The sequence below is a fragment of the Bacillus sp. FJAT-44742 genome, from assembly GCF_002797315.1.
Lineage (GTDB): Bacteria > Bacillota > Bacilli > Bacillales > Marinococcaceae > Thalassorhabdus > Thalassorhabdus alkalitolerans.
Genome location: NZ_KZ454936.1, coordinates 2,038,127 through 2,095,263, shown reverse-complemented (window position 1 = coordinate 2,095,263; position 57,137 = coordinate 2,038,127). Strand labels below are relative to the sequence as shown.

61 protein-coding genes (2 of these 61 running past the window's edge) are annotated in these 57,137 nt (G+C 41.8%); 42 read left to right on the top strand and 19 right to left on the bottom strand.

Annotated elements, in window-relative coordinates; translation table 11 throughout:
• On the top strand, positions 1-247 hold the end of the coding sequence (locus tag CEF17_RS10395; RefSeq protein ID WP_054635219.1) for a DUF420 domain-containing protein. Its footprint begins 314 nt before the window's first position; the window shows 247 of its 561 coding nt (coding positions 315-561); its start codon lies beyond the left edge, outside the window; its stop codon occupies positions 245-247.
• A 404-nt stretch (positions 248-651) separates the two neighbouring features.
• Here CEF17_RS10395 and ytvI read toward each other — a convergent pair whose 3' ends face one another.
• Together ytvI and CEF17_RS10385 are read right to left on the bottom strand one after the other, a co-directional pair.
• A complete protein-coding gene (ytvI, locus tag CEF17_RS10390; RefSeq protein ID WP_100399461.1) occupies positions 652-1,710 on the bottom strand; it encodes a sporulation integral membrane protein YtvI in 1,059 nt (352 codons plus the stop codon).
• Positions 1,711-1,880: 170 nt separating this feature from the next.
• Positions 1,881-2,234, bottom strand: coding sequence for a YugN family protein (locus CEF17_RS10385; RefSeq protein ID WP_054635221.1), 354 nt, complete (start codon positions 2,232-2,234; stop codon positions 1,881-1,883).
• A gap of 207 nt (positions 2,235-2,441) precedes the next feature.
• On the opposite strand from CEF17_RS10385, the gene CEF17_RS10380 reads away from it, so the two are divergent.
• Together CEF17_RS10380 and CEF17_RS10375 are read left to right on the top strand one after the other, a co-directional pair.
• Entirely contained in the window at positions 2,442-2,870 is a 429-nt protein-coding gene (locus tag CEF17_RS10380; protein WP_100399460.1) for a CBS domain-containing protein, read from the top strand.
• A 168-nt stretch (positions 2,871-3,038) separates the two neighbouring features.
• A complete protein-coding gene (locus tag CEF17_RS10375) occupies positions 3,039-4,361 on the top strand; it encodes a CAP domain-containing protein (RefSeq protein ID WP_100399459.1) in 1,323 nt (440 codons plus the stop codon).
• Between the two features lie 50 nt (positions 4,362-4,411).
• On the opposite strand, the gene CEF17_RS10370 is transcribed toward CEF17_RS10375, so the two are convergent.
• A complete protein-coding gene (locus CEF17_RS10370; protein ID WP_100399458.1) occupies positions 4,412-4,912 on the bottom strand; it encodes a PaaI family thioesterase in 501 nt (166 codons plus the stop codon).
• Between the two features lie 161 nt (positions 4,913-5,073).
• Between CEF17_RS10370 and ylbD the strand changes: the two genes are divergently transcribed.
• Genes ylbD through CEF17_RS10355 form a run of 3 tightly spaced genes read left to right on the top strand, consistent with a single transcriptional unit; the run spans position 5,074 to position 6,184 of the window.
• Positions 5,074-5,463, top strand: coding sequence for a spore coat protein YlbD (ylbD, locus tag CEF17_RS10365; protein ID WP_100399457.1), 390 nt, complete (start codon positions 5,074-5,076; stop codon positions 5,461-5,463).
• Positions 5,464-5,478: 15 nt separating this feature from the next.
• A complete protein-coding gene (locus CEF17_RS10360) occupies positions 5,479-5,706 on the top strand; it encodes a YlbE-like family protein (protein WP_054635226.1) in 228 nt (75 codons plus the stop codon).
• 55 nt (positions 5,707-5,761) lie between these two features.
• On the top strand, positions 5,762-6,184 hold the full coding sequence (locus CEF17_RS10355) for a hypothetical protein (protein ID WP_100399456.1): 423 nt from the start codon (positions 5,762-5,764) through the stop codon (positions 6,182-6,184).
• A 49-nt stretch (positions 6,185-6,233) separates the two neighbouring features.
• Here the strand turns inward: CEF17_RS10355 and CEF17_RS10350 are convergent, their stop codons facing one another.
• A complete protein-coding gene (locus CEF17_RS10350) occupies positions 6,234-6,998 on the bottom strand; it encodes an ATP-grasp domain-containing protein (protein ID WP_100399455.1) in 765 nt (254 codons plus the stop codon).
• A gap of 192 nt (positions 6,999-7,190) precedes the next feature.
• On the opposite strand from CEF17_RS10350, the gene CEF17_RS10345 reads away from it, so the two are divergent.
• The gene (locus CEF17_RS10345) at positions 7,191-7,634 is read left to right on the top strand and encodes a YlbF/YmcA family competence regulator (protein WP_100399454.1); all 444 of its coding nucleotides are present in this window, start codon (positions 7,191-7,193) and stop codon (positions 7,632-7,634) included.
• A 200-nt stretch (positions 7,635-7,834) separates the two neighbouring features.
• Here the strand turns inward: CEF17_RS10345 and CEF17_RS10340 are convergent, their stop codons facing one another.
• On the bottom strand, positions 7,835-8,449 hold the full coding sequence (locus CEF17_RS10340) for a CPBP family intramembrane glutamic endopeptidase (RefSeq protein WP_157843002.1): 615 nt from the start codon (positions 8,447-8,449) through the stop codon (positions 7,835-7,837).
• A complete protein-coding gene (locus CEF17_RS10335; RefSeq protein ID WP_100399452.1) occupies positions 8,433-9,692 on the bottom strand; it encodes a DUF4236 domain-containing protein in 1,260 nt (419 codons plus the stop codon). The genes CEF17_RS10340 and CEF17_RS10335 overlap by 17 nt, the downstream gene beginning before the upstream one ends.
• Positions 9,693-9,775: 83 nt before the next feature.
• On the opposite strand from CEF17_RS10335, the gene CEF17_RS10330 reads away from it, so the two are divergent.
• Positions 9,776-10,204, top strand: a complete 429-nt coding sequence (locus CEF17_RS10330; protein ID WP_100399451.1) for an SRPBCC family protein — start codon at positions 9,776-9,778, stop codon at positions 10,202-10,204.
• Positions 10,205-10,551: 347 nt separating this feature from the next.
• Here CEF17_RS10330 and cbpB read toward each other — a convergent pair whose 3' ends face one another.
• The 3 genes from cbpB to CEF17_RS10315 all read right to left on the bottom strand — a co-directional run bounded on the left by cbpB (position 10,552) and on the right by CEF17_RS10315 (position 12,563).
• Positions 10,552-10,986, bottom strand: a complete 435-nt coding sequence (gene cbpB, locus CEF17_RS10325; protein WP_100400875.1) for a cyclic-di-AMP-binding protein CbpB — start codon at positions 10,984-10,986, stop codon at positions 10,552-10,554.
• A gap of 372 nt (positions 10,987-11,358) precedes the next feature.
• Positions 11,359-12,138 carry a divergent polysaccharide deacetylase family protein gene (locus CEF17_RS10320; RefSeq protein WP_198508943.1) on the bottom strand — a complete coding sequence of 260 codons (780 nt, stop codon included), beginning with the start codon at positions 12,136-12,138 and terminating at the stop codon, positions 11,359-11,361.
• A gap of 119 nt (positions 12,139-12,257) precedes the next feature.
• Positions 12,258-12,563 carry a MerR family transcriptional regulator gene (locus CEF17_RS10315; protein ID WP_054635234.1) on the bottom strand — a complete coding sequence of 102 codons (306 nt, stop codon included), beginning with the start codon at positions 12,561-12,563 and terminating at the stop codon, positions 12,258-12,260.
• A 222-nt stretch (positions 12,564-12,785) separates the two neighbouring features.
• On the opposite strand from CEF17_RS10315, the gene bioB reads away from it, so the two are divergent.
• The 4 genes from bioB to CEF17_RS10295 all read left to right on the top strand — a co-directional run bounded on the left by bioB (position 12,786) and on the right by CEF17_RS10295 (position 17,105).
• Positions 12,786-13,802, top strand: a complete 1,017-nt coding sequence (gene bioB, locus CEF17_RS10310; RefSeq protein WP_100399449.1) for a biotin synthase BioB — start codon at positions 12,786-12,788, stop codon at positions 13,800-13,802.
• Positions 13,803-13,879: 77 nt separating this feature from the next.
• Positions 13,880-14,668 carry a PRC-barrel domain-containing protein gene (locus CEF17_RS10305; RefSeq protein WP_100399448.1) on the top strand — a complete coding sequence of 263 codons (789 nt, stop codon included), beginning with the start codon at positions 13,880-13,882 and terminating at the stop codon, positions 14,666-14,668.
• Positions 14,669-14,924: 256 nt separating this feature from the next.
• The gene (locus CEF17_RS10300; protein ID WP_100399447.1) at positions 14,925-15,266 is read left to right on the top strand and encodes a hypothetical protein; all 342 of its coding nucleotides are present in this window, start codon (positions 14,925-14,927) and stop codon (positions 15,264-15,266) included.
• 471 nt (positions 15,267-15,737) lie between these two features.
• Positions 15,738-17,105: an aspartate kinase gene (locus CEF17_RS10295; RefSeq protein ID WP_100400874.1), complete on the top strand. Its 1,368-nt coding sequence runs from the start codon at positions 15,738-15,740 to the stop codon at positions 17,103-17,105.
• A gap of 48 nt (positions 17,106-17,153) precedes the next feature.
• Here the strand turns inward: CEF17_RS10295 and CEF17_RS10290 are convergent, their stop codons facing one another.
• The 4 genes from CEF17_RS10290 to proB all read right to left on the bottom strand — a co-directional run bounded on the left by CEF17_RS10290 (position 17,154) and on the right by proB (position 21,449).
• Positions 17,154-18,023, bottom strand: a complete 870-nt coding sequence (locus CEF17_RS10290) for an ion transporter (protein WP_100399446.1) — start codon at positions 18,021-18,023, stop codon at positions 17,154-17,156.
• A 202-nt stretch (positions 18,024-18,225) separates the two neighbouring features.
• Positions 18,226-19,065: a pyrroline-5-carboxylate reductase gene (gene proC / locus CEF17_RS10285; RefSeq protein ID WP_100399445.1), complete on the bottom strand. Its 840-nt coding sequence runs from the start codon at positions 19,063-19,065 to the stop codon at positions 18,226-18,228.
• 11 nt (positions 19,066-19,076) lie between these two features.
• Positions 19,077-20,324 (bottom strand): glutamate-5-semialdehyde dehydrogenase, encoded by a 1,248-nt coding sequence (locus tag CEF17_RS10280; RefSeq protein WP_100399444.1) that lies wholly within the window; start codon positions 20,322-20,324, stop codon positions 19,077-19,079.
• A 21-nt stretch (positions 20,325-20,345) separates the two neighbouring features.
• A complete protein-coding gene (gene proB / locus CEF17_RS10275) occupies positions 20,346-21,449 on the bottom strand; it encodes a glutamate 5-kinase (RefSeq protein ID WP_100399443.1) in 1,104 nt (367 codons plus the stop codon).
• 458 nt (positions 21,450-21,907) lie between these two features.
• Between proB and CEF17_RS10270 the strand changes: the two genes are divergently transcribed.
• On the top strand, positions 21,908-22,690 hold the full coding sequence (locus CEF17_RS10270) for an SDR family NAD(P)-dependent oxidoreductase (protein WP_100399442.1): 783 nt from the start codon (positions 21,908-21,910) through the stop codon (positions 22,688-22,690).
• A 35-nt stretch (positions 22,691-22,725) separates the two neighbouring features.
• Here the strand turns inward: CEF17_RS10270 and CEF17_RS20010 are convergent, their stop codons facing one another.
• Positions 22,726-22,866: a hypothetical protein gene (locus tag CEF17_RS20010; protein ID WP_157843001.1), complete on the bottom strand. Its 141-nt coding sequence runs from the start codon at positions 22,864-22,866 to the stop codon at positions 22,726-22,728.
• 122 nt (positions 22,867-22,988) lie between these two features.
• Between CEF17_RS20010 and CEF17_RS10265 the strand changes: the two genes are divergently transcribed.
• The gene (locus CEF17_RS10265) at positions 22,989-23,255 is read left to right on the top strand and encodes a hypothetical protein (RefSeq protein ID WP_100399441.1); all 267 of its coding nucleotides are present in this window, start codon (positions 22,989-22,991) and stop codon (positions 23,253-23,255) included.
• A 47-nt stretch (positions 23,256-23,302) separates the two neighbouring features.
• On the opposite strand, the gene CEF17_RS10260 is transcribed toward CEF17_RS10265, so the two are convergent.
• A complete protein-coding gene (locus tag CEF17_RS10260) occupies positions 23,303-23,623 on the bottom strand; it encodes a hypothetical protein (protein WP_100399440.1) in 321 nt (106 codons plus the stop codon).
• A 170-nt stretch (positions 23,624-23,793) separates the two neighbouring features.
• Between CEF17_RS10260 and CEF17_RS10255 the strand changes: the two genes are divergently transcribed.
• Positions 23,794-24,069 carry a YlbG family protein gene (locus tag CEF17_RS10255; RefSeq protein WP_054635241.1) on the top strand — a complete coding sequence of 92 codons (276 nt, stop codon included), beginning with the start codon at positions 23,794-23,796 and terminating at the stop codon, positions 24,067-24,069.
• Between the two features lie 137 nt (positions 24,070-24,206).
• Here CEF17_RS10255 and CEF17_RS10250 read toward each other — a convergent pair whose 3' ends face one another.
• Positions 24,207-24,596 carry a DUF7147 family protein gene (locus tag CEF17_RS10250; RefSeq protein WP_100399439.1) on the bottom strand — a complete coding sequence of 130 codons (390 nt, stop codon included), beginning with the start codon at positions 24,594-24,596 and terminating at the stop codon, positions 24,207-24,209.
• A 378-nt stretch (positions 24,597-24,974) separates the two neighbouring features.
• Here CEF17_RS10250 and rsmD point away from each other — a divergent pair, with 378 nt between their 5' ends.
• Both rsmD and coaD read left to right on the top strand, forming a co-directional pair.
• Positions 24,975-25,580, top strand: a complete 606-nt coding sequence (rsmD, locus tag CEF17_RS10245; RefSeq protein WP_442857435.1) for a 16S rRNA (guanine(966)-N(2))-methyltransferase RsmD — start codon at positions 24,975-24,977, stop codon at positions 25,578-25,580.
• A gap of 10 nt (positions 25,581-25,590) precedes the next feature.
• Entirely contained in the window at positions 25,591-26,082 is a 492-nt protein-coding gene (gene coaD, locus CEF17_RS10240) for a pantetheine-phosphate adenylyltransferase (RefSeq protein ID WP_100399438.1), read from the top strand.
• A 33-nt stretch (positions 26,083-26,115) separates the two neighbouring features.
• Here coaD and ylbJ read toward each other — a convergent pair whose 3' ends face one another.
• A complete protein-coding gene (gene ylbJ, locus CEF17_RS10235; RefSeq protein ID WP_100399437.1) occupies positions 26,116-27,336 on the bottom strand; it encodes a sporulation integral membrane protein YlbJ in 1,221 nt (406 codons plus the stop codon).
• Between the two features lie 142 nt (positions 27,337-27,478).
• Here ylbJ and CEF17_RS10230 point away from each other — a divergent pair, with 142 nt between their 5' ends.
• Both CEF17_RS10230 and CEF17_RS10225 read left to right on the top strand, forming a co-directional pair.
• Positions 27,479-28,279: a patatin-like phospholipase family protein gene (locus tag CEF17_RS10230; RefSeq protein WP_100399436.1), complete on the top strand. Its 801-nt coding sequence runs from the start codon at positions 27,479-27,481 to the stop codon at positions 28,277-28,279.
• A complete protein-coding gene (locus CEF17_RS10225) occupies positions 28,269-29,312 on the top strand; it encodes a YlbL family protein (RefSeq protein ID WP_100399435.1) in 1,044 nt (347 codons plus the stop codon). The genes CEF17_RS10230 and CEF17_RS10225 overlap by 11 nt, the downstream gene beginning before the upstream one ends.
• A 235-nt stretch (positions 29,313-29,547) precedes the next feature.
• Here the strand turns inward: CEF17_RS10225 and CEF17_RS10220 are convergent, their stop codons facing one another.
• Positions 29,548-30,795, bottom strand: a complete 1,248-nt coding sequence (locus CEF17_RS10220) for a nucleotidyltransferase (RefSeq protein ID WP_100399434.1) — start codon at positions 30,793-30,795, stop codon at positions 29,548-29,550.
• Positions 30,796-31,016: 221 nt separating this feature from the next.
• Here CEF17_RS10220 and CEF17_RS10215 point away from each other — a divergent pair, with 221 nt between their 5' ends.
• From CEF17_RS10215 to CEF17_RS20865, 4 genes are all read left to right on the top strand, one after another.
• Positions 31,017-31,550 (top strand): YceD family protein, encoded by a 534-nt coding sequence (locus CEF17_RS10215; RefSeq protein ID WP_100399433.1) that lies wholly within the window; start codon positions 31,017-31,019, stop codon positions 31,548-31,550.
• Positions 31,551-31,611: 61 nt separating this feature from the next.
• Entirely contained in the window at positions 31,612-31,785 is a 174-nt protein-coding gene (gene rpmF / locus CEF17_RS10210) for a 50S ribosomal protein L32 (RefSeq protein WP_054635245.1), read from the top strand.
• A 195-nt stretch (positions 31,786-31,980) separates the two neighbouring features.
• Positions 31,981-32,739 (top strand): enoyl-CoA hydratase/isomerase family protein, encoded by a 759-nt coding sequence (locus CEF17_RS10205; protein WP_232725486.1) that lies wholly within the window; start codon positions 31,981-31,983, stop codon positions 32,737-32,739.
• A gap of 132 nt (positions 32,740-32,871) precedes the next feature.
• Positions 32,872-33,513 carry an RsfA family transcriptional regulator gene (locus CEF17_RS20865; protein WP_100399431.1) on the top strand — a complete coding sequence of 214 codons (642 nt, stop codon included), beginning with the start codon at positions 32,872-32,874 and terminating at the stop codon, positions 33,511-33,513.
• 234 nt (positions 33,514-33,747) lie between these two features.
• Here the strand turns inward: CEF17_RS20865 and CEF17_RS10195 are convergent, their stop codons facing one another.
• Positions 33,748-34,260 (bottom strand): N-acetyltransferase, encoded by a 513-nt coding sequence (locus tag CEF17_RS10195; protein ID WP_100399430.1) that lies wholly within the window; start codon positions 34,258-34,260, stop codon positions 33,748-33,750.
• 139 nt (positions 34,261-34,399) lie between these two features.
• Between CEF17_RS10195 and CEF17_RS10190 the strand changes: the two genes are divergently transcribed.
• The 19 genes from CEF17_RS10190 to sigE form a co-directional block, all read left to right on the top strand.
• The gene (locus CEF17_RS10190; RefSeq protein ID WP_198508942.1) at positions 34,400-35,383 is read left to right on the top strand and encodes a 2-dehydropantoate 2-reductase; all 984 of its coding nucleotides are present in this window, start codon (positions 34,400-34,402) and stop codon (positions 35,381-35,383) included.
• Positions 35,368-35,757, top strand: coding sequence for a DUF3397 domain-containing protein (locus CEF17_RS10185; protein WP_100399428.1), 390 nt, complete (start codon positions 35,368-35,370; stop codon positions 35,755-35,757). The genes CEF17_RS10190 and CEF17_RS10185 overlap by 16 nt, the downstream gene beginning before the upstream one ends.
• An 89-nt stretch (positions 35,758-35,846) precedes the next feature.
• On the top strand, positions 35,847-37,469 hold the full coding sequence (gene bshC, locus CEF17_RS10180) for a bacillithiol biosynthesis cysteine-adding enzyme BshC (RefSeq protein WP_232725485.1): 1,623 nt from the start codon (positions 35,847-35,849) through the stop codon (positions 37,467-37,469).
• Between the two features lie 154 nt (positions 37,470-37,623).
• Positions 37,624-38,055, top strand: coding sequence for a division/cell wall cluster transcriptional repressor MraZ (gene mraZ / locus CEF17_RS10175; RefSeq protein ID WP_100399426.1), 432 nt, complete (start codon positions 37,624-37,626; stop codon positions 38,053-38,055).
• A 24-nt stretch (positions 38,056-38,079) separates the two neighbouring features.
• On the top strand, positions 38,080-39,039 hold the full coding sequence (rsmH, locus tag CEF17_RS10170) for a 16S rRNA (cytosine(1402)-N(4))-methyltransferase RsmH (RefSeq protein WP_100399425.1): 960 nt from the start codon (positions 38,080-38,082) through the stop codon (positions 39,037-39,039).
• On the top strand, positions 39,032-39,388 hold the full coding sequence (ftsL, locus tag CEF17_RS10165; RefSeq protein WP_100399424.1) for a cell division protein FtsL: 357 nt from the start codon (positions 39,032-39,034) through the stop codon (positions 39,386-39,388). The genes rsmH and ftsL overlap by 8 nt, the downstream gene beginning before the upstream one ends.
• Before the next feature lie 120 nt (positions 39,389-39,508).
• Positions 39,509-41,725, top strand: a complete 2,217-nt coding sequence (locus CEF17_RS10160; protein WP_100400872.1) for a penicillin-binding protein — start codon at positions 39,509-39,511, stop codon at positions 41,723-41,725.
• A gap of 102 nt (positions 41,726-41,827) precedes the next feature.
• Entirely contained in the window at positions 41,828-43,762 is a 1,935-nt protein-coding gene (locus tag CEF17_RS10155; RefSeq protein WP_100399423.1) for a stage V sporulation protein D, read from the top strand.
• A 114-nt stretch (positions 43,763-43,876) separates the two neighbouring features.
• Complete coding sequence (locus tag CEF17_RS10150) at positions 43,877-45,346, top strand: UDP-N-acetylmuramoyl-L-alanyl-D-glutamate--2,6-diaminopimelate ligase (RefSeq protein WP_100400871.1); 1,470 nt, start codon at positions 43,877-43,879, stop codon at positions 45,344-45,346.
• A gap of 38 nt (positions 45,347-45,384) precedes the next feature.
• A complete protein-coding gene (mraY, locus tag CEF17_RS10145) occupies positions 45,385-46,362 on the top strand; it encodes a phospho-N-acetylmuramoyl-pentapeptide-transferase (RefSeq protein WP_100399422.1) in 978 nt (325 codons plus the stop codon).
• Positions 46,359-47,711: a UDP-N-acetylmuramoyl-L-alanine--D-glutamate ligase gene (murD, locus tag CEF17_RS10140; RefSeq protein WP_100399421.1), complete on the top strand. Its 1,353-nt coding sequence runs from the start codon at positions 46,359-46,361 to the stop codon at positions 47,709-47,711. The genes mraY and murD overlap by 4 nt, the downstream gene beginning before the upstream one ends.
• Before the next feature lie 125 nt (positions 47,712-47,836).
• The gene (gene spoVE / locus CEF17_RS10135) at positions 47,837-48,919 is read left to right on the top strand and encodes a stage V sporulation protein E (protein WP_100400870.1); all 1,083 of its coding nucleotides are present in this window, start codon (positions 47,837-47,839) and stop codon (positions 48,917-48,919) included.
• Positions 48,920-48,953: 34 nt separating this feature from the next.
• Complete coding sequence (murG, locus tag CEF17_RS10130; RefSeq protein ID WP_100399420.1) at positions 48,954-50,057, top strand: undecaprenyldiphospho-muramoylpentapeptide beta-N-acetylglucosaminyltransferase; 1,104 nt, start codon at positions 48,954-48,956, stop codon at positions 50,055-50,057.
• 42 nt (positions 50,058-50,099) lie between these two features.
• On the top strand, positions 50,100-51,002 hold the full coding sequence (gene murB / locus CEF17_RS10125; protein ID WP_100399419.1) for a UDP-N-acetylmuramate dehydrogenase: 903 nt from the start codon (positions 50,100-50,102) through the stop codon (positions 51,000-51,002).
• Between the two features lie 136 nt (positions 51,003-51,138).
• Positions 51,139-51,972 carry a cell division protein FtsQ/DivIB gene (locus CEF17_RS10120; protein WP_100399418.1) on the top strand — a complete coding sequence of 278 codons (834 nt, stop codon included), beginning with the start codon at positions 51,139-51,141 and terminating at the stop codon, positions 51,970-51,972.
• A gap of 555 nt (positions 51,973-52,527) precedes the next feature.
• On the top strand, positions 52,528-53,820 hold the full coding sequence (gene ftsA / locus CEF17_RS10115) for a cell division protein FtsA (protein WP_100399417.1): 1,293 nt from the start codon (positions 52,528-52,530) through the stop codon (positions 53,818-53,820).
• Positions 53,821-53,874: 54 nt separating this feature from the next.
• The gene (gene ftsZ, locus CEF17_RS10110) at positions 53,875-55,053 is read left to right on the top strand and encodes a cell division protein FtsZ (protein WP_100399416.1); all 1,179 of its coding nucleotides are present in this window, start codon (positions 53,875-53,877) and stop codon (positions 55,051-55,053) included.
• 424 nt (positions 55,054-55,477) lie between these two features.
• Positions 55,478-56,416 (top strand): sigma-E processing peptidase SpoIIGA, encoded by a 939-nt coding sequence (gene spoIIGA / locus CEF17_RS10105; protein WP_100399415.1) that lies wholly within the window; start codon positions 55,478-55,480, stop codon positions 56,414-56,416.
• A 24-nt stretch (positions 56,417-56,440) separates the two neighbouring features.
• On the top strand, positions 56,441-57,137 hold the 5' portion of the coding sequence (gene sigE, locus CEF17_RS10100; protein WP_100399414.1) for an RNA polymerase sporulation sigma factor SigE. 17 nt of this gene lie beyond the right edge of the window; the window shows 697 of its 714 coding nt (coding positions 1-697); it begins with the start codon at positions 56,441-56,443; its stop codon lies off the right edge, out of view.

Sequence of the window (57,137 nt, the reverse complement as noted above, 5' to 3'; positions counted from 1 at the left end):
TCATTTTCTGGCTGAGTCAACTGCTTTTGGGGGCAGTGGATTGTATGCAGGCTTTTATTATTTTATCCTTATCTCCCATATTATTTTAGCAATTATCATTGTACCTATGGCTCTGCTTTCTTTTTTCAGAGGGATCAGCAACAAAGTAGATAAGCATAGGAAGATTGCCCGCTGGACAATGCCTTTATGGCTGTATGTAAGTATTACAGGTGTATTGGTTTATTTAATGATTTCACCTTACTACTAAAATGATTAATATACCGCCTTTCCCAATGAGGGGGGCGTAATGTCGAGAAACCTCCGCCTATGAAAAGGGGGGAGGTTTTTTTGCTGATTTTTATTAGATAAAGAAGTGTTTATCTTTGCCAGCGAAAGAAGTGAAGATGGAACGAAGTCACATTTATTAATGATATAAGAATGACTGTTCATCATTAGTTGAGGAGAAGTTGCTGTCAATGAAAAAACACAGGTAATCCTAAAAACAGGCTGTTGAGAAATGTATACTCAACAGCCTGTTTTTTTCAGAAAAAACGTGATCCTTTTATTGGATTTAACTGATTGTATTCTTACCAAATACTCCCTTTAGATTCTATCTCCCAACGTTCAGGTAAACGAGTAGAATCATCCCCTTGGGAACGTACCGGAAGAAGCTTAAATTTTAAAATTTAGTTTAATAAGCCCTGCCTCTCTTGCAGAAGTAAAGGCAATCACAATGAGAGGACCAACAATAAAACCAATGACCCCAAACAGCATAAGGCCAATATACAATGAAATGAGCGTGGCAAGAGGGGAGAGTCCGATGTGGTGCCCCATCACCTTAGGTTCGACAGTCCTTCTGATAATTAAAAGGACAGCAGCAAGGATTAATAACTGTGAACCATGGCCAATATTTCCGGCGATCAAGTGAAAGAGTGCCCATGGTCCCAAGATAGCAATAGAACCAATGATTGGAACAAAATCGATCAGCCATATGATTAATGACATGACTAAAGCAACGTCAGGCGCGATAATCAACAGACCAATAAATGTCACAACGAAAATAATAATACTAACCAAAAACTGCGCTTTAAAAAATCCAATTACCACATAAGAAAGGCGGGAAGTCATAAATTTAACCTTTTCTTCTGTCTTGTCGCTCATAAAGGAATATACTTGTTTGCTTAACCGAGGAAGCTCCAGCATAAATAAGAACAAAGCGATAAGATAAACAATAAATGTGACAAGATACCCTGGTATGGATGCAACAATGGATGTAAGGTCAGTAATAATGTTACGGTCAGTAAATTCGAGACGCAGATTGTTCAATGTTTGTGTTACCTGACTGTTAATTTCATAAACAAACTCTGGAGGCAGATCTTCATATGTGTTTTCTAAATTGGCTTGGAAATTTAGCCATGCCCGGTTTAAATCATTGATGTAAGCTGGAAGATTCTCTACAAAATCAACGATTTGCGTGACAGCCTGTGTAACGAGGATGTACCCTCCGATACCAATAGAACAGACAAAAATTGTAAAGACAAGCATGACTGCGAGGTTGCGCCTGACTCTCAACCGGTCAGTCATAAAGCGGACTACCGGTGAAAGTGCAAGAGCAGTTAATAAAGCTAAAATAATAGGAAGGGAGACAGGCAGCACAAAGTATGCTGCAACCCCCACAATAATTATTGTTAATATGGTAAGCAGTATTTTTTTATTAAGCAGCGCAGACAATGGTAGTCCCCTTTCTTGACACATATAAATCATTGTCTCAGTGTGGTGTGACAAAAACTGAGGACAAAAAAGAAAGGAAAATATTTCAAAAAAACCGGGTGAAAAATGCTTCATCCGGTTTTACTTTCCTGAAGTTTTGGCTTACATTATGTAGCATGACTATTCAAAAATTAGTCTTCCTTAAGTTCTTTTTCGATTGCTGCAAGCTTTTGTTTGCATTTATTTACGATTTTCTCCGGGAATTCCTCATCATATTCTACACCGTGGGGGTAGTAGTGACGGCCCAAATAAGGAGTCATCAGTTTCACTCTTGTATCTTCTTTTCCAATTTCTCCACTTACACTGTAGGCTGGTATACGAAGATAGTACGTAGCATCTTCAGCTTTGTCTAAAAATCTGTAATCAAACGTCACTCTTTCATAATCCCATTGTTCAGAATGAACGAATCCATTTTCTTCAATAACCATGTGTAGCTTTCCAAAGGAGACTTCCTGCTCCTGAATATCAAAGCCTTCGATCTTCATTTTCTGTCCCTCCTATGTCTAAATAACCTGTTATCCTTCTTTATCATAGTATGTTTATCGAGAAGATGCAACGCATTAGTATGGAAACTTTATGACACCTCTACTGTCTGCCGTTTGAAGTAAAAACCTTCACCATAGGTGTATGATTTTTTGCTTTCGAGGAATTATAAGTGACGTATCATTTTTATCGATAAAGGAGGAAAATATTTGGAGACCTTAAAAGATATCATGACCACAGGGGTAGAAACTTGTAAACCGGAGGACACGGTATACGACGCTGCTGTTAAAATGAAAGACACTCATGTGGGAGCTATACCTATTGTTCAAGAGCAAAATCTAATGGGAATGATAACGGACAGAGACATTGTTGTTCGTTGTATTGCTGAAAAACAAGCGAACTCTGCCCCAGTTTCAGACATAATGAGTGAAAATTTAATCACAGCTGAACCATCAATGTCAGTAGACGAAGCAGCGAGGATGATGGCAGAGAAACAAATAAGACGACTTCCTGTGGTAGAGAATCAAAAGCTTGTAGGGATTGTAGCACTGGGTGATTTGGCAGTTGGAAGGACTACTGCGGATGAAGCTTCCTTTGCTTTAAGCGAGATTTCAGAAAGACCGGAAGTGCATCATTAAAACTTAGTATTATTACCACGAGAACCGCCCTTATATTTATGGGTGGTTCTTTGGTATGTATAACGGGTGGCACAGACACCGATAAAAATGTTTTAATAGAGAATAGAAAAGGAATTAAGCGGGGAAGCTGTTCTCCTTAGTGGTGCAGTGGAAGAGAGGAGTCATAGGATGTTCAGACAACTTGGATTTATCTTTATTGTATTTGGAATCACGTTTGGGGTGCTTGTTTGGCAGCTAGGCTGGCCGGAATGGGTTATGCCTGCCGAGGAAGGCCAAGAGGATACATCAACAGAAATACCTGAGGAATCAATGACGATGGAAGATTCCCTTCAAGATTTATTAAGTAACCTGGGTGAAACTAGAGATAACATAAACTTAGACGAGATTGATCTAGAGTCCATAGATTTAGAGGGCCTTACTATAGATGAACTTAATTTGCAGGAGATACTGCCTGTGCTGGAGGAAGAAACTCAAACAGAACAAACAGAGGAAGATGAAGCTTCCGAAGAAGAGTCCAATGAAGAAGAAATTTCCGAAGAAGAATCCGAGAACGAGGAGCAACAGTCTGAGTCTGAACACCTTGAAGAAGAACAAACAATTGCTGAGGACAGTTTGCAAAGTCTTATAGGTGAAAGTGAAGAGACTGTTCAAAACTTACTTGGCGAAGCTCAAAGGGTGGATCCTTCTCTTTATGGCTATAATGTTCATGTTTATTTGGATCAGGAGCATCAGGAATATATTCTTGTCGGGATTATGGATAATGTGGTTCAAACCGTTCTTGCTCTTGGTGGAGAAGCTTCAGTTGCTCCACTTCAGGCAGGTATGACCCGAAGTGAAGTTGAAAATCATCTTCAGGTGGAAGAAGAGCCGACTGTAGAAACGGATGACGGTTCTTTTACCTTTCATCCAGATGAACAAGAGGCAGCAGATAGGCCGCTTGTAGAGCTTGAGGATGGGATATGGGCGCAGCTATATTTTGATACGATAGATGACGGACTTATTGGCGTTAGATATTTAAATAGTGAAACAATCGTTAACCATAGGCCTTATTCTATTACGTACCGGGGATCTTTAGAAGAAAGACCTAATTGGGGTCGAGAAGAGTGGAGACCGGTGGAAGAGGCAGCAGAACAGCAAGTTCTTGAAGCTACAAATGTCATCAGGCAATCCTTCGATATAGACCCTCTGGAGTGGGATGAAGAGGTTGCACAGGTCGCCTATTTGCATAGTGAGGATATGGCTCAAAATAATTACTTTGCCCACGACTCTCCAACTTCTGGAGCCCTTCAGGACCGGATGACAGCAGGAGATGTTTCATTTATGAGAGCCGGAGAAAACATAGCTGCACAGTATGTTGATGCAACCGCAGCTGTAGTAGGCTGGTTAAATAGTGAAGGCCACAGAGTAAATTTATTAAGCGAAGATTTCTCCCACCTTGGTGTAGGAGTATACGAAAGATATTATACCCAGAATTTCCTTACACCTTGGTAAAAAAAGGAGGGTGTCAAGAAGCTTTCATAGCATACTTGGCACCCTTTTTGTTATTTTGCAGGCAACACATAAAAAGTCCCTGTTGCCAAAGCAATCACTTTATTTTCGTCATTAAAAACTTTCGCCTCTGTGACGCACACTTTGTTCCCCCGAGAAATGATTTCCCCTTGGCAGCGGAGTTTGTTACCTGTGCCACCCTTTATGTAGTTTACTTTCATGTCCAGTGTCACGGCAACTTGTCCCTCAGGAAGGCTTAGATTTACCATGCTTCCCATTGTTGTATCCAAAAGAGTGGCGGTTACTCCCCCATGCACGATATTTAACGCGTTCATAATAGATGGCTTAATAGGGATCGACACCTCGTACGTGCCATCATCGAGAAAACTTCTTTCAGTTTCAAGCCAGCTTCCGATATAAGACACGTAATTACCCTTTTGTTTTTCCCTAAGGCCTCTAAAAAAGCTGGAAAGAACCTCCTGGTCTTCTTTGCTGCTTTGCCCTAAAAAGTCTTCAAATTCATTGCGTAAAACGTGAGAAAGATTATTTTCCATTCGACTTTTCCTTTCTATGCTTTTACCGATTATCGATATTGTAGCATGTAATTTCAAAACAAAACAAAAATTGGGCGCACTTCTTAAAACAGGAGGGCGTAAAATATCGAAGAGAAGAAGTCAAAGAGCATGAGATATGTTTTACGGGAGGTGGAATTGTTATGGAAAAAGAGTCACTTCATCCATCCGTAGAGGAGTTCAAAAAGTTTGTTCAAAGCCATCCATTGCTTATAAAAGAAGTAAGAGAAGGAAGAAAATCGTGGAACCATTTATACCAGGACTGGGTAGTATTAGGATCTGATGCTGCAGAGTGGTCTCCTTACAAAAAAGAAAGCGACCCGCAAGAAAGTACTTCTGGCGGTCAGCCTGATATGATAAGTGGACTGTTAAAAAGCTTAAATGGGATCAATATGCAGGATTTACAGCAAAATCTTTCCCAGTTTAGCGGTGTAATGGGGAATGTACAGAAATTATTTCAGCAGTTCCAACGGCAGCCGCCACAGCCCCCTCAAAGAGGTCCGGAAGATCCCTTTTCATTTAGATGGTTTTAAAAGAGGTGGAAAAACTTGCGTCAAGACGTATATTCCTACGTGAGCTCACGGCCTGACTTAAAAGCTTTCATCCGTTTTCATCCTCATTGGTATAGAAGATTAAATAGAAACCCTCAAAGGATCATGGAATTTGAAAAAGAAGCCAACATTTATCACGGCAAGACTTTCCCCCAAAGAGTGGAAAAAATGAATCATGGATTAAATATGGTCATGATGCTTCTAAATATGCTAAGGGCTCAATAAATTTGGATAAGTAAGCCTTCTTTGTCACAACATACAGGCAAAGGGGGTTTACGAATTGTCAAAAATAAAAACTGCATTCCTGCTTGCGATGGTTTGCACTACTTTTTATGCATCGGCAGCCTATAGCCAGGAAATGCTAGAAATAGAACCATTACAAATAGTTCCAGTGAATAAAGTGACCAGTGAAGTCACAAAAGAATCCATGCAGGAAGATGGGTGGAGCCTGCAATATAAAGTGAAAGAAGCCAATATTTATGTTGAATGTATTCTTCCAGACTTCTCTCTCTCCATGAACGAGCAGAAAGGAGACGGTTACTTACTTTTAAAGCTAGACGGCTCAGAGATTGGAAGGATGGATCAAGCCGCTTTTGTGATAAAAGGATTGCCAGCCGGTGATCATGAAATTACCATACAGCCAGTTGATCATGAAGGAAAAGCTCATGCGAAAGAAATGAGCTTTGAAATCACCATTGCCTAGGCTGGTAGGGGAAGCAAAAAAACGGTGCCTTTTCAGGAGGCATCGTTTTTTAGTGAGATATCGCTTCTATTATATAATCTTCAGCTCGGATACCTTTCTCCTGAAATCCTTGATTTCCAAATAAGACATTAAATTCTAAAAAATAGTATTGATTCCTAGCAAATACAAGGTCAAATCCCGCATGATTGATTCCTAAATGCAAGGCAGTTTCCAGTGCTAAATCCAACGCTTCCTGAGGTATATTATCAAAGGAAATAGTGCCGCCCTGGGCGATGTTATTATAAAAACTGCTCTCATCATTAATTCGCCAGTAAGCATTTACCACTTTATTTCCAATGACACAAACGCGTAAATCTTTGTTGATGGGAAGATATTCCTGCACATACAGGGTGCTGTTACTTTGTGCGTAATCTTTAAAGTCATCCTGGTTGTTAATGAGAAACACACCTTTTCCCATAGAGTTACGACTTTCTTTGCCTACAAAAGGAAAGGGAAACGTAAGAAGGATATTTTCAAGGCTTTCCTTTGAACGCCCATGGATTTCAGTGTAGGGAACGTGTGAAGGGCAGACACTAAGCAACGCCCTTGTCATTTCGATTTTGTCATAGCCGAGATGGATCGTTTCTATAGAAGGAAAGATTTTCTTTTTCATTCCATATACAAGGGCATTTACCTGCCATTTTTCAGGAAAAAGACATATATCAGCTTGTAAGATCTTTTCTTTTTCGAGAGGATGAAACATATTTTCAGGCTTAATATATTGAATATTTGGAATCCCGATGGTTCGGAAAGGATTAAACGTTACTATTTTCATGAATGCTCCTCCTGAGATAGTATGCTTGCGTAACCATACATTACGAAGAATATTATACGAAGCTAATGAACTTCCGGTCAATCTTCTTCTATGATTTTACAAAACTAATATTACAGAGTGGCTTTTCATTAGAAGCTTCCTTTCACCAACAACCTGGTACGTGTTATACTATCTCTATTCGGAGGTGGATCTATGACTACAATGGTTTCAACGCCGGCTGATGTCCTTGCTGCTTCGGCAGCTCTTGGAGATTTAGTCATTCGATCAGAAGTGTTTCAAGCTTATCTTACTTGCAAAGAACGAATGGATGAGGATTCTGAAGCTCAGGAGCTCATTTCTCGTTTTACCCATATAAAAGAACAATATGAGGAAGTTCAGCGCTTTGGTAAGTACCATCCAGATTATAAGACAGTTTCTACCAATGTTCGACAGTTAAAACGCCAGCTTGATGTAAATGACTCGATCGGCGCCTTTAAAAATGCTGAAAAGGAGCTCGAGTCCCTATTAAATGAAATCAGCGCTGAAATTGGCTATGCTGTGTCACCAAATATAAAGGTGCCAACGGGTAATCCTTATTTCGATAACCTTTCTTGTGGAGGGGGCTGTGGCTCCGGTGGAAGCTGTGGCTGCGGGTAAGCTCGCTGATTGGGCGAAAGCCAGGAAGATTGAGGAAATTTGGACAAAAACGTCTTAATGAAAGAGAGTTCCAATTATCATGTTACATGGTAATTGGAACCTTTTTTTATTATACGCCTTTTCAAATGTATGGGTGTAAACACATAGGGAGAATCCCCTTGGTCTTCAAACAAGGAAAAGGTACTTCCTTGGTGTGGTTATTATGCAAGAGGAAAGAGGTAAAGCAGCAAGATGTTAAAAAGGAGATGGGAAAGGATGCACAAGCGAATATCCTGAAATCGCAAGTATAGCCATCCCCATAACAATCCTCCGGCGATGGCTGCGGTGATCAACAAAAAAGAGCCGCTTGTTATGTGAGCGGAGGCGTATAACAGAGTGGCAACGGCAACCTTTAACGGAGGGGATAAAGGTAAATTTTCCTGTACATAGCCGCGCCAGAATAATTCTTCAACAGGAATAATTAAAAGGAGAAGAAAAAGATGATGCCACCACTGGACAGGCATAATTGTTTCGTAAAGATTTGTAATTTCAATATTGAGCTCCGGGAGAAACCGGTTAATTATTATGCTTGCAAGGTATACAGCTAGATAAAAAAGGACAGCCGTTATAAGGCCGAAGGCAGCTATAACAGTCAGCCTGCTTTTTTGTTTCATATGGGTTCCTAGAATGGCAGTAACCCCTAAAACAGCGATAGCAGGCGGAAAGAAATACCAAAAAAGATGGGAGGGGAGCGCAAAAACTCCCCACAATAAAATGTGGGCAAGAAGGAGTCCTGTCCACAATGGAATGTTCTTGTACTTATGCTTGCTTTTCATAAACAGTAATTTCCTCTGGCTCATATGGAGTAATTGGTTTGAAAATATACGTTTTTGTTGCGTCAATCCTTGGGTGGAACTGCTTAAAGGATTGTATCGGATGAACTTGTCTCATTTTTAAGGTGTATAAGGTTTCTCGATCAACATCTATGCTATACAAGTACCATTCGTTATCATGACCTGTAACTGGATCAGGTTCGATCGTATAGCCAGACAGGACGATACGATCACATTGTGGCAGCAAGGAGAAGATATAGGATGATAAATATAGCGCCGCTCCTCCAACCATCTTTGCATAATGGTTCCGTTGTTGTTTCTTGGACTTCCTTTCAATTTTTAGTTTACCGGATTTTAAGATCGAAGCCTTAGAAACTGGAACCACTTGAAGTGGAGGAAGCTTTACATCGACATAGACGGTTTTAGGGCCGAGTACTTGAAAGTCAATGTCTGTATCTATCGGGAAGTCCAGCTTTTCAAGCCCCATTGTGAGCCATTCATCCATGGCCTCAAGGCTTCCTGCCATCATGCGGTGAAGTAAATCTATTCGATAGGTTCTTTCTCGTTTGGCAAGTTCTACAAGCTCATCATAGGAAACTTGTTCATTATTAAAGGTTTCAATGGTTCGTTGTTTAACGCGTTCATTAAACTCGTCTTTTTGCTTGGGAGAAAGGAAACGAAGTACCTTTAAAAAAGAAGATGTTTCATTTTCAAGCTTTGCTTTTTCCCGCAAGTAGATCTCTTCTCGCTGTGGAGGAGTAGCAGTCACTGTAGTTTCTTCCCTAATTTCATTTTCAATTTCACTTACTGTCTTAGGAGGTGAAAGCTCATGATGAATTTCCAGCAGTTTTGTTGTCTGTTCATTGATTTCCCGTTCTTTTTCTTTATACAATTCTTTTAATTTAGAAGCATTTTGTTTTTTTAATTCCCGCAAATGATTAGCAGGCAGTTCATCACCCATCCTGTCCACAAAGGTAAATGAATGAGAAGAATCATCGTAGACAAGGTTTGCATCATAGGAAAGCTTCTCAGTAGATTCATAGTGCCTTTGCCCGGCAGCCCCTTTATCCAGCCGTGATCGGTATGACAATCCGCTTCCAGGGATACCAATGTTTCCATAGAGACCTTTTTTTCCAAGGGAGACAGATGCCCCTTGACGGCCCACAGTTGTGCTGATTCCCCGTTTACTGAAGTTTAACCTTACACCAGGTGCTACGCTGACACGTTTTTGAAAACGAAAACTCATATGATTATCGCTCCTTTCGACCTGTTAATGTTTATTGTACAAGAAAAAGAAGGAATATAAAAAACAAAAGGGGGGGGAAGGGTATGTTTTCAGGAGAATTCACTTATGAAACGACAATACATGATAAGAAAGAAGACGTTTGGGAATTTTTCTTATACACAAGTAACCTCGAAAAGCTAAGTGGTTTTCCAAAGGTGAAAGTAGTTGATGGTGAAAGAACGGAGGAAGGGGAAACGATCCAGCTTCAGATAAAGGGAGGGCTTGTTTCTCCAGTCTGGAAAGCCCGAATTACGGAGGTAAACGAAGGGAATTATTTTATCGATAAAGGAGAAAAGCTTCCCTTTCCTTTTATTACGTGGCAGCACATTCACAGATTTATAGAAGAGGATAATATGACAATTATGAAAGATGAGGTCGCTTATACTTCATGGCTTCCTCCCGCAGTGGTGAAAACAGGGCTTAAACAAATGTTTAAGGACAGAGAAAAAAAAATAAAAACTATATTTTCTTGAAAAACGGTAAAAAATGAGGCAGGGGCAGAACTTACTTTCCTATCTAAGGAAAAAAGGCTCCAATTATCAACTTTTGATATTTAGAAACTTGGCTTATTCAGAAAATGGATAAACTTTGAGTATCATGAAAACCGTGAAAGTTTTTAATGATTGTGCAAAATCACGAATAGAAGACACAGTGAAAGCGAATGGAATGAAGCTTGAACGGATGTCTCATTTGTGTATAAGGTGGATGCAAGTGTATCTTTGACCAATCAATAGAATACTGAAATCCAAAAAAGAGCTCTCACTGATGTGAGGGCTCTTCATCTTGGGTGGGTTTTGTTCCAGCTTCTGGCAGGTAAGCTTTACTTTCGAAGGTACCGGTTAATCAGAGCCAGAATAGACCTTCTCGTTAAAATACCGATAAAGGATCCAATGTCATCTTCAATACAGACAAATGGGTGATTGATAGAGAGAGTCAAGGCTTTTCCAAAGGTTTCATCCTTGTTCATTCTTGGTATTTTCTCGGACATGACATCCTTGACTTTTATTTCGTGTAGACGTTCCATTTCAATTCGCTCGATACCCAATATTGAATCCAGAATTTGTGCTTTACTTATTTGCCCGCATACCTTGTAATCTTGGTCCAGTACGGGAATAGCGGTATAGCCAGATTTAATGAGAACAAGCAGGGCATGGTCCAGCGGGTTGTTTAATTGGACGTGAGCTACTTTCTCTTCTGGTATCATTAGTTCTTTTATTTCGTTGTCCATAATCTGGCTGTTTTTTAAAGTTTGCATCATTTTTATCACTTTCTTTCTTTGTGTAGTTAGGAAAGGTAAAAGAAAGTGGGTTCCATCGATCCCAATTCTATCATAGGAAGAATGGTTTCTAATGTCAATAAGTACATGTAAGCGCATTCTTGTCTTAATCCCACTCTATTCACCGATCTGAGCAAATGGAGGGCCACAAATTATTCAGGTACAAATTTATTTTGCAGACTCTTTTCCACATATGAACATACCCGCTTTATAGAGAGAGTAAACCATTTGAATAACCTTTTTCTGGAAAACGAGACTTATATCAATGACGGGGGCTTCTTCGTAATATTACTAAGCTGTAACGAAAAAGCGATTGCCTGTAAAAAGCCCTTCTTCATTTGAAGGGCGCTGCTAATATTCCCAGAAAGAAAAAGGGTTGCGTGATATGTTAGAAAGAGTCAGTTTGGAAGCGGGAACGATTTCTGTTCCTGTTGATTTTAAAAAAGAAAGACCCTCTTTGATTCCTGTCACCGTTTCCTCCCCCTTAATACCAACATGTCCGATTGCGATTGTCTTTGCATCCGATTCTGTCCTTTTTGCCATGTGTTTCATTTGTTGTTTAACCTCTGCAGCTGAAGACAAAGTGTCATCTAAGAACACATCTCTTACTTCGTAAGGGATACCCATACTTTCACAAAGCTCAGGGATCAATGAACGAGGATTTGTACCGCTGTCGATGACGTAAAGCTGATTTTCCTTTGCTGCTTCAAGAACCCCGGAAATGGCTTCAGAGGTTTCTACTACTTTGGAGCCCATATGGTTGTTAAGTCCTTTCACATGAGGAAGACTGTCTATAGCTTTTTGAGTGGCCTGTTTTGCTTCTTCTTTTGTCATCTCTGCGCGGATAGCACCAGGTCCAAGCCAGGATGCTTTTCCTTTAAGAGGTTCCATCGGCAAATGAAGCATTACTTCGTGACCTTTTTCCGCAGCCAGGACTGCCTGCTTATGGCTGTCTTCCATAAAAGGCATAATCGCAACCGTGAGAGGAAGATCTAAATCAAGCATTTCTTCTACGCCCTTCACCTTGCCGCCAAAGTCATCAATAATAAGTGATACTTGAGGAGGAGGAGGAGCAGCATTTACTGAAGTGACATAACAGGAGAAAAAAAGCGGGAGAAGACAAAGTGCCATCCAGTATTTCACGTGAGGTCATCCTTTCTTTTCTTAATTATCTTAAAATAGGATTCCCTTTCATACATTCTCTATCCATTAACAAAGAAAGAAGCTTCTATGGGCAGAAGCTTCAATCATTATTTTCTCATGTTAAAGGCTGCGTTAATTTGTCCTCGAAGCATCCGTTCACGAAGCTGTTTGTTCTTTAGTTCACGTTGCTCCATCTTACGTATTTCAAAAGTTTGCATTCCGTCTTCCATCTTATTGGCAATATCAACAAGCCTTTCAACATCCTGAAATGAGTATTTTCTCGTTCCGCCCTTTGATCTTTCCGGGGCTAACAGCTTTCTTTCTTCGTAGTAACGAATTTTTCTTTCTGATAAGCCTGTCAACTCACTTACAACTCCAATAGTTATCACTTTCTTATCCTTGTAAGAAGCCACCCGGATTCCACTCCTTTTACTCTACGATTGCTTTTCTTTTAATAAAATGTTAACACAGATATGGATTACCGACCTCTCTTATGTAAGAAAATCTCACATTAAAAAGTGAGAGTATTTAAAAATGTAAAAAAATCGAAACAATTATGCAATTTTGTAGTTTTCCCTTCCTATTAATGTTAACCTTTAAGTATATTTGGTTAACATTAATGGGAGGGGTCTAATTTGACATTAAAAAATGGATGGAACGAGTGGGGGATTTTAGCAGAAAAGGGGATTAGAAAAGAAACCTTATCAAAAGATGAGGCGCTGGCTGTCTTGCGAGCTGAAGAAGACGAAGTACTTACCATTCTGGATGCTGCGTTTAAGGTCAGGAAGCATTTTTATGGAAAAAAGGTAAAACTAAATATGATAGTGAATGCAAAAAGCGGACTTTGTCCGGAGGACTGCGGATACTGTTCTCAGTCCTCCCAAGCACAAAATGAAATAGACAGATATCCACTTCTGGAAAAAGAGGCTCTTGTCAAGGGTGCGGAGGAAGCGATGCGTCGGAAAGCAGGAACGTACTGTATCGTTGCGAGCGGAAGAGGACCTACCGACAAAGAAGTAGAACACGTGGCTTCTGCTGTAGAAGAAATTACTGCTGCTTATCCACTTAAAATCTGTGCATGTCTCGGAATCTTAAAGGAGCATCAGGCTGTCAGGCTTAAAGAAGCAGGGGTTCATCGATATAACCATAACTTAAATACTCATAAAGATCACCATGGAGAAATAACAACTACTCATACGTACGAGGACAGGGTTGGGACAGTCAACCATGCAAAGGAAGCAGGTCTTTCTCCTTGTTCAGGGTTAATTGCCGGAATGGGAGAAACGGACGAGCAGTTAATTGAAGCCTTATTTGCTCTACGAGAGCTAGATGCAGATTCCATCCCCATTAATCTTTTGCATCCTATCCCAGGGACCAAACTTGAAAACCAAAATGGGGTAGGACCAATGCGCTCTTTAAAAATCCTGGCTTTAAGTCGTTTTATACTTCCACATAAAGAAATCAGAGTTTCCGGAGGAAGAGAAGTGAACCTCCGATCCCTTCAACCGTTAGCTTTGTATGCTGCAAACTCCATTTTTGTAGGAGATTATCTTACAACGGGCGGACAAATTGCTGAATCAGACCATCAAATGATTAAAGATCTTGGTTTTGATATTGAAGAAAATGCTTTAGAAGATGCCATTCTGCCATAGAAAGAGCTGCAGGAAAGTTTGAACTTTTTACAACTGAGGAATGTACATAACCAAAGATTGTTTAAGGAGGAAGGGTTATGTTATTTCCAGCAAAAGATCTTGTCCGCTTTTCTATAGAAGCAACCGACGGTGATATTGGAAAAGTGGACGATTTATTCTTTGAAGAAGATAATTGGACGGTAAGGTATATGGTCGTTAACACAAACCCGTGGCTTCCCGGAGGTAAGGTTCTTATTTCCCCAATTTCTATTGAGAGCGTTGACTTATCAGAAGGAGTAGTGAGGGTTGATCTAACCAAAGACCAGATTAAAGATGCACCTGATATTGACTCAAGTGAAGCAATATCCCGACAAAAAGAAGAAGAGTATCATCAATATTATGGTTTTTCGTATTACTGGCCCTTTGCAGGCTACTGGGGGCATCATGCTTACGCAAGAGATTTAGCAAGCCTTGGAAGTGATGATCTTGCTAATGAAGTTAAAGAGCAGGATACTGAAGAAAATGAGCAGGAAGGACCGAAGCTTAGAAGCGCAAAGGAATTAACAGGAGACTGGACCGGGTATAATATTGTTGCTTATGAAGAAGCTGCAGGCAATGTTTCCAACCTTCTGATTGAAGATAAAACCTGGAAGGTAAGGTATATGGTCGTCAGCTCATCTAAAATGTTTTCCTCTAAAGAAGTTCTCTTATCTACAGATTGGGTAAACGAAGTAGACTGGGTAAACGGTGATATTCACATGAATGTGAACAAGGAAGAAATAGAGCAGGCTCCTGATTATGAAACTGGGAATCCTGTAGAAAGATCCTTTGAAGAAGATCTTTATAGTCACTTCAAAAAAGAAAATTATTGGGATCGGGAGTTGTAATTGCTTTTTATGAATGAATCAGGCTGTTGAGAAAATGTTCTCAACAGCCATTTTTTTTGGTAGTAACTAAAAATAGAGTCTCGTCCATAACAAGTGAGGAAAAATAGGCATTTTGATTATTTAGTGAAGATAAAACTTCTTTTTACTCATGCGAGCCGGCAGCGTGTATAATAAACTTGGTTTCTGTTTACATAGGATTGAAAATCTTTGAAAGCATATTTAGAAAAAAGAAAGAGAAAAGAAAGGATTTAAATGAATGAAAATCGTTGTATCTACAATGGCTGCCTTACTTGGCATCCTGATTATTCTAGGATTCTTTGTCTCTACAAGCCTGTATGCACCCGAGGGTGTAAGGGTGATTATTGATCACACCAACCAGACATATGTATCGCCTCCATGTTTTGAGGAAGCTGAGCTCACGAATAATCTTCAGGAGGTGGCTTTAGAGCATGCTGTTACGCTGGGTTATGAAGCAGAAGCAGGATGCACGTCGGACAGCTTAGTTGAAGAGGATGTCTCACTAAATCTAGCCTTACTTAAAGAAATGGGAATTGTACCTACAAAATGGGCTGAATGGCCCGATCATATGGCGAACTAGTCACCTTCCTTAATTGGAAGGTGTTTTCATTCCTATTTTTTTAAATACACCATAGCCTAAGCTCCATTTCTATGGTAAAAATATAATATTACAGTTTTTTTTGAAGAAAGATCAAAAAGAAGTATCTCATAGAAAAAAGAAGCTTAAAAGAGTTATATACAGGGTAATACGGATAAAAGGATACTGGCTTTTGCAGCAAAGTACAACGAAAAATATAAAACATCACCTCATCAAGAAGTAAGTTTATTGAATATTTGCTAAATGAAGGAAGAATGAGTGTGATTAACACTATCTGCTATTGATTGAATGAGATTGACCAGTCAATGAATCTCACACTCCTATTTCCGGATAATTACGATATAATGCCAGCAAACACCTTTTGAGTGTGACTATGCATTGTGATAGCCTTATCTTTGGAGAATATTTAGAAAATGAAGAGAAAAAAAACAGTATGGGAGTTGTAAATTGGAGATGAAAGTAGCCAAATTTGGTGGTACATCCTTAGCTAGTGCAGAACAAATTAAGAAAGTCGCAGATATTATCACTTCTGATAATGACCGAAGACTAGTGGTTGTCTCAGCACCAGGAAAAAGAACGGATGAAGATACGAAAGTCACTGATTTACTTATTCGCTTAGGTGAAACATACTTAGAGAAAAAGGAAGCGGAGAAGGAACTTCAGGATGTGGTTGAGCGTTTTAGCGATATCGCAGCTGGCTTGAATTTAGATGAAGAGATAGTAAAAACAATTGAAGATGACCTTAGAAGCCGTCTTTCATATGATACCGCAAACCCTGAGCAGTTTATGGACCAGATCAAAGCAGCAGGGGAAGATAACAATGCGAAAGTGGTAGCTCGTTATCTTCAAAGCATTGGTGTAGTTGCTGAGTATGTGAACCCTCAAGAGGCAGGGTTATATGTAAGTGATGAGCCAGGAAATGCTCAAGTGCTTCCTGAAGCGTACGATCACCTTTATAAATTGCGTGAAAAAAATGGGGTATTAGTCTTCCCTGGATTTTTCGGTTATTCCAAAGAAGGCCGGTTAGTTACGTTTTCACGTGGAGGGTCTGATATTACTGGCTCTATCGTTGCGGCAGGGGTACAGGCAGAACTTTATGAAAACTTTACTGATGTAGATTCAGTATTTGCTGCAAACCCTAAGGTAGTAGAAGAGCCTGTAGCGATTAAAAGAATGACATACAGAGAAATGAGAGAGCTATCTTATGCAGGGTTTGCGGTCTTTCATGATGAGGCATTAATCCCTGCGTTTAGAAAATCCATCCCTGTGTGCATCAAAAATACGAATAATCCTCAAGGCAGCGGCACAATGATTATCGCAGAAAGAGAATATGCATTAAATCCAATTATAGGAATTGCAGCCGATAAAGGCTTTAGCACTATTTATGTGCGTAAGTATTTAATGAACCGTGAAGTTGGTTTTGGACGTCGTTTATTAGAAATCATTGAGGACGAGGAGATTTCTTACGAGCATATTCCATCAGGTATTGATGATACTTCTGTCATTCTCGAAGACAGCCAGATGACTCCGGAAAAAGAAGAGCGCATTATACGCAGAATTATGGATGAATTAGGTGCAGATGATGCATATATAGAAAGAGGATTTGCTATGATCATGCTTGTTGGAGAAGGCATGCATGAAACAGTAGGCATTGCTGCTAGAGCCAGCAAAGCTTTATCTGATAATGGAGTAAACATTGAAATGATCAACCAGGGTTCCTCTGAGGTCTCACTGGCCTTCGGTATTAAAGAGGAAAATGTTGATAAAGCCATCAGTGGCCTTTATGAAGAATTTTTCAGTGCAAAAACAGTGCTTCAATAATAATTCATAAAAAAGCAGCCTTTTATAGGCTGCTTTTTTATGAGTTTCCTAGTTTTTTATATTTTTATTCTGCTCGATCAAAAGCTCTTTAAGCTCTGCAACTTCCTTTCGCAGCTCTTTTATATCTGTTTCTTGTTCCTCATGTCCTTTTGCCAGTTCTTTATGATCTTCCTTTAGGTCAGCTTTCACATCCGGAAGCTCCAGTTCATTGGCTTTTTCCACATTATTTACAATGACCCCGATAAAGAGGTTAAAGACAACGAACGTTCCAACAAGGACGAACGCTACAAAGTATATCCAGGACCATGGATCTTCCGCAAAAATCGGGCGCATGACGCCGCTTGCCCATGATTCCAAGGTAACAACCTGGAAGAGAGTCAGTAAGGAAAGTTCAAGATTCCCAAAGTATTCAGGTGCTATATCAGCATACAGCATCGTACCGATCACAGCAAAAATGTAAAAAATGATGCTCATCAGGATAAGAATATTTCCTAAAGCTGGTATTGTCATAAGAAGTGCATCTACTAATCTACGCAAAGAGGGGATGACAGAAATCATCCGAAGAACACGAAGGACGCGTAGTACCCTTAGCACGGTGACAAAGTGCGCTCCAACAAAAATATGGCTCGCTGCAACAATTAAAAAGTCAAACCAGTTCCACGCACCTTTAAAGAAAGAGGTGAAAGGTTTAGCCGCGTACATACGAAGGGCAATTTCTATAGTGAAAATCCAGATGAGAATCCGGTCGGCTAAAAAGAAAGTATCTCTGTTGGCTTCGTAAACACCTGGATAAGTTTCAATACCGACAATAATGGCATTAATAATAATGATAGTGAGGACGGTGTAAGTGAACGCAGGGTGGTTCACCAATACAGCGGCTTTTTCGCGCATCGTCCTGGGCTTTTTTTCTGTTGACATACAAGGTTTGCCTCCACTTTCCTATTTAAATAAAGAGCTGCAACTTAGGCTGAAATCACGACAAAACCCAGTCGTTATGATTCTACTAAACTTTATCTCTAGAGGGAAGGGTTTAAGATTCAACTATTTTGTGAAGGTTCTCTGAAGAGACTAATTCCGTAAAAAAAGGCTTTGGATATCCCAAAGCCTTTCATGAAGGAAGTCAAGAGGAGGTCGGTGTTTTGCTGGAGGCCCCAAGTTCCTCTGAACGCTTGACTGCGCGTTCAATTGCTTTTTGTAAACCATGCTGGACACCATGACTTTCAAGGACCTCAAAGGCAGCTTCGGTAGTGCCTCCCGGGCTCATGACCTCTTTATATAATTCTCTGGAGGTCTTGTCTGTGTTCTGAAGTCTTTTAGAAGCTCCGTAAAGGGTCTGGATAATTAGTTCTTTGGCTTCTTGCTCTTCAAGTCCTGTTTCCCTTGCTGCTTGTTCCATGGCTTCAACGATATAATAAACATAGGCAGGACCACTTCCTGATAAACCAGTGACAGCATCCAACTTGCCTTCTTCCAGGGTAGTTACAGTGCCAATGGCCTGAAACAAACTCTGGCTGACAGCAAGGTCCTGCTTGGAAGCAAAACTGCCTGGAGTCATAGCCGTTGCAGATGCTCCCACCTGTGCTGAAGTATTTGGCATGGTGCGGATAATAGGGATTTCTTTTTGGCAAAGCTTTTGAATGTATGCTGTGGAAATGCCGGCCAGAACAGATATGAGAAGCTGATTTTCAGCTAAAACGCTTTGGATATCAGAGATGGCTTCCTCTACATGCTTTGGCTTTACAGCTAATACTATAATATTTGCTTTTCCGACAGCTGCTTCTTTATCTGAAGTAGTATTAATCCCGTACTGATCTGAAAGGTACGTTAACCGTTCTTTTTCTGAGTTATTTGTTGCAGTGATTTGTTCAGGAGCCAAAAGCTCTTTACTGAGCAGGCCGCCAATAATGGATTCTGCCATGGATCCTGCACCCACAAACGTCACATGATAGTTACGCAGCATTTTTATTCCTCCTAGCCTTTGATTTGGCCATTGCCTTTAATAAGATATTTCGTGGAAGTTAATGCTTTTAGACCCATTGGCCCTCTTGCATGAAGCTTTTGTGTGCTGATACCGATTTCTGCTCCAAAGCCAAATTCGAATCCATCAGTAAAGCGGGTCGACGCGTTATGATATAAGGCTGCAGCATCCACATTGGCAAAAAAGCTCTCTACATTCTCTCTTGTTTCACTGATGATCGCTTCTGAGTGGCTGGTGCCATGCTTTTTAATATGAATAATCGCTTCCTCGGCACTGTCCACGATTTTCATAGACACTGTCAAATCTAAATACTCTGTATCCCAGTCTTTTTCAGTAGCTTCTGCAACAGCAGAGTCATACTTACGTACATTGGCGTCACCGCGAATAGTAACATCTTTGTCTTGTAAAGCATGAAGAAGATGAGATAAATGGTCTTTAGCCCATTTATCATGCACAAGTATGGTTTCGGCTGCATTGCAGACAGAAGGACGCTGGGTTTTGGCATTAATTGCAATGGATAATGCCATGTCTTTTTCAGCTGTTTCATCAATGTATATATGGCAATTTCCTACTCCCGTTTCAAGCACTGGCACGGATGCCTGTTTGACCACTGTTTGGATCAGGTTTGCGCCTCCACGGGGGATCAATACATCTAAATACTCATTCATCGTAAACATGGTAGAAGCAGCTTCCCTGGAAGTGTCTTGAACGAGCTGAACAGCTTCCTTTGGCAGCCCGCTTTTCTCCAAAGCAGAGTGGAGGGAGGACACAATCGCTTGATTGGACGAAAAAGCAGAGGAACTGCCTCTAAGAAGAACGGCATTTCCTGTTTTTAATGATAAAGCAGAGGCATCGACTGTAACATTTGGCCTTGCTTCATAGATCATGCCAATGACACCGATTGGCACACGGATATTTTGAATATCCAGTCCATTTGGCTGTGTCCAGGACTCAATCTCTTCACCGACCGGGTCAGGCAGCTCGACAATTTGTCTCATGCCTTCAGCCATATCCTTAATTCGTTCTTCTGATAAGCGAAGTCGATCTAAAAGAGTGGAAGAGAAGCCTTTCTTTTCTCCTTCTTCCAGGTCTTTTTTATTGGCAGACAGGATTTTATCACTATCTAATTCAAGCTGTTCTGCCATCTTTTGAATGGCTTCATTTTTTATTGATGTAGAAAGAGGCGCTAACACAGCAGCAGCTTCTTTCGCCCGTTTTCCTTGTTGATAAATCGCATCCATGTATGAAACATCCTTTCCTTTTTAGCTGTGCACCCAGTCATCTCTGTGGATGACTTCGGCGCGCGCGGTTTTTGTGTAATAAAGGGCTTCCTGTGACGGTTTCCCTTTTATTTGTTTAAGCTCAGTAGAAGAGACATTGATTTGCCCTTTTCCAAGAACATTTCCTTTTTCATCAATCACTTCTACCACAGCTCCTTTAGAAAAGGAGCCATAAAAATCTACCACTCCTGCCGGAAGCAGGCTTTTCCCTTTATAAAGGATAGCATCCCTTGCACCATCATCAATAATGACCTGGCCTGAGACTTGTGAGTGGAGAGAGATCCATTGCTTTTTGTTTTTTAAAATAAATGCACCGGGAAAACCAATATACGTACCGTCCCCTTTACCAGATAAGATATCCCTCAGCGCTCCCTCGTTTTCCCCAGAGCCAATAAAGCAGCTTACTCCTAAAGAAAGAGCGGTTTTTGCAGCTTCCAGCTTAGAACGCATGCCACCTGTCCCAACCTTGCTCCCAGAAGAACCTGCCTGAGTAAGGAGTTCCTCGGTAATTTCGGGTAGGAAATGATAACGTTTGGCTGAAGGAGTGTCATTAGGGTTAGCATCATAAATCCCATTAATATCTGTCAGGATAATTAATGTCTGGGCATGAACCAGTCCGCTGACCAGAGCAGATAACAGGTCATTATCACCGAATGTCAACTCATCGACTGCGATGGAATCATTTTCGTTTATAATAGGAAGGACTTTTCGGTGAAGGAGTTCAGTTAATGTTGTATAGGCATTTTTGTGCTGGGACCTGCTTGAAAAGTTATCGCGTGTTAAGAGGATTTGACCAGCCGAGATGTTATGTTTTTTTAATTCTTCGGTATAAGCCTGCATTAATATTCCTTGGCCTACTGCAGCTGCTGCTTGTTTTCCGCCAATGGTTACAGGTCTTGAAGGATAACCGATTTCTGTGAATCCGGCTGCCACTGCTCCTGAGGAAATGAGGATGACCTCATGCCCGGCTTGCTTTAGGTCAGCAATCTCATTCACATACCCTTGAAGCTTTTCGCGGCTTAATCCACCCTTTGCATTTGTTAGAGAACTGCTACCGATTTTTATGACAATTCTTTCCTTGGCCATGTTTATCACCTGGTTCTTATTATTTCACAGCTCGTAAAGAGACATTTTCTGAAATGCTTTTCAATAAAAAAAGCCCTTCTGTCCAGTAAAGGACGGAAGGGCTTCATTCCGCGGTACCACCTTTTGTTGACGCAATCTAAACGTCCACTCGCTTACCCTTATCGCGGGAAACGGTCGGGTTTATCCCCGACGGCTCCAGGGCAGGTTCGAAAACTTCACAGCGATGAAACCTTTCAGCCTAAGGGTTTCATTCTCTGACGCTTGAATGATAATCTACTATTCCCTTTCAACACCTGATCGATCAATTTATATTACATTATGTGTTGTAAAGAGAAGAAATGTCAAGATCTCCCCTAAAAAAATTGAAACTCAACTTTACTTACATGGGGATCAGATGTAAATGATAGAATGAAAATAACTGGCAAAGAAAATGATCTATAGCAAAGAGAGGAATCGTCATGAAAAATAAAGTCATTGTTATTACAGGCGCGTCAAGCGGACTAGGAGCGTGGATCGCACGTGCTGCTGCCAGAAAGGGAGCAAAGGAGCTAGTCCTTATCGCAAGGTCAGAAGATAAATTACTTTCTTTAAAAGAGGAAATCATAAAGTTAGGTGGCAATGCGATGGTGCTTCCTGGAGATATTACAGAAACGGAGCAGGTGATTAAAGGGGTAGAAAAGATCCTGAGGGAAAAAGGGCATATCGATGTTCTTATCAACAATGCAGGTTATGGATTGTTTGAAAAAGTGATTGATACGCCAATTGAAGATATACAAGGGATGTTTGCTGTTAATGCAGTCGGTCTTATTCAAATGACTCGGGCCGTCCTTCCTTCTATGACAGCCAGAAAACAAGGTCATATTATAAACATTTCTTCTCAGGCCGGCAAAATTGCGACTCCAAAATCGGCGGTTTATTCTGCAACGAAGCATGCTGTTCTTGGCTTTACAAACAGCCTTCGCATGGAAGTGGAGGACGATGGAATCATTGTAAGTGCCGTTAATCCCGGCCCGATAAAAACCCCATTTTTTGAGAAAGCAGATAAACAAGGTACCTATGAAAAAAATGTTGAGAAATTTATGCTGTCTCCTGATAAGGTGGCAAGAAACACCCTGAAGCTTATTAAGAAGCCAAAGAGAGAAATGAATCTCCCTTTGTGGATGAACGCAGGGGCTAAGATTTATGGAATAGCACCGAGGTTATTGGAAAGAGCAGCTGGAAAGCAGTTTAAACAAAAATAAAATCAGCTAGGCATGGCTGCTGATTCTCTGATAATCTACATCATAGGCAGCTTCATGGCGGCTTCGGTCAGGGACCGGCTGCTCTTTAATAGTTCTTCTTCGGTAAAAGGAAGGAAGTCATCGCCGGATACTTGGATATAGATGCTTTTTAAATTTTTTAGGGGGGATAATATCACTCATTTTTCACCCTTCTTTGTTGGAACTACACGTTATTTTAACAAAAAGAGGACATTACGAGGGAAAAGAATGCATAGGTGCAGGTGTGTTTGTTAAAATAAAGAGCGAGGAAACGTAGGAGGTGCCGAAAATTCAACCAAGGAAATTATTTACATGGGTAGGAATTGGTTTAGCCATCTTATGGTGCGTGGCGATTATGCTTCAATTTACACAATATGCTATTGGGGATGCGGTGATAGGTTCCTTATTCATCATTGTTTGTGTAGGAGTGTTTCTTACCTTATATTATCTTCATGAAAAAGGAAATAAGCATCTAAAAACCATTAATGGTGTATTGTTTCTCATTGGAACAGGCTCATTAGTCACCGCTGTTGTCCTAGCCTTTTAAGAGTAGCTGTTTTTCTGCCTTTTGGCAGGAAAGCAGCTGTTTCACGTTTAGGGGCCGTTTTGAAAACGAACGCAGTCGACACACCCTTTTCCACAGCAAAATCTTTTCTCCAATGGAACCTGAAAGCGAAGGGAATAGACATATTCGTTTAAAGGCTCATCCATGCGTACAAAAGTTAAAAAAGTAGTCAGCTGCTTTCCTTTGGCTGCATACGCAGCGGCTTTTCTTAGGCTTTCCTCAACTAGACTTTGCCGGTGTATAGCTTCAACATAAAGGAAATTGATGCCAGCTATCTTTTTTCGTTGAATATGTATAGAAGGATGGTTTTCATGAAGATAGATAAAAAAACGTTTCCATGCTTCTTCCATTACCTTTTGCTCCTTTCCTTGGATAGGTAAAGAGATTTAATACACATAGTAGGAGGCGTACTTCAATAATAAAAGAAAGAATGACTATGGAAATTACTGTCTGATATTGCCGTTTTGCAAAAGTCATGCTAGACTAGGAGCAAACCTACGTACAAAGGAGCGGGCATGCCATGATCACAGAACGTCAAGGGTTGGCCGTCTGGCTGCGTTCATTGAAACATGTCCGGCAGCTGCGAAAATTTGGCAACGTTCATTATGTTTCGAAAAAGATGAAATACGCAATCGTCTATTGTAATAAAGAAGATACGGATGAAACAGCGAAGAAAATAGAATCACTTCACTATGTTAAAAAAGTAGAACCATCGATGCGTCCTTATGTGAGTACTGAATATCAAAGCAAAGTACCCGATAAGGTTAAATCCTACGACTATAACATGGGATTGTAGTCCCCCGGAATTGTTCCGGGGGTTTTTTTAATGCGTAGGAGGCGGGGTGTCATGGGTGATGAGTGAGAAATGAGCTTACTATTTTCTACGTGCCTCTTTTGCACAACATAAGACCTGTATGCAATCAGTTTTGACTGCTAAGAAAGGGGAGTAAGATACTTATTCATTCGTAAGATGCCTATTAAATATTGATAATATAACCCTTTTTCTGGAAACATACTGGATGGTTTTACCGATAAAGGGATAATATTCTTGTTAAGGGAGCTGGCTGCTTTATAGACCATGTCAAAACGCTGGGTGGATTTATGTTCAGGATTTAAAAGACCTTCCCTGCATATATATACCGGCTGAAAGTGGTTCTCCCCTGAAGGAGTGAAGACAGCGGCAATGGAAGAAACATTTCGGCTGTTAATTTCCGTATCTAATCTTAATATGTATTTTACACGATGGCTATTCGCTTCAACGAGCGCAAGCCATTCAAAAATATCCGCGTAGCCTTCTCCAAGCTCGATAAATCGCTGTATCATATCCTTGTCTCTCCTTTTTATTTGCTTTTCTAGCTCTACATAACTAAGCATACCACTGCTTTCTCACTTCAGAAAAGAAAGGGATTAACATGGAAGGGTCCGGAGCCAAAAAAAAACCCCCTGCGCCGAAGCGTGGGGGGCGCCTGCCATATTAAGCAAGCAATGGGAGAGGAGAAACCGGAGGAAGAACTTATGGGGAAACGTAAGTCTTCTCCGCGGTTGTCAGCAACATGGGGTCATGCTGCTATCCACATTATAAACCGGGGCGGAATTTTTTATACACGATTTCCAGAAAACAAGAAAAATTGACGGTTACAGGTCCTTAGCTGAATGAATTAAGGTTTTTCCCTTTTTATGTTAGGATGATATAGGATAATAATGACAGCAAATAAAGGCGGGCATGCTATGAGAGTAATATCAGGAACACGAAAAGGACAGCCCTTAAAAGCTGTACCAGGTACAAATACACGCCCAACGACTGATAAGGTTAAAGAATCTATTTTTAACAGGATCGGTCCATATTTTGCAAGTGGGCGAGGTCTGGACCTGTATGCAGGAAGCGGCGGCCTTGGAATTGAAGCGATCAGCAGAGGGCTGGAGCATATGATTTTTATAGATTCATCCAGACAGGCTCTGCAAACACTTCGTTCAAACCTAAAGGCGTGCAGGTTTGAGGACCAATCGGAAGTATATAAAAATGATTCGCTCAGAGCTCTAAAAGCCTTAGCAAAGAGGCACGCAGCATTTGACGTCATATTTTTAGATCCTCCTTATGCAAGTCAAAAGCTGGCACAGGAAGTAGAGCTGTTTTTAGAATATGAATTATTAAACCCCGGCTGCCTTATTGTCTGTGAGCATGATGCAAACGTACAATTGCCAGCTAAAATAAAAAACGTAGTAATGGAGCATGAAGATAAATACGGAGATACAAAGGTAAGTATTTTCTCTTATCTTGGATTACAGCAAAATAACGAAGAGGAATAGAGGTGGCACAATGGCAAGTATTGCGGTGTATCCAGGGAGTTTTGATCCTGTGACCAATGGCCATTTAGACATTATTGAAAGAAGTGGAAAAGTTTTTGACCACGTGGTCGTTGCTGTGCTTCATAATCGAAGCAAAACACCCTTTTTTTCTGTAGATGAACGAGTAGCTATGCTTGAAGAAGCTACAAATACAATGGGGAATGTAGAAATCGATTCCTTTCATGGCTTGCTCGTTGATTATATGAAAGAAAAAGAGGCAAGGACAATTGTAAGGGGATTGCGAGCGGTCTCTGATTTTGAATACGAGATGCAGGCTGCATCCATTAATAGAAAGCTTAACCCCGAAATAGAGACTTTCTTCATGATGACAAACAACCAATATTCTTACTTAAGCTCAAGTATTGTAAAAGAAGTGGCTAAATACGAAGCGAACGTTTCCGGATTGGTTCCTACCGTGGTGGAAAAGGAGCTGCTTAAGAAATTTGCTGATGAGAACAGGTGAAAAGGCACTCTGCAAGGAGTGCCGTTTTTATACTCAGCGAACATACAGAAAAAGCTTCCTGGCTCGAAGAAAAACATAGACTACCAGCATGATAAAAGTAAATAAGCCTCCCCATGCCAGGAAAGTTTCCCAGTATGAGGATAAGGCAGTGGAATCGTCAGATGAAAAAACAGGAATGAACTGCTCAACAGCAGCTTCCTTGCTCTCATAAAGAGGTTCCCATAATAAAAGAGCCAAAGCTGCAGCGAAGAATCCGTGAAATATTCTGGCAATAAAAAAAGGTTTAAAACGAATATCGGTTTCAGCTAAGAGACTGGCCACTTGGGCCTGTACGGAAAAACCACTGAAAGCAAGGATAAAGCTTGTTACAACAGCCTGCTCTTTCAGGCTGGCGCCTGTTGTTTCACTTGCCAGCCGGCCCCCTAAAGTGATTTCAAATAATCCTGATATAAAAGGGAGGCTTAAGTCAGCGGGAAGCTTTAAAATGAGAAAGAAAGCAGCTAATGCAGAAGCAAGAAGTGATGCAATATTTACGAGATGCAACAACTCATTGAATACGGAAAATAAAATAATAAACCCGCCAATCATTAATAACGTATCTATGGATGAGCGGACAGCATCCCCAAGCTTTTTCCCAAAAGGTCTCGTATCCTTCATTCTTTCTTTATGAAGAAGGTCGGCAGCATAACTAAGGGAAATTTTTGTACTTGGTGGAGTAGAAAATGATCCTGACGGCTCACTACTTCCGTGGAAACGCATGACAAGTCCTACGCAAAGATTGCCTAGGTAATGGGCAGCGGCTAACACTAACCCTAGTTGGGGGTCATGGAAAAAACCGACAGCTATGGCCCCCATAATGAATAATGGATTTGAGGAGTTAGTAAAGGATACAAGGCGTTCAGCCTCAGTTTTTGAAATTATATTTTCCTGCCGCAGCCTTACTGTCAGCTTCGCTCCGGCCGGGTACCCTGACGCTAGGCCCATGGCCCAGACAAACCCTCCCGTTCCAGGGACTCTGAACAAAGGTCTCATTAGTGGCTCAAGCATGGCTCCAAGGAAGCTGACTACTCCAAAGGCGATCAACAGTTCAGAAAGGATAAAAAATGGAAGCAGGGAAGGGAACACCACTTCCCACCACATTGTAAGGCCTCTAAGGGAAGCTTCAAAAGATTGTTTTGGAAACACCATCAAAGAAACCGCGACAGAGACGGCCCCTGCTGCGAGTAAAAGTGACTGAGCTTTTGCTCTTTGCAAATGCTTGCCTCCTTCGCTGGAAAATAAGTAAGATAAAAATCCCAGCTTATTTCAATCAAGAATTGGACATGTTTTGTAATCAATATACGCGGACGGGCGTAAAGTAGAACCATATCCTTTTTGTAAAAGGAGTGCTGACCTTTTGGAAAAACAACAACCTTTGATCGGACTTGCACTAGGTTCAGGAGGAGTGAGGGGTTTCGCCCATATTGGTGTCATTAAAACTCTTCTTAAACATGAGATTCCTATTCATTTTGTGGCAGGAAGCAGTATGGGAGCTTTGGTCGGAGCGATGTACGGAGCAGGTCACAGCATTGAAAATATGGAAAAGATGGCAGTGATGTTTAGAAGGAAGTTTTATATTGATTTCACTGTTCCTAAAATGGGATTGATTAGTGGTAAACGGTTAAAAGAACTTATTTATATGCTTTCTAAGCAAAAAAATATTGAAGATTTAAAAGTGCCAGTCCATATTGTAGCGACCGACTTAAAAAGCGGGGAGCGTGTCGTGTTTAAGAAAGGACCAGTGGCTGATGCAGTCAGGGCAAGCATCTCTATCCCCGGTATATTCATTCCGGAGAAAATAGAGGGAAGGCTTCTCGTAGACGGTGGGGTTATAGACAGGGTTCCTGCCAGCGTTGTAAAAGAAATGGGAGCGGATCTAACGATAGCAGTGGATGTTTCTTTTTATGAGAGGGAAACTGAAATTTCTTCTATTTATGACGTTATTATGCAAAGCATGGAAATTATGGGCAGACAACTGCTACAATACAGAGAAATAGAAGCAGATATCATGATTCGTCCCATTAGCAAGTATTATAATTCGATTGTATTTGAAGAAGTTAATGAATTAATCGCCCTTGGCGAAAAAGCAGCTGAAGGGCAGATTCACCACATCAAAGAAATGCTGACGAAGTGGAGGGAGAAAAACAATGGAAACTAAGAAAAAAAGGGGGATTTCCAGAAGCTGGATTGCTGTTATTCTAATTATTGCTTTGCTGGCTGTCTATCAAATTCCTCTGCCTTATTATTATTCACAGCCGGGAGAAGCTGTTGCATTAGCTGACATGATAGAAGTGACAGAAGGGTATGGAGAAGAAGGTCAGTTTTATTTAACAACGATCAGGCAGAGAAGGGCCAATCTCCCCTTGTATATGTGGGCGCAAATGAGTGACTACCGGGAGCTGCTCCATGAAGAGCTGTTCCTGCGGAGCGGTGAAACAGATGAGGAATACTTTCATCGGCAGACGATGCTGATGACAGACTCTCAGGAAGCTGCAAAAATAGTCGCCTACCGGGAAGCAGGTCATGAAGTCAACATAGAATATCAAGGGGTTAGAGTCACCGAAGTGATCGATGAAATGGATGCTGCCAATCATTTAGAGGAAGGCGATCTGATTCAGGAAATTAACGGCCAGCGTATAAACACACTAGACGACCTTCATGGTAACCTGGATGAAAAAGAAGCGGGAGATGAAGTGGAGCTTCTTGTTGTCCGGGAAAATGAGGAAATAGAGGTTACTGTAAAAATGGATACTTTTCCTTCTGAAATGGATGATACAGAGCGAGCAGGCCTTGGGATTATGTATCCTGTAACCGAAAGAGAAGTCACCTTCGAGCCGGCGACAAATATTGAAGCCGGCGCCATTGGAGGGCCGTCAGCAGGACTGATGTTTTCTTTAGAAATTTATAATCAATTGACTGAGGGAGACATAACCAAGGGCTTGAACATTGCAGGCTCAGGAAGCATTGATGAAGATGGGAACATAGGAAGGATTGGCGGTATCAAGCAAAAGGTGGTGGCTGCTGAGAATTCCGGTATAGATGTATTCTTTGCCCCCGACGATGATTTAGGAGAAATCTCTAATTATGAGGAAGCCATGGAAGCTGCCGAGGATATCAATGCAGAAATGGAAGTGGTAGCGGTTGAGACTTTTGACGATGCCATCACTTTTTTAGAAAGCTACGAGCCCTAGGCTGATCAGCACTTTATAATGGAAAGAGGCTGGGACAGTAAATAAGGCTCCAATTATCGTCTTTGATAATTGGAGCCTTATTTTTGGCTTCAACATTGTTGGTTATCCGGCTGAACGCAGGAAGTCACTGAAGGTTTCATCGGGCATGGGTTTCACGGTAAAAGCAACGTCCTACTCCTGGAAGTTTGCAGGCTAGGGTCCTTCTTATTAGCTGGGTTTGTCCCGGACTCTTTTTTCAATTACTTAAAAAGCGGCCTTCCTTTGAAACAAATCGGACAGGAGGCAGGGAGTACTCTTCTTTATAACGCTTAATTCGCTTGGAAGGGGACAGGGGAAGAAAATAAGCAAGAGCTGCTTTTTCATCGAGTAACGCCTGAGGCCCTTTTTCCCGGTTCATCTTTGTAGCAAGTGGGATCTCCATTTCATTTCTTGCGAGACTCAGGTATTTTTGCCCATTTTCATTCATACCAAGCAGGCGAATAGATTCCAGCTTATGTGCTTGAAGCACTTTCAGCATCAAGTCTTTGTCACTGTCAGTCAAAATATGGGTTGCTAAGCGCTGCAGCCTTGTCCATGTGTACCGCTTTGTTTTAACAGCTTCTATAAAGGCAGTGAAAGAAGAGTGCTGTTTTGCATGGGATATAAAACGATTTTCAAGACCTTCTTCCGCTTCATATATGCCCCGGAGGCGGGAAGAAGAAGCTGTGAGTAAATTTGCCTGTAAAAAGGGATAATAAAGATTCCAATGAAAGAAATCAGGCTGGTGGTCCTGGTCCTCTTTTAATTGGTCGAAGGAAGAAGAAGGCATCGTATTGGCAACAGCATCCAAATGATTTTGCTTCTCAATCAGCTCATGGCGTATCCCGGTAGCGCTGGCAATCGATTGAGTATTTTTCTCTTTTTCATGATAACCTGCACCTATTCTCTTTATCGTGGCAGGCTTAATCTTTGCTTTCAGCTCTCGTATTGCTTTTACGTAGTTATACCCTAAAATGTTGTTTGGCTGCAAAATATCAGGAAGGTCATGACCGGGATTCAGCTGAGAAAAGGCTGCAGAAGATGCTCTTGGATAGCTCATGCCCTGCTTGACAAAAGATTGTATATGACTTTCATATTGAGCCTGGTGGTCCATAAGAAAAGAATCCAGCTCAAGGAAAGGAGTGATCTGCCCATGTTCGCTTCCGAACACCACAGTATCTGCTCCCATGGCTTCCAGCACAGCTACGGCCCCACGGGAAAACAAAGATGCATGCTGTACGGAATAAGCATAAGGAAGTTCTACAACAATGTCAGCTCCTCCGGCAAGAGCCATTTTCGTCCGTGTGCGCCTTGAAACAAGCGCTGGTTCTCCTCTTTGCAAAAAGTAGCCGCTCATGACGCAGATAATGATGTCTGCATTTGTGCTTGACCTTGATTCTTGCAAATGATATAAATGACCATTATGAAAAGGATTATATTCAACAATTAACCCTGTAACTTTCAAATAGAGATGCCTCCTTTAAGATGTGCTGTAAAAAAGGTGTTTTATCAGCTTTATTTAGGTTATTAGAAAAAGTAAGTAGCAGTAGCTGTTTCTTTGTCAGATTGTTGTCTCATGTTATGATAAACAAGCATGTTTTCTCTACATTATAATGTAAAGAAAAAATGTTGACAAACAATCTATGGACAGCTATAATTACCCTTGTTGCCTTGAGGTGATATCCAATGAAATGGAGTATACAAGAATTATTAGCGAAAAGGCATTCAGGCCTTGAGATTCAAGAAGAGCAGGTAGATGTGAGTGAATTAGTGGATAGAGATAAGGAAATCCGCCGCATTACTCCTGTCAATGTCACTGGCCGTGGAGAGTTTACTGGACAAACAGTTAACTTTACTCTTCGCATACAAGGATCTATGGTTCTTCCTTGTTCACGTACTCTGGCTGACGTCGAGCTCCCATTTGATGTGGAAGCTCAAGAACGGTTTCTTCTGACAGATAGTGCTCTGGAGGAAAAAGACGAAGATACCCATGAACCAGTGAATGGGTTTGTCGATCTTCTTCCGTACGTCAAAGAGCATATTCTTTTGCAAATCCCTATTCAAATCTTTGCTGAAAATGGAGAGGAACCCCAGGCTCCTCAAGAAGGACAGGATTGGGAAGTAGTAACAGAAGATGAACTTAAGGAAGCCAGGGAAGAAGAAAAGGAAAAGAAAGTAGATCCAAGACTGGCTGATTTAGCCAAGTATTTTGACAAATAAGAGATAAAGAAACCTCGTTTCTTTATGAAACACTTTACGCACCTTAAAGGAGGTGGGAATGATGGCAGTACCTTTTAGACGTACATCAAAAACTCGTAAGAACAAGCGTCGTACTCATTTCAAACTAGAGGTTCCAGGTATGGTTGAATGCTCGGACTGCGGAGAAATGAAGCGATCTCACCGCGTATGTAAGAATTGCGGATCTTACAAAGGACAAAATGTTATTAACAAATAATAGGTGTCCCCAATCCCTTGCCGATATGGCAGGGGATTTTTTGGTTGAGAAGCTCCGATCACATGTACCCATTCTTTTTATTTGAACATTCTATCAATGAATGTCTCTTCCAAAGTTTTTTTAAAAGGTGAAAAAAGAGGGAATGTAAAGGACCGTTGTCGAATGAAAGGTAAGAAGATAAAGGGGGAGCAGACTGTGAAAGAAAAAGTACATATAAAACGTTCAGAGAATGTAGCCTACATTACAATAAACAGACCAAAAAAGCGTAATGCAATCGATATGGAAAGTATGGATTTACTAGAGAAAAAGCTGGACGAAATAGAAAACAACCAGGCTGATAAAGTAGTGGCCATTACTGGTGCAGGAAATGAAGTATTTTGTTCAGGGGGAGATTTATCCGTTTTTCATCACTTAAGGACAAAAGAAGAAGCCCATGCCATGCTTCAGAAAATGTCTCAGATTCTCTTTCGTTTGTTTTTATTTCCTAAGCCAACGGTTGCTCTTTTAAATGGAACAGCGGTTGGAGGCGGCTGTGAAATAGCGTCGGCTTGTGATATCAGAGTGTCAGCTCCTCATGCGAAGTTTGGCTTTGTCCAAGGAAAGCTTGCGATAACGACAGGATGGGGTGGTGCTTCCATGCTCCTCGAAAGGATCGAGCCTTCTAAAGCCTTGGAGATAGTAATGACAGCCAGAATGTATAGTGCAGAGGAAGGGAAGAACCTGGGTTTCATTTCATCTTTGATTGAAGGAGACTTTAAAAAAGAAAGTGAACGTTATCTATCTTCCTATGTGAATCTGCACGCTGATGTTCTTGCTGCCTACAAGGCCCGTTTCACTGATAGAATAGATAGAGAGAAGCTTCAGCAAAGAATAGAACGAGAAATAGATGATTGCTCTACTCTGTGGGCAAAAGATGCTCATCATGAAGCTGTGGAAAAATTTATCCGTAAATAGTGCTTTCTCTCATCTTTTTTCCATTGGAATAATAACAGAAGAATAAGGAGATAATCTTTGGTAGACATTATTCTATCTGTAAGCCTCTTTTCATAGCTATGAAAAGAAAAGCTAGTAAATGGAGGGATGAATATGGAGGCTGCAAGGCAGGATGCTTGGAATGAAGATGAAGATTTAATCTTGGCCGAAGTGGTATTAAGACATATAAGAGAAGGAAGTACTCAGCTTGCTGCTTTTGAAGAAGTGGGAGAGAAATTAAAACGAACAGCTGCAGCATGTGGCTTTAGGTGGAATGCTGCTATTCGGAAAAAATATGAAAGTGCGATCGCGCTGGCAAAGAAACATAGACAAGAACCTGCTTCCGAGATCCAGGACAGTAACTATATACCTGCTGAATTGGAGATGGCAACGGAAAGCCATGTGGCTACTGAGGAAAGGAAAAGTATAACCAATCAAGGGTTCAGCGAAAAAAGTATGGTCGAGACCGAAAAGAAGGCTCTTGATATGCCTCAGATTATTGAATTCTTGCATTCTCTTCATAAGGAGGAGCAAAGCAATGAGAGTTGGAAAGAAAAATATTCAGCAATAGAAGAGAAGGCAGAAGAGTTAGAGAGAGAAAAGAAGGCATATCAACGACAATTGCTTTCTTTGCAGGAAAAATATGATAAGTTAAGAAGTGATTATGAGATTTTTATGGATATCATGGACCGGGCCAAAGAACTGACAAGTGATCATCCCGTCAAAAACTTTCCTTATGCAGAACGTGAAGGGTAAGAACTATAGCAGGGTGTACGATATTCATTCTAATGGCTCTTTTTTGGTACTAATTCTTCAAGGCTTTTGTCTGTACAGGGATCTTCCCTGATTTTTTCTTCCCAGTAGTGAAGGGGAACGTTTCCTAGGTAAAAGCGTACGCCTCTAGCCGGTGTCGTACTTTAGTAAAGATTTATATGAAAAAGGGCCGGGCTCAAAGGTTAACTTTTGAGCCCGGCCCCTTGCCGTTATACATTATTCTACAGATTGGACATCAGCTGAGGGAGTATTCTCCGGCTGCTGCTCTTTTACTCCTTTTGGGTACCACACATAAGGGTTTTGACCCCGGTCACGTCCCTCCTGATAGGTAACCGGCTCGAAGCCCATTTTTTCCCAAAAGCCATGAGACCGCTGGCGAGCATTTGTTTTCACAGGGAGTCCCATGTTTTTGGCATAAGTGACCAGGGCTTCCCCAAAACCTCTATTCCTGTAAGGTTCTAAAACTTCAAGCTTCCACAGTTCTAAATAATCCTGAGGAGGTTCAAAATATAAATCGTATCTTTTTTCAATTTTATACAAGCACATTCTAGCTACAAGCTTATCACCAAAATAAATACCATAAAAAGGAGATTCACTATCATTTTCAATGATGTTTTCTTCTAATTCTTCTTTCATTGACAGTTCTTGCACGCCAACTTCTTTGAAATTTTGGAATTCTTCAAGTGTTTTGAAGTTAACAAGTAAGCGCTTAACTTCTGCTGTACTCATAAGTTCATCCTCCTTTGCAGCTAATAAGTTCATTTTACTATAGTTTTTCACATTTGTCGGCTTTAGACATGAAAATTATAAATATGCATAATTATCAAAAAATTTATCGGAAGAAAGCAATGGGAAGTTGTTTTCCTTTGTGCTAAAATTTAAATGCTATATTCAACTGGTAATAAAGAAGAAAGTTGGAATGGAGATGAAAGTGAAGGTTGCCATTGTGGGAGGAGGTTCAGTCGGTCTGCTCCTCGCTGGGTATACAGCCAGGATAGCTGAAACAGTTCTTGTTTGCAGGCGTCACTCCCAAAAAGAAATGATAGAGAGATACGGAATTCATGTTCAAGGACAGTTTACTGCAGAAGTTGAGGCAGTTACATGGGGAGAAAAGAAAAAGGCAGTAGAACATGCTGATCTCATAATAATCGCCGTAAAGTCATACGACCTTGAGAAAATATGGAAAAGCCTGCCTGAAATAAAGCCGGGAGCAGGAGTGTTATTTCTGCAGAATGGTATGGCTCATACTCCCTTGCTAGAACAGAGTCAGAAACAGAATGTCTATCACACATTTGCGGGCATTGTTGAGCATGGAGCTCTAAAAGTGAATGATAATACTGTAAAACATACAGGACAAGGGATTCTGCACATAGGGGCAGTGACAAATGAGAGCCCCCTTTTACAGCAAATGTTACATATTTTTGATGAAGCAGGGTTAGCGGCTAAGAAAATCGCACATTGGAAGGAAAAGATGGAAGAGAAGCTTTTATTTAATAGTGTTATCAACCCTTTAACGGCTCTCTTTCAAGTGAAAAACGGTGAATTAATCTATAATCCTTATTTTAAAAAAGTTATGAAACAGTTATTCATGGAAGCCTCCTCAGCTCTTTCTTTGCCGCATAGACCAAATCTTTGGCACGATCTTTGCGCTCTTTGTGAAATCACTGCTGAAAATCAATCCTCTATGTTAAGAGATGTCTTGCATCATCGCCCTACAGAACTTGACGCTATCACTGGTTACTTGGTTAAAAAAGGGGAAAGCCAGAGAATCCCTATGCCTTGCCATAACTTTGTGTATCAAAGTATTAAAGGACTGGAGAAAAGGAGGGGAGGAAAATGGGGGATGTATTAGCCTGGGTTTTGGCGACAGTCATCACACTGCCCCTGTTAGGCTTTTACTTGGTCTACATTTTCACAGTGAAAATCACAAAGAAAAAAGGACGGGCGGTAAGGCTGGCAGCTGATGTTTCCACGCTGTTCTTTATGGCTGCCGTTTACTTTCTTGCAATTGAAATCTGGGGAAGATCATTTCTTTGGTTAATGATCATAATAGTGCTGAGCATTGCTTGTTTTTTTACCTTCATTCATTGGAAAGCACGGGCGGACATTGAAATACCACGGCTTGCAAGAGGGATTTGGCGGTTTAGTTTTATGTTGTTTTTTATTGCATACTTCGGTTTGTCCCTTTACGGGATGTCTTTTAGGATTACTACCGCTATCTTATAAGCCAGAAAGATAGCGGTTTTTTCTCTGGATTTGATACACTGTAATTGAAATCAAGATAAATCACCACTAGGAAGAAAGGTTTGACCTTTATGAAAATTGAAGAACAAAACCTTCCTTCTTCATCTTTGTTCGTCCAAAAATACAGAAACAGAGATCCCTTTGTTTCCTCTCTTTTTGATTACCATTATAAAGATGAAGACATGAAGCAGCGTTTTATGGAATTAACAAAAAGGTCCTTTGACCGAAAGGCACTACATACACACCTGGTCAATTACCAGCAGACGTTTACACATAACAAGCTTGCTCTGGAACAAATTGATAAACTTAAGGACCCTCGCTCTGTCTTTGTGGTGGGAGGACAGCAGGCTGGGATTCTCACCGGTCCTTTTTATACTATTTCAAAAGCGGTCACCCTTGTTCTTGAAGCAAGAGAACAGGAAGAAAAGCTGGGGATTCCGGTGATCCCGCTTTTTTGGATTGCCGGTGAGGATCACGACTGGCTGGAAGTGAACCATATTTTCATTCCTGGAATGAAAGGTCCCCGCAAGCATACCTATAAGGGGTCATACAATCCCGGGCAGCCTGTTTCAGAACAGCGCCTGGAATACGAGGCTTTTGTTACATGGATGGAGGAAGCGGTGAAATCCTACCGGGAAACTCCCTTTACAAGAAAAGTTACCGGGATGATAACAAAACTGGCATCAATCTCCTCCTCAATGACTCATTTTTTTGGTGAGCTGATGCAATGGCTCTTTAAGGAAGAGGGACTGGTATTACTGGATGCCAACCACATAGAAATGAGAAAGCTCGAACGAGAAATTTTTCAAAAAATAGTTGAAGAGAACGAGGAGCTTTCCAGCCGGCTTATGAAAAGAATTTCTCTTTATAATACCAGGGGCTATGATTCACCTGTGAAGGCCCAAGCTGATTCAGCTCACTTTTTTTATCACACGAAATTTGGCCGTGAGCTTTTATTTAGAAAGGGTAGTGGTCTTTTTGAAGGGAAAAAGGGACAAGTACAGTTCACAAAAGAGGATCTCATCCAAAAGATTCACCGCTCTCCTGGAAAACTGAGCAGTAATGTAGCTACGAGGCCATTAGTGCAGGAAGCAGTTCTTCCAGTGTTGTCTTTTGTTGCTGGTCCCGGGGAAATTAAGTATTGGGGCTTGCTGCAGCCGTTGTTTCACCACCTTGGGTATCACATGCCACCCGTATTGCCCAGGATGCATTTTTCCGTGGTTGACAGAAAGGGAGCCAGAATTCTAAAGGAAGAAAACCTTGATCCGTGGAAGGTTATTCAGCATGGAACAGCCAAAAAGAAAGAAGAGCTCAAAAAAAATGCAGTCGAAATTGATGGCATTTGCATGGCCGAAGAGGCCGCCCTGAAAATAAAGGATATCCATGCTCCCTTACAGGAGGCTCTTTCCAAGGTGAATCCTTCTCACACCTCTTATGGAGAAAAGAATTATCATATCATAGTAAATGAAGTAAAAAAGCTTGGTGAGAAGATTACTGGCCTCCAAGAGAAAAAGGTACAAACGTCACTGCATCGACTTGATTTTATTGAACAATCACTGTTCCCGGCCACCAATCCCCAGGAACGAGTATGGAGCATATACCCGGTGCTGAACGAGTACGGAGAAAGCTTCATTCGTGACATTTGTCAAAGTGGTATTACAAGAAATAAGAACCATAAACTGATTTATTTGTAAAAAACAAGATATTTTCAGAGCCTTTTGGCTGTTTACTAAAAGATCTCCCGAATTCGGGAGATCTTTTTTGTCGCAAAAAAAATAAAAGAAATCGTGGTACGTAGTGGGGGAATGTGGTACCTTAAAGGTAGAAAGTGGAGAGGATGGTACAGCGATGTTTATGGGGGAACATCACCACAACATTGATGACAAAGGAAGAATGATTGTCCCTTCAAAATTTAGAGAGGGACTAGGAAGCTCCTTTGTCATTACAAGAGGAATGGATCGCTGTTTATTTGTTTATCCCCCGGATGAATGGAAAAGATTAGAAGAAAAGTTAAAAACTCTCCCTTTCACTAAAAAAGATGCTCGTGCATTTACTCGTTTCTTTTTTTCAGGCGCAGCCGAATGTGATGTGGACAAGCAGGGCAGAATAAACATTCCATCGACACTGCGGGAATACGCTCAGCTAACAAAGGAATGTGTCATTATCGGAGTATCGAGCAGGGTAGAGATCTGGAGTAAAAGTGAATGGGAAGCTTATTTTGAAGATTCTCAGGAATCCTTTAGTGAAATCGCAGAAAACATTATAGATTTTGATATGTAAAGTGAAGGCAGGTGAACAAACAAGTTGGCAGCAGAATTTCAGCATGAAACAGTGTTACTAGAAGAAGCAATAAAAGGACTAAATGTTAAAGAAAATGGTGTCTATGTAGACTGTACTCTTGGCGGAGGGGGACACAGCGAAGCAATATTACACAGACTTCAAGGCGACGGTCATTTGTTTGCTTTCGAGCAGGATGAAAGAGCCAGGTCTTTTGCAAATGAACGCCTTGCCGCGTATCAAGAGCAATTGACCATCATCCCTGCCAACTTTCGGTATCTGAAAGAGGAGCTTGGACATAGAGGGATTTCAAAAGTGGACGGTATTCTTTTTGACTTAGGAGTCTCTTCTCCACAGCTTGATGAAGGAGAGAGAGGATTCAGCTACCAGCATGACGCTCCTCTTGATATGAGAATGGATCAGTCAATGGAAGTAACAGCAAAGGATATTGTTAATCAATGGCCTTATGAAGAGCTGGTAAAGGTAATCTTTCGATACGGTGAAGAACGGTTTGCAAAGCAAATTGCAAGAGCTATTGAATCTCACAGAAAAACAAAAGAGATTCAGAGCACTGACGAATTAACAGAAATTATTAAAGAAGCGATTCCGGCTCCTGCACGGAGAAAAGGCGGGCATCCGTCTAAACGGACATTTCAGGCGATCCGTATAGCTGTGAATGATGAGCTGGCTGCCTTTGAAGAAGCGGTGAAGGATGCGATTAATCTTCTTTCCCCAAGCGGCCGCCTGTGTGTTATCACCTTCCATTCACTGGAGGACCGCATTTGTAAACAAGTAATGAGAGAGGCTGGCAAGCGTCCAGAGCTTCCAAGGGGACTTCCTATTGTACCGTCAGAAGCTGAACCAATCCTTGAGTTGATTACCAGAAAGCCTATAACAGCTTCTACAGAAGAATTGGACAACAACCGCCGGGCAAGATCTGCCAAATTAAGAATCGCTGAAAAAAAGGGGGATGTGAATCGTGAATAATCTGGCTCAGCAAGTTCAAAGACAAAAAGAACAGCAGCAGGTTGTACATACAAAAGTTAAGCACCGCCTGCGAGGGAAGGTGACGAAAGGTGAAAAGGTCATCATGAGCGGAATGATTGCCGGGGTCATCGCTGTTTCTTCTTTGATTGTCACTAATTATGCTAATATATATTCGCAGGAAAGAGAGATTTCCTCCCTGCAAAACACTGTGAGTCAGCAGCAAGAGATAAATGATGGCTTGCATTTGCAAGTGGCAGAGCTAAGCTCACCTGACCGGATTATGTATTATGCGAAAGAAGAGCTGGGAATGCAGTTAAAAGAGGAAAAGGTAAGAGTAGTACAAAACTAGTTCTTTCAATAAGAGCTAGTTTTTTCCATGTGAATTGTGATGAAACAGGAGTGTGGTACTCCTGATGCCATAAAGGACAGGTGATGGCGGAAAGTGGAAGGAAATAAGAGAAATAAAATTATGTATCGGACAATTTGGCTTCTTGGAATTATTCTTGTGTGCTTTATTGTTTTTACCGGTCGTATGCTCTATGTTCAGGCAGTAAAAGAGGTAGACGGCCAAAATTTAGAAGAATTAGCTCAGTCCAGGTGGACGACAAGTCACGAGTTGCAAGGAGAAAGAGGAACCATCTTCGACAGGCAGGGAAATCCCCTTGCTGAAGAAGTTCAATCCTACTCGGTATATGCTGTTCTTGATGCCACTCATGAAGAGCATGTGGAAGACCCGGAAATGACAGCCGAAACGCTGGCTCCTTATATAGACATGGACGAGGAAAGGCTTAAAGAGCTGTTAAGCCTGGGAGAGACCGAAGGAAGGTATCAAGTAGAACTTGGGTCAGGTGCCAGGCACTTAAGCCACAGCACAAGGGCTGAAATTGAAGAGCTTGAGCTTCCGGGTATCCGTTTTCGAACAGAGTCTAGAAGGTTTTATCCAAATCAAGTGTTCGCTTCCCATGTCTTAGGGTATACAGAACGGGATATGAGTGAAGCAAGGATGGGCCTTGAGTCAGGATTGAATGAATACCTTACACCTGAAGACGGCTTTCTTTCCTACCAGCGGGATCAAAGAGGCGTTCCTTTGCTCGATAGCAATGAAAGCTTTGAAGAACCCCAAAACGGAGACGATGTCACCCTGACTATTGATTCTAATATTCAAACAACTATGGAACAAGCGATGAATCAGGTAGAGGAAGAGTATGACCCTGAAAAAATAACAGCTGTCGCAGCCAACGCCAAAACGGGGCAAATCCTGGCAATGAGCAACCGCCCGAGCTTTAATCCAAACGAGTATGAAGAGATAACAAACTTTACAAACTTTGCAGTGGCAGACAGATTTGAGCCAGGCTCTACGATGAAAATCTTTACATTGGCAGCGGCCATTGAAGAAGGGGTTTATGACGGAGAGGAAGAATTTGAATCTGGCAGTTATGAGGTAGGTTCTCACCGCCTCCATGATCACAATAACGGACAAGGGTGGGGGGAAATCACCTTTAATGAGGGATTTTACCGTTCTTCTAACGTGGCCTTCGCAAAGCTTGCAATGGAAAAGCTGCGTCCTGAGCGGCTGTATGATTACATTACCGATTTTGGATTTCGAGAAACCACAGGGGTGGATCTGCCTGGGGAAGCAAGCAGCCTAATAGCAGAGCAATATAAAATTGATGCTGCTACCACTGCCATCGGACAAGGGACCGCGGTTACCCCCATTCAAATTATCCAAGCTGCAACTGCAATAGCTAATGAGGGCAAAATGATGAAGCCATATATTGTTGACAGCATTAGTAACTCTGCGACTGAAGAAGTGGTCTATGAAGGCAAGCCAGAAGTGAAGGGTGAACCTATTAGCCCGGAAACCTCAGAAGAAGTACTTGGCTTGATGGAGCAGGTCGTGGTTTCTTCAAGCGGAACAGGACGTCCCTATTTTATTGAAGGGTTTAATGTAGTAGGAAAGACAGGGACAGCGCAAATACCTAATCCTGATGGCGGAGGATATTTAAGCGGAAATAACCAAAATATTTTCTCCTTTATTGGTATGGCGCCAAAGGATGACCCAAGTATCATTGTGTATGTGGCAGTTGACAGACCAAACCTTGCTGGTGACGAATCAGGTTCTGCTCCTGTGTCAATGATTTTCAACTCAGTTATGAAGCAAAGTCTCCAATACCTTAATATAGAGCCTGCTGTTTCCGAGGAAGCCGTATACGAAGAAGACGGAATAGAAATCCCTGAGCTTGAAGGTGAAAGCGTGGAAGAGGCTGAAAGCATTCTTCATTCACTAGGCCTTCAGCCTGTATTTCTTGGAGATGGGGAAACCGTAGAGGAAATGAGCCCGGGTTCGGAAAGTAACGTCATTTTTGGGGAGAGGGTGCTGATCAAGACCGAGGGAGCTTCAGTGATGCCTGATATTACAGGATGGTCCATGAGAGATGCCACAAAGCTGAGTGATTTAGCGGGGATGGAACTTCACCATATAGGCTCGGGCTATGTGACAGACCAAAGCATCCCCGCCGGCACAGGACTTGAAGGAAAAGGCTATCTAACGGTAGAAATGATGAGTCCTCAAGAAATCAGGGATTTAAGAGAGGAAGAAGCAGCGGCACAGGAAGAAGCAGAAACTGAAGAATCTTCCAGAGAAGAAGATTCTGAAGATGAAGAGGAAAGAATCAGAAGAGAATAATCTTCCTTCCACGATCTGCTGGTCGTTCTACTAAGAGGGATACAAGCATAGGCATAAGCAAAGGTGCAATGGCCTTTTAGTAGAACAGACGGTGGTGGAAGAATGCGAGTCTCGTATGTTACCGTTAGGAAACGTTTGATTTGGGTGTTTATCGCAGGTTTATGTGTGTCAGTTATTCTTGCAATGAGACTTGGATATGTACAGTTTGCTTTAGGAGGATGGCTGACCGAAGAAGCAGAAGATTCCTGGAGCCGAAATGTGCCCTTTGAAGGTGAGCGAGGGGAAATACTTGACCGCAATGGTGAAATTCTTGCAACCAACGTGAGCGCACCCTCCATTCTTGTAGTTCCCAGGCAGGTGAAGGAGCCGGCGGATACAGCCAGGCAGCTGGCGGCTGCATTAAATATGGATGAAAAAAAAGCCTATGAATTAATCACAAAACAAGAGTCCATTGTAAGAATTAACCCAGAAGGACGTAAGGTTAATAAGGAAAAAGCAGCTGAGGTGAGGAAATTGCAGCTGCCAGGGGTCTATATCGCAGAGGACAACAAACGCCATTATCCTCAGGGCCGCTATCTCTCCCACGTTTTGGGATTTGCCGGGATCGATAATCAGGGATTGACGGGGCTGGAACTCTATTACGAAGAAGAGCTGAAAGGAAAAAGTGGACATGTTTCGTTTTTTTCTGATGCAAAGGGGAAGAGAATGCCTGATATGGCAGATAGATATCAGGAGCCGGAAGATGGATTGGATGTGAAGCTTACGATTGACTCCAGGGTGCAGACTATTGTCGAGCGGGAACTGGACATTGCTGAAGCAACCTATAATCCTGATGGTGCTATTGCCATAGCAATGAATCCTAATACAGGTGAGGTGCTTGCTATGTCAAGCCGGCCGGATTTTCATCCTGAAGAATTCCAGGATGTTCCCCCTGAGATTTTCAACCAGAATAAACCGGTCTGGTCTCAGTACGAGCCTGGTTCTACCTTTAAAATTATCACTCTCGCGGCAGCTCTTGAAGAAAACGAAGTGGATTTGCACAAAGATAATTTTCATGATCCAGGCTATATCGAAGTATCTGGAAGAAAGCTGAGATGCTGGAAAAAAGGCGGGCATGGCCAACAGACATTTTTAGAAGTGGTGCAAAATTCCTGCAACCCCGGGTTTGTCGTACTGGGGGAAAGACTGGGCAAAGACAGGCTTTTTGATTATATTGAAGCGTTTGGGTTTGGGGAGAAAACAGGGATTGACCTTCAAGGAGAAGGGAAAGGAATACTCTTTAACCGAGAAAGGGTAGGACCTTTAGAACAAGCTACGACTGCTTTTGGACAGGGAGTATCTGTCACCCCTCTTCAGCAGGTCACTGCCGTGTCAGCAGCAGTAAATGGCGGGTATTTATACCAGCCGTTTCTGGCTAAAGAATGGCTTGATCCTAAAACGGGAGAAGTGGTGAAAACAAACACCCCTGTAATGAAAAGGCAGATTATCTCAGAAGAGACATCAAAGGAAGTAAGAGAGGCTCTGGAGCACGTAGTTGCCCAGGGAACAGGGAAAGGGGCATTCGTGGATGGGTACAGGGTTGGTGGGAAAACAGGGACGGCACAAAAGGCGAAAGACGGGCGGTACCTGGAAAATAACCACATCGTATCCTTTATCGGCCTGGCCCCCGCAGATGATCCTGAAATTGTTGTTTATGTGGCGATTGATAATCCTAAAGATACCCTCCAGTTTGGAGGCATCGTAGCGGCTCCGATCGTTGGTAATATTATGGAAGACAGCCTGCGTGCACTAGGGGTGGAGAAAAGAAAGGATCAAGTGGAAAAAGAACTTGCCTGGAATGATACGCCATTAATAGAAGTTCCGGACCTGGTGGACCTGACGCTGCGGGAGGTAAATGAAGCCTACTATCCTTTAGGAATAGAAAAAAGCGGAAGCGGAGATAGAATTGTTGCCCAGTCTCCCGGACCGGGGGAAAAAGTAGAAGAAGGGTCTACGATCCGTATTTATCTTGATGACAAATCGGCCTCTTCCGATTAAAATGAAAGTTGTGTCATTCAGCCAAGGGAGTCGACCTTGGCTGCTTCTGTTATGGAGAGAATTATGAAATGGTAATTAGTGACAGTAACGATAAAAGAGGAAAGGACAATGAATATGTTATTAAATGATCTTTGCAGCTCTTTGATCAGTTATACAAAAACAGTCCGGGAAAACCCTGACATTACATCCATTGAAATGGATTCCCGCAAGGTAACGCACGGGAGTTTATTCGTGTGCATCAAAGGGTACACGGTAGATGGTCACGAGTATGCAGGCGAGGCAGTAAAGAAAGGAGCAGCTGCCCTGCTGGCCGAACGAGACCTCGATGTTAATGTTCCGGTCATCGTAGTACGTGATGTAAAACGGGCGATGGCTGTTTTGTCTAGTGTTTTTTACAATCATCCCACAAAGAAAATGCGATTAATAGGGATTACAGGGACAAATGGAAAAACCACAACCACTCATCTGATTGATCAAGTGTTAAAAGATAGCGGCCAACACACAGGAATGGTAGGAACTCTCTACACAAAAATAGGTGAAGAAACCATTGAGAACAAAAACACAACACCAGAATCCTTAGTGCTTCAACAAACGTTTGGCAAGATGGTTTCTCAAAACATAGAAACATGTACCATGGAAGTCTCTTCCCATGCCCTTGATTTAGGGAGAGTGCGGGGATGTGATTTTGATATTGCTGTCTTTACAAACCTTACAAAAGACCATTTAGATTATCATGAAACGATGGAAGCATATAAGCAGGCAAAAGGATTACTGTTTGCACAGCTTGGAAATCATTATGAAGGAAGAGGGAAGACAGCTGTCTTAAATGCCGATGATCCAGCTTCAAGCTTATATGAAAGAATGACTTCAGCGCAGGTTCTTACATACGGAATTAAAAACGAAAGTGATATTAAAGCAGAAAATATTGCGATAAGGCCATGGGGCACATCGTTTGAAGCAGTGACCCCTTGGGGGAAAGAAACATTTTCCTTGAAGTTAATTGGTATGTTCAGTGTGTATAATGCCTTAGCAGCAATTGCAGTCTCTCTTCTTTCTAATATCCCACTCGCGGATATTAAGAGAAGTCTTGAAGCTATTGAAGGAGTAGACGGACGTTTTGAAACAGTAGATGCCGGACAGGATTTCACTGTCGTTGTTGACTACGCTCATACTCCGGATTCATTAGAAAATGTTTTAAAGACAGTCAAAGAGATGGCAGAAAACAACATTTATGTGATCGTAGGATGCGGAGGAGACAGAGATAAGACTAAACGGCCAGAGATGGCAGCTATTGCCTCTGAGTTTGCCGATACTGCCATTTTTACTTCTGATAATCCTAGAAGCGAAGATCCCAAAACGATCCTTGAGGATATGGTGAAGGGCGTCGAGAAGTCAAATTACACTGTGATTGAAAGCCGGAAGGAAGCCATTGAACATGCTGTTCGTTCAGCTGCCGCCAAAGATATCATTGTCATTGCCGGAAAAGGACACGAAACCTATCAGATCATAGGCAGTGAAGTGCTTACGTTTGATGACCGGGAAGAAGCAAGAAAAGCAATTAAAAAGATAAAAGCTGATAGATAGATTATGGATGTTTTTAGTCATGGAAGGAGAGAGCAACCGTGGTTGCACAGTCAATACTTATTACGTTAATAGCAGGGTTTCTTATAGCGGTCTTATTATCCCCTATCATGATTCCTATGCTGAGAAGATTAAAATTTGGCCAGGCGATTAGAGATGAAGGGCCTAAATCTCACCAGAAAAAGAGCGGGACTCCTACTATGGGAGGAGTCATGATCCTCCTGTCCGTCCTTATTACTACTCTATTGATGACTTCTATATTTTTAGAAGTCACCGTTGAAGTCTGGCTTCTTCTCCTTGTAACGATTGGTTTTGGAGTACTTGGGTTTCTCGATGATTTTATAAAAGTAGTGATGAAACGGAATCTTGGGTTAACATCAAAACAAAAGCTCGTGGGACAGCTGGTGATTTCAGTTATCTTCTATGTAGTTCTTGCCCAATCAGGATTTTCTACAGAAGTTACAATACCAGGTACAGGTATGGGGATCGACTTTGGGATTGCGTATTTGATTCTTGTGATTCTTATGCTCGTGGGAGCGTCCAACGCAGTGAACCTTACTGATGGGTTAGATGGTCTCCTTGCTGGTACCGGGGCTATTGCCTTTGGAGCCTTCGCGGTCCTTGCTTGGAATGCTGAAATGGGAGAAGTGGCTGTATTTAGTGCAGCGGTCGTCGGAGCCGTTCTAGGGTTTTTAGTTTTCAATGCCCACCCGGCAAAGGTGTTTATGGGAGACACAGGCTCCCTTGCATTAGGAGGAGCGATTGCAGCTATAGCGATCATTACAAAGATGGAAATTCTCCTTATTATCATTGGAGGAGTATTTGTGATCGAAACTCTTTCTGTCATTATTCAAGTCCTCTCTTTTAAGCTTAGGGGAAAAAGAATTTTTAAAATGAGCCCACTTCATCACCATTATGAGTTAAGCGGCTGGTCCGAGTGGAGAGTTGTCATGACCTTTTGGCTGGCGGGACTAATTTTTGCAGTATTAGGCATTTATATTGAGGTGTGGATAACATGAAACAAATAAAAGATTTTGAAAATAAGGCGGTTCTTGTCCTTGGACTGGCAAAAAGCGGGATGGCTGCTGCCCGGCTCTTAAATAAATTGGGGGCCGACGTAACCGTAAACGATGCAAAGGATCTGGCGGGAACCGAAGAAGAAAAGGCTCTCCGCAAGGAGGGAATTACACTCGTGTCAGGGGGACATCCTGCTGCTCTGCTTGACGAAGCAGATTATGTGGTTAAAAATCCGGGTATCCCTTATCACAATCCTCTAGTCAGTGAAGCTGTAAACAGAAACCTGCCTGTAGTTACTGAAATTGAATTGGCTTCCCTTGTTTGTGAAGGAGACATAGTGTCTATCTCGGGATCCAATGGAAAAACAACTACGACTACACTTTTATATGAGATGTTAAAAGGAAACGAGAATAAAAAGCCTTGGATTGCAGGTAACATTGGAACGGTAGCCTGTGAAGTTGCCCAAGAGGTAAAAGCACAGGATATCATGGTCACGGAAGTATCAAGCTTTCAGCTAAAAGGAACAAAGGATTTTCACCCTCGCGTAGCTGTTTTACTTAATATTTTTGATGCTCATCTTGATTATCACGGAGACCGTCTGGATTATGAACAGTCAAAGGGAAAAATGTTTACCAACATGACCTCCGAGGATGTCATTATTTACAATAGTGATGACCCAGTAGTTGAAACATTGGCGAAACATTCAAAAGCGCAGCTCGTTCCTTTCTCTGCTTCCTCTAAGCAGTCTGAAGGTGCTTATGTGGAAAATGGATGGATTACCTTCAAAGAAGAGCCCATACTTTCTCTTAAAGAAGCGTCGCTTCCTGGAGCTCATAATGTAGAAAACATGCTTGCTGCTGTAGCTGCGGCTAAAATTCTCGGGGGCTCTACCACACAAATTATAGATGTTCTAAAAACGTTCCACGGTGTAAAACATCGTCTGCAATTTGTCGGGAACATCAATGGAAGAAAAATATATAATGATTCTAAAGCGACTAATATTCTTGCTACTCAAAAAGCACTCTCTTCTTTTACACAGCCTGTTGTCCTTTTGGCCGGAGGGCTGGATAGAGGGAATTCATTTGATGATTTGATTCCGTATCTGGCAAAAGTTAAAGGAGTCGTCACATACGGGGAGACCAAAGGGAAGATTGCAGAAGCTGCCTATGAGGCAGGTGTAAGCCATGTTGAGAAGCAAAATACACTGGAAGAAGCAGTGAAAACAGCATATAAATTGACTGAAGAGGGTGATGTCCTTCTTCTCTCTCCAGCATGCGCTTCCTGGGATCAATTTAAGACTTTTGAGGAGCGGGGAGAGACATTTATTAAAGCCGTACAGCAACTCCAGTAAAGTAACTTATTTACCCGGCTATCTAAGAGCATGTTCGGGCATGTCTTGCATACATTTTAGAGAGGCAGACCTTGTCTTCCTACTCTACTTAGCAAGAGGTGACGGCCTTGTCAAAAACTACTCGGATGCCCGACTTTCTTTTACTTGGCGCAACACTGCTTTTACTGATAATAGGAATATTAATGGTATACAGTGCCAGCTCAGCATGGGGTGTATATAAATTTGATGATCCTTTCTATTTCGCAAAGCGCCAGCTATTATTTGCCGGAGCTGGGCTGGCGGCCATGTACGTTACAGCCAAGGTAGATTATTGGACGTGGCAAAGCTGGTCGAAGCTGCTTTTAATTATATGCTTTATTCTTCTGCTGATTGTACTGATCCCTGGTGTGGGTCTCATGCGGGGAGGAGCAAGAAGCTGGCTGGGTATTGGTGCTTTTTCTATTCAGCCCTCTGAATTTATGAAACTGGCCATGATTATTTTCCTGGCCAGGTACTTATCCAGGCACCAAAAGAAAATTACAAAATTCAAAGAAGGTCTCCTTCCTACTTTATTGCTGATATTTACAGCCTTTGGACTCATAATGCTCCAGCCTGATCTAGGAACCGGAGCTGTCATGGTCGCTACATGTGTGGTTATGATCTTTGTATCAGGAGCGAGAATCAGCCATTTTGCCTGGTTAGGAGTAGTTGGAGCCGCCGGTTTTGTAGGTTTGATTGCTTCAGCTCCTTATCGTATTAAGAGAATTACCTCTTTTTTAGATCCATGGTCAGATCCTTTAGGGAGCGGGTTTCAAATCATTCAATCCTTGTATGCTATCGGTCCCGGCGGGTTGTTTGGGATGGGCTTTGGGGAAAGCAGGCAGAAATATTTTTACCTGCCGGAGCCTCAGACAGATTTTATTTTTGCTATTATTGCAGAAGAAGGCGGCTATATAGCCGGATTAGTTATTATTCTTTTATTTACCATCGTCATGTGGAGGGGGATACGCATCTCACTCGGAGCTCCAGACATGTACGGTGCCCTTCTTGCAGTTGGGATAGTAGGGATGCTGCTCATACAGGTTATGATTAACGTAGGAGTAGTGACAGGATTATTTCCGGTCACAGGCATAACCTTGCCTTTTCTCAGCTATGGAGGATCTTCTTTAACATTAATGCTGCTTGCCATAGGGATTCTGCTTAATATAAGTATACAGGCAAAGCATTAGCATCATTAGAAGCCTAGCTAAGGAGAGTTTACACATGAAAATTGTAGTAACCGGGGGAGGAACAGGGGGCCATATTTACCCTGCTCTTGCCTTGATTAAAGAAATAAAAGAAATCGATCCAGCAAGTGAATTTTTGTATATTGGTACGAAAAAGGGACTAGAAAGCGACATTGTGCCTCGTGAGGGCATCCCTTTTGAAACAGTGGAAATTACTGGTTTTAAAAGGAAGCTGTCCTTGGAAAATGTGAAAACAGTAATGAGATTCGTCAAAGGAACCAGACGTGCAAAAAAGCTGATCAAGGACTTTAAAGCTGACGCTGTAATAGGAACCGGAGGGTACGTAGCGGGACCGGTCGTCTTTGCAGCAGCAAAGCTTGGAATTCCAACTCTTGTACATGAACAAAACAGTGTTCCAGGTTTAACAAATAAGTTTTTAAGCAGATATGTAGATAAGGTAGCCATTTCTTTTAAGGAGTCTTCCTCTTTTTTTCCAAAGGAGAAAGTAGTATTTACCGGAAATCCCCGCGCTTCGGAAGCAGTTCGAGCAGCAGGCTCTAATCCTCTTCCGGAAATGGGACTGGATCCACATAAAAAGGTCGTATTAGTAGTTGGAGGAAGCCGGGGAGCGCGGCCGATCAATGAGGCGTTTTTAGAAGCTCTGCCTGAAGCGGGAAAACAAAAATGGCAATTTTTGTATGTCACTGGTGCTGTCCACTATGATAAAGTGATGGAAGAAGTGGAGAAGGCCGGGAACCCAAGTAATGTAGTCATTAAACCATTTATTCACAATATGCCTGCGGTGTTGTCAAACGTTGATGTGATTGTAACAAGAGCAGGAGCGACCACACTAGCGGAAATCACCGCTTTAGGGCTGCCTTCCATTTTAATTCCAAGCCCTTATGTAACCAATAATCATCAGGAAAAAAATGCCCGCAGCCTCAGTGATAATGGTGCAGCGGTTATTCGTCTGGAAAAAGAAATGAACGGTAACATGCTTTTAAAAGATGTGGAAGATATTTTAGGGACGGAAGCGACCTGGAAGAGAATGAATAGGTCGGCAAAAGAGCTGGCTATGCCAGATTCAGCAAAACAAATTTATAATCTTATCCAAAGCCTTGTGAAGCCGGTCGGTAAATAGCACTCAGAAGGCAGGGAATGAAAAAAGAGAGGTGCCTTTTATATGAAAGAGATTATTGAGGAACTTCAAGATGCGCAAATAGGGAAAGTAAAAGAAAGTGAGCCTTTATCGAAGCATACAACCTGGAAAATAGGCGGACCTGCTGATGTTTTAGTAGAGCCTGCCGGTATAGAGGAAATGAAAAAGACCATGGAAATTATTCAAAAGCATAATGTTCCTTGGCGGGCAATCGGCAGAGGGTCAAATTTATTAGTAGATGACAAAGGAATTGAAGGAGTTGTGATCAAGCTCGGAGAAAATATAAGTCATCTGGAAATTGGAGACGGGGAGATCAGAGTAGGCGGTGGATATTCCATTATCAAGCTGGCTACGATTATCAGCAAAAAAGGTCTCTCTGGTCTTGAGTTTGCCGGAGGCATTCCTGGAACGGTAGGCGGAGCAGTATTTATGAACGCGGGGGCTCACGGCTCTGACATGAATAAAATATTGATCAAAGCTCATGTGCTATACCCCGACGGGACAATGAAATGGATTGCCAAAGAAGACATGGGATTTTCTTACCGGACATCCAGGCTGCAAAAGGAAAAAGGCATCTGCCTGGAAGCTGTTCTTGAAATTAAAGAGGGAAACAAGGATGAGATTGTATCAGAAATGCAGAAAAATAAAGATTATCGAAGAAACACTCAGCCATGGAAGGACCCGTGTGCTGGCAGTGTGTTTCGCAACCCTCTTCCAGATCATGCAGGAAAGCTCATTGAAGAAGCTGGCTTAAAGGGCTACCGTATTGGCGGAGCTCAAATCTCTGAAATGCATGGAAATTTCATTGTCAATATCGAAAATGCCCAGGCAGCAGATGTGTTAGCACTCATTGATCACGTGAAGACAACCATCAAGGAAAAAAATAACGTTGAGATGCACACTGAAGTAGAAATTGTCAAAAGGTAAAGGGGATCAAAGAGGGACAGACAAGATTACTTTTGAAATGGTGCTCTGTCCTTCCTTACAAACCATATGAGCATTTCCCCAAAATATGCCTCTGTACAGGAGGAAACGAGCGGGAAGGATTGGGGGAGAAAAAAAGATGTCAGACAAAAAAGTCGTTACCTTGGATAATGCGAACACAGCCTTGCACGAACAGCGAAAGAAGAGAGCCAACCGCCGCCTTATTACATACCTGTCCATCTTTTTTTTCCTTATACTATTGGTTGTGTATTTCCAATCCCCGTTAAGTCACGTAAGGAATATTCAAGTAGCAGGCGAGCAATATGTCCAGGCAGAAGAAATAGAAAAAGCCAGCAATGTAAAAAAAGGGACAAGCATATGGAATGTCGATATGACGCAGGCAGAGGAAAGAGTAAGAGAGTTTTCTGAAATAGAGAATGTGAACATTCAGCGGTCACTTCCGGCAACGATATCCATTGAAGTAGAAGAATATCCTCGTATTGCCTATGTTAAGAATGGTGATGAATACCTGCCTGTATTAAGAAACGGAAAGACTTTACAGAATGCTGCCAGAGCTTCGGTCCCAGGTGACGCTCCGGTGCTCTCAGGATTTTCTTCCTTAGAAATTTTAGAGGAGTTTTCTGCAGAACTAGGTGAAGTAGGGGAGGGAATCTTAAACCGCATCTCCGAAGTCCATCATGTGCCCGATGACGAAGATCCTCTTCGGCTGCTTATGTATATGAATGATGGTTTACAGGTAGAGTCTACGATAAGAAATTTCTCCGACCATATGACTCCTTATCCCGTAGTAGCTAAAGAAATTGACCCTGAAGCTGCAGGAGTTCTCCATATGAAAATGACTCCTTATTTTGAAGCATTTGAGGAAGAAGCTGAAATGTCAGATGAAGGATTAGAAGAAACAGTAGAAGAGGGGACTGGTGAAGTAGAGGAGGGAAATGAAGAGGAAGAGTAGTCCAGAGCTAGGGCAAATTTCCACGAAGTGAATGTGAAAGCAAAGGAGAGAGGTTCTTATTCTGAATAAAAAGATAGAACCTTTCTCCTGTTTTTTGGAATAAGAAGCTTTATATAGTGCTATGACTTTATTGAGAAACCTAAATTTAGCCCTCTGTTTTTCCTATTTTCTTCATTTTTCTGCGGTAGCCTGCAACTTTGCCTTTTCTAGGTCTTCAACTTGGTGTAGACTTATAAGTAGCGGCAATTTTTTGCTTTTGGATATTTCTTTTTTTTTATTTATTAAAAAACAAATCCCTTTGACTATGACAAGAAAACATTCTGTTCTTTTTACTGTGTGCTACATATAGTTTGCATGAAATTTTATTTTTAACAATAAAAAAGGGTATTGCAAGAAGTTGTGGAAATGTTAGTGGTAAACAAACAATTTCCCTTATTCTTTTTATGATTTTTTCACAAAAGCAAAGGTTGATCATGCTATTATAGATGAAAGATGGGAACGAATGCAGGTGGAAAAGCAGTAATAGATGCAGATGCCAACGGGAGGTGCCAGTACATGAACAACCAGGACATTTATGTCAGCTTAGATATCGGTACATCCGGTGTCCGGGTCATCATCGGAGAAATGTCAGACGGCTCCCTTAAAGTAATGGGAGTAGGAAATGCCTCCTCTGAAGGAATTAAAAGGGGGGCTATCGTTGATATTGATGAAACGGTGAAATCAATTCGTCGCGCAGTCGAACAAGCGGAAAGAATGGTCGGCCTGACGGTTGAACAAGTCATCGTCGGCGTAAATGGCAATCACATACAATTACAGCCATGCAGTGATGTCGTAGCTGTATCCAGCCCTGATCGCGAAATAGGCGATGAAGATATAGAGCGAGTAATCGATGCTGCCCAGGTTGTAGCCATTCCGCCGGACCGGGAGATTATCGATGTCATACCGAATCAGTTTATTGTAGACGGACAAGAAGGAATCAATGACCCACGCAGTATGCTTGGAGTCAGGCTGGAAATGGAAGGATATATTATTACAGGATCCAAGACAGCTTTACATAACCTGCTGCGGTGTGTAGAACGAGCAGGGCTTGAAGTGGCCGACATCTGCCTTCAGCCCCTGGCTGCAGGGGCCGTAGCTATCTCGAAAGATGAAAAATCTTTAGGAGTAGCGCTGGTGGATATCGGTGGCGGCTCCACCACCGTTTCTGTTTTTCAGCATGGCAGTCTCCAGACAACCTCAGTTCTTCCAGTGGGAGGAGAACATATTACACATGATATCTCTGTAGGGTTGAGGACAACTGCTGAAGAAGCAGAACGGGTGAAGGTTGAGCATGGGCATGCGTATATCGACGGAGCTTCCGATGAAGTGACCTTCCAAATGAAGACCATTGGAAGTGATGTTGAGGAAGAGTATTCTCAATTCGATATAGCTCATGTCATAGAGCCGCGTATGGAAGAAATTTATGAGCTGGTCGAAGACGAAGTACGCAAACTGGGCTTTTCAGATCTTCCGGGAGGCTACGTACTCACAGGAGGAAGTGTAATGATTCCTGGAGCTCTAGAACTTGCACGTGAAGTGCTCAAGCATAATGTCCGTATAGCCGTTCCAGATTATATTGGTGTACGAGAGCCACGTTTTACAACAGGAATCGGACTTATTGAATTTGCTTATCGAAATGTTAAAATTCAGGGTAAAGAAGTTGCAGCATCAGTTACAGTAAAAGAAGAACATGAATTACAAGAACGTTCGGCGAGAAGAAAGAAGGCACCAAAACAGCAGGAAGAAGAAACGGACAAGCCTGGTGTAAAACAAAAAGTGAGAAACTTTTTTAAAGTGTTTTTTGAGTAAATATATGCAAACTCATGTAAACTCGCCAGATTTGACGGATTAGGGGGACCTGAGATGTTAGAATTTGAAATGGATATGGATCAGCTGGCGCAGATTAAAGTAATTGGTGTCGGCGGCGGCGGTTCAAACGCTGTAAATCGAATGATCGAAAACGGCCTGCAAGGTGTTGAGTTTATTGCTGTTAATACCGATGCTCAAGCATTGCAGTTGTCAAAAGCTGAAACGAAGCTTCAGTTAGGCGGGAAGCTTACCCGTGGTCTGGGAGCTGGAGCAAATCCAGAGATCGGAAAAAAAGCTGCTGAAGAAAGCAAGGAACAATTAGAAGAAGCCTTAACCGGTGCCGATATGGTCTTTATCACTGCAGGCATGGGAGGAGGAACGGGTACAGGTGCTGCTCCAGTCATTGCGGAGGTTGCCAAAGAAATTGGTGCCTTGACAGTGGGCGTGGTAACCCGTCCATTTACTTTTGAAGGCCGAAAACGTTCAGGCCAGGCTGCCGGAGGAATCGGTGCCTTAAAAGAAAAAGTAGATACATTGATTGTCATTCCAAATGATAGACTTCTGGAAATTGTTGATAAAAATACTCCGATGCTTGAAGCTTTCCGGGAAGCGGATAACGTTCTCCGTCAAGGTGTACAAGGTATCTCAGATTTAATTGCTGTACCTGGTCTTATCAACCTGGATTTTGCAGACGTAAAAACCATTATGAATGAACGAGGCTCAGCTTTAATGGGTATCGGAATCGCCACCGGCGAAAACCGGGCAGCAGAAGCTGCGAAAAAAGCGATTTCCAGCCCTCTTCTTGAGACATCTGTAGATGGAGCTCAAGGTGTTCTGATGAATATTACAGGCGGAACAAATTTAAGCTTGTTTGAAGTTCACGAAGCGGCTGAGATTGTCTCGGATGCCTCAGATCCGGAAGTTAACATGATTTTTGGATCTGTCATTAATGAGAACCTAAAAGATGAGATCGTGGTTACTGTGATTGCGACAGGATTTGAAGAAGCTGATGAAAGCCAGCCTTCTAAGTCCCCATCTCGAGGCACAGGGTTAAATAACAGACCACAGCAATCAGCAAGCTACTCTCCGCCAAATAACAGCAGACCTGCACCACAACAACAGCGTCCGCAAGAAGAGACTCCTGAACCTCAACAGAGACAGCAGCCTCAACAGGAAGAGTCCGACACACTCGACATACCAACCTTCCTGCGAAACCGTCGGAAGAGAAGATAAAGAACTGAATAGTTTAATCTTATGAAAGAGGACCCCCGTTTTTAAAAGACGAGGGGTTCTCTATTTTTTATTCTAAAAAGCACTAAGCACTCTTATCATCTAGTTCAATCCTTTTCCATCTATTAAGCTTGATTGCTCATTACTTGTCCAAAAGCTTTTCCCACACTCAAGCGGAAGGAGGGATCAGACGAGACTCCGCTGGCAGAAGCCTGGTAGGATTGCCGATTCCTCAGCGGAAAGGAAGGAGGAAAGGGGGAGTGCCCCCTGGTTCAGAATCAAATAGCTTTTCATTGCGAAATTTATTGTAAAAAGGAGTGAAAAGGCTGACAAAATCAAGCAAAAGAAGTGAAGGCAAGCTGTCATAAATTGACAGACTTTTATATAGAATGGGAATATACTTACCTTACTCAGACTACGAAGAAGGATGATAGGGGTGATTCTATATTTAGATTTAATCTGGATAGGCAACTTTGTTATTAACATAATATTATTATTGTTAACAGCCAGATTTTTAAAAAGAAAAGTCAGTATGAAACGGCTGCTGATAGTCGCTGCCGTCAGCTCTTCAACTGTTTTTCTCATTCTCACTCCTTTAGAAGGGTTTTTCCTGCACCCTCTAGGAAAATTGCTTTTATCAGTAGGTGTGATCATTGGTACTTTTGGATTTTATAATTTTTCTTTCCTTTTCCAAGGTTTATTTATGTTTTATATGGTCAGTTTTGTAGCTGGCGGAGGAGTGCTTGCATTTCATAATTTTTTCCATACTTCTCCTGTATTGAAGACATGGGCTCAACAGGCTTCTTTTGCCTCTTATGCCTCCTTGCATTGGCTTACAATTATCCTATCACTGCCTCTAATATGGCTGATAACAGTCAAAGCTATTCAGTCCCATAGAACGAGGGGAAAACAAGAAGCAAAATGTGTTGATATTGAAATTAAAATTGACAGCCTGGTGATTGAAGGAAGAGGATTAGTGGACACCGGCAACCAGTTAAAAGACCCGATCACTAAGACCCCAGTAATGATTGTGCAGACAGATTTATTTAAGGAACGGATGAGCGAGAGCCAGTTTGAGAAATTCTCTCGCTTACTATCACTTACTGAAAATATGAATGAAGAAACAATATCGGTGTTCTGGCAGGAACGTATCCGAATCATTCCTTTCAGAGCAGTAGGCAAACAGCAGGATTGGCTCATTGCTCTCAAGCCGGATGAGGTAAAAATAAATATTGGCGAGAAGGAGCATATCCTGCCCCGTATTTTTATTGGCCTTGAAGAAGGTGCTTTATCAGCGACCAGTGATTTTCAAATGATTGTCCCATCTGAGCAAGTGGAGGAGTTTTCAGGGGAATCTGCATCATAGGGAAGAAGGGGGAGAACAACTGGTATGATAAAATTAAAGATAAAAATTATGTGGTATAAGGTCCTTCGTTTTTTAGGTGTAAAACCAGACGAAATATATTATATAGGGGGAAGCGAAGCCCTTCCGCCGCCTTTATCGAAAGAGGAAGAAGCTCACTTGATCAGCAAGCTTTCAACAGGAGATAAAGTAGTCAGGTCCATGCTGATTGAAAGAAACCTCCGGCTTGTTGTTTACATTGCGAGAAAATTTGAAAACACCGGGATCAACATAGAGGACTTAATAAGCATCGGTACGATTGGGTTAATTAAAGCAGTGAATACTTTTAATCCTGAGAAGAAAATTAAGTTAGCTACTTACGCTTCCAGGTGTATAGAAAACGAAATACTCATGCATCTTAGAAGGACCAACAAAACCAGGTCAGAGGTTTCTTTTGATGAGCCTCTTAATGTGGACTGGGACGGAAACGAACTTTTATTATCTGACATCCTAGGTACAGATGAGGATATCATCACTAGAGGGATTGAAGAAAAAGTTGATAAAAAGCTGTTGAGGAAAGCTCTTGAGACGTTAAATGACAGAGAAAAGCAGATTATGGAACTGAGGTTTGGCCTTGCCGGGGAGAAAGAAAAGACGCAAAAAGATGTTGCAGACTTTCTTGGAATTTCCCAGTCTTATATTTCCCGACTTGAGAAAAGAATTATAAAAAGACTGCAAAAAGAAT

Bases quoted from the DNA above. Each gene is read 5' to 3' on its own strand.
- CEF17_RS10385 (WP_054635221.1), bottom strand. From the start codon at position 2,234: ATGAAGATCGAAGGCTTTGATATTCAGGAGCAGGAAGTCTCCTTTGGA.
- CEF17_RS10375 (WP_100399459.1), top strand. From the start codon at position 3,039: ATGTTCAGACAACTTGGATTTATCTTTATTGTATTTGGAATCACGTTT.
- CEF17_RS10370 (WP_100399458.1), bottom strand. From the start codon at position 4,912: ATGGAAAATAATCTTTCTCACGTTTTACGCAATGAATTTGAAGACTTT.
- ylbD (WP_100399457.1), top strand. From the start codon at position 5,074: ATGGAAAAAGAGTCACTTCATCCATCCGTAGAGGAGTTCAAAAAGTTT.
- CEF17_RS10350 (WP_100399455.1), bottom strand. From the start codon at position 6,998: ATGAAAATAGTAACGTTTAATCCTTTCCGAACCATCGGGATTCCAAAT.
- CEF17_RS10345 (WP_100399454.1), top strand. From the start codon at position 7,191: ATGACTACAATGGTTTCAACGCCGGCTGATGTCCTTGCTGCTTCGGCA.
- CEF17_RS10340 (WP_157843002.1), bottom strand. From the start codon at position 8,449: ATGAAAAGCAAGCATAAGTACAAGAACATTCCATTGTGGACAGGACTC.
- CEF17_RS10335 (WP_100399452.1), bottom strand. From the start codon at position 9,692: ATGAGTTTTCGTTTTCAAAAACGTGTCAGCGTAGCACCTGGTGTAAGG.
- CEF17_RS10330 (WP_100399451.1), top strand. From the start codon at position 9,776: ATGTTTTCAGGAGAATTCACTTATGAAACGACAATACATGATAAGAAA.
- cbpB (WP_100400875.1), bottom strand. From the start codon at position 10,986: ATGCAAACTTTAAAAAACAGCCAGATTATGGACAACGAAATAAAAGAA.
- CEF17_RS10320 (WP_198508943.1), bottom strand. From the start codon at position 12,138: ATGGCACTTTGTCTTCTCCCGCTTTTTTTCTCCTGTTATGTCACTTCA.
- CEF17_RS10305 (WP_100399448.1), top strand. From the start codon at position 13,880: ATGTTATTTCCAGCAAAAGATCTTGTCCGCTTTTCTATAGAAGCAACC.
- CEF17_RS10300 (WP_100399447.1), top strand. From the start codon at position 14,925: ATGAAAATCGTTGTATCTACAATGGCTGCCTTACTTGGCATCCTGATT.
- CEF17_RS10295 (WP_100400874.1), top strand. From the start codon at position 15,738: ATGAAAGTAGCCAAATTTGGTGGTACATCCTTAGCTAGTGCAGAACAA.
- CEF17_RS10290 (WP_100399446.1), bottom strand. From the start codon at position 18,023: ATGTCAACAGAAAAAAAGCCCAGGACGATGCGCGAAAAAGCCGCTGTA.
- proC (WP_100399445.1), bottom strand. From the start codon at position 19,065: ATGCTGCGTAACTATCATGTGACGTTTGTGGGTGCAGGATCCATGGCA.
- CEF17_RS10280 (WP_100399444.1), bottom strand. From the start codon at position 20,324: ATGGATGCGATTTATCAACAAGGAAAACGGGCGAAAGAAGCTGCTGCT.
- proB (WP_100399443.1), bottom strand. From the start codon at position 21,449: ATGGCCAAGGAAAGAATTGTCATAAAAATCGGTAGCAGTTCTCTAACA.
- CEF17_RS10270 (WP_100399442.1), top strand. From the start codon at position 21,908: ATGAAAAATAAAGTCATTGTTATTACAGGCGCGTCAAGCGGACTAGGA.
- CEF17_RS10260 (WP_100399440.1), bottom strand. From the start codon at position 23,623: ATGGAAGAAGCATGGAAACGTTTTTTTATCTATCTTCATGAAAACCAT.
- CEF17_RS10255 (WP_054635241.1), top strand. From the start codon at position 23,794: ATGATCACAGAACGTCAAGGGTTGGCCGTCTGGCTGCGTTCATTGAAA.
- CEF17_RS10250 (WP_100399439.1), bottom strand. From the start codon at position 24,596: ATGATACAGCGATTTATCGAGCTTGGAGAAGGCTACGCGGATATTTTT.
- rsmD (WP_442857435.1), top strand. From the start codon at position 24,975: ATGACAGCAAATAAAGGCGGGCATGCTATGAGAGTAATATCAGGAACA.
- coaD (WP_100399438.1), top strand. From the start codon at position 25,591: ATGGCAAGTATTGCGGTGTATCCAGGGAGTTTTGATCCTGTGACCAAT.
- CEF17_RS10225 (WP_100399435.1), top strand. From the start codon at position 28,269: ATGGAAACTAAGAAAAAAAGGGGGATTTCCAGAAGCTGGATTGCTGTT.
- CEF17_RS10215 (WP_100399433.1), top strand. From the start codon at position 31,017: ATGAAATGGAGTATACAAGAATTATTAGCGAAAAGGCATTCAGGCCTT.
- rpmF (WP_054635245.1), top strand. From the start codon at position 31,612: ATGGCAGTACCTTTTAGACGTACATCAAAAACTCGTAAGAACAAGCGT.
- CEF17_RS20865 (WP_100399431.1), top strand. From the start codon at position 32,872: ATGGAGGCTGCAAGGCAGGATGCTTGGAATGAAGATGAAGATTTAATC.
- CEF17_RS10195 (WP_100399430.1), bottom strand. From the start codon at position 34,260: ATGAGTACAGCAGAAGTTAAGCGCTTACTTGTTAACTTCAAAACACTT.
- CEF17_RS10185 (WP_100399428.1), top strand. From the start codon at position 35,368: ATGGGGGATGTATTAGCCTGGGTTTTGGCGACAGTCATCACACTGCCC.
- bshC (WP_232725485.1), top strand. From the start codon at position 35,847: ATGAAAATTGAAGAACAAAACCTTCCTTCTTCATCTTTGTTCGTCCAA.
- mraZ (WP_100399426.1), top strand. From the start codon at position 37,624: ATGTTTATGGGGGAACATCACCACAACATTGATGACAAAGGAAGAATG.
- CEF17_RS10160 (WP_100400872.1), top strand. From the start codon at position 39,509: ATGTATCGGACAATTTGGCTTCTTGGAATTATTCTTGTGTGCTTTATT.
- CEF17_RS10155 (WP_100399423.1), top strand. From the start codon at position 41,828: ATGCGAGTCTCGTATGTTACCGTTAGGAAACGTTTGATTTGGGTGTTT.
- CEF17_RS10150 (WP_100400871.1), top strand. From the start codon at position 43,877: ATGTTATTAAATGATCTTTGCAGCTCTTTGATCAGTTATACAAAAACA.
- murD (WP_100399421.1), top strand. From the start codon at position 46,359: ATGAAACAAATAAAAGATTTTGAAAATAAGGCGGTTCTTGTCCTTGGA.
- spoVE (WP_100400870.1), top strand. From the start codon at position 47,837: ATGCCCGACTTTCTTTTACTTGGCGCAACACTGCTTTTACTGATAATA.
- murG (WP_100399420.1), top strand. From the start codon at position 48,954: ATGAAAATTGTAGTAACCGGGGGAGGAACAGGGGGCCATATTTACCCT.
- murB (WP_100399419.1), top strand. From the start codon at position 50,100: ATGAAAGAGATTATTGAGGAACTTCAAGATGCGCAAATAGGGAAAGTA.
- CEF17_RS10120 (WP_100399418.1), top strand. From the start codon at position 51,139: ATGTCAGACAAAAAAGTCGTTACCTTGGATAATGCGAACACAGCCTTG.
- ftsA (WP_100399417.1), top strand. From the start codon at position 52,528: ATGAACAACCAGGACATTTATGTCAGCTTAGATATCGGTACATCCGGT.
- ftsZ (WP_100399416.1), top strand. From the start codon at position 53,875: ATGTTAGAATTTGAAATGGATATGGATCAGCTGGCGCAGATTAAAGTA.
- spoIIGA (WP_100399415.1), top strand. From the start codon at position 55,478: ATGATAGGGGTGATTCTATATTTAGATTTAATCTGGATAGGCAACTTT.